Source organism: Tropicimonas sp. TH_r6, from assembly GCF_033101155.1.
Lineage (GTDB): Bacteria > Pseudomonadota > Alphaproteobacteria > Rhodobacterales > Rhodobacteraceae > Tropicimonas.
On sequence record NZ_JAWMPX010000018.1, the window covers coordinates 1 to 56706 of the forward strand.

The following is a 56706-nucleotide window of genomic DNA, read 5'->3' on the forward strand; positions in this document are numbered from 1 at the left end:
ATGCTTTCCTGGACCGATTTGTGTTGCTTGAGGTACTTCAATGCTACCTTAGGGCGCTAAAAACTAGAAGACCGGGCTATAGCATAGGCGACGAGGCCAAGCCAGGGAGCACCGGTCATAAGGTACTATTGCGATTAGCGTTTGGACCGGGTTTATCAACATTGCATTGCCCTCTATCGCTGGCCAGCTGCGTTAGACAGTCCGTTGGGCATCGCCAATCCTTTGTCCCTCCTTCGCCACGCTGTCGAGCAACCCGTTCCAGAACTCGTCACCTAACGTCCCATTGGCCACGTAACGCCGGGCCAGTTCGTCGTCGGTCGAAGCCTGGGCGGCGCGCGCCTGCATCCACATGGGTCATGTCGCTATAAGTGCCACCACCGGCCTTTAGGGCGCAAACGCGGCGCAGGAAAGCGCTTTCTGTCTCGGTGTTCTCCCGGCTTATGGTGCCGAGTTCCGTTCCAGTTATCACGACGGTGGCGGCTTCCATGGTTCCGTCCTTGGATGGGATCTGTTCGACCACCTGAATCGGCAGGTCGCGGGGATCGGGCATGGCGGCTTCAAGGCGTGCAATGCGGTTTGTCAGGTTCATGCTGTCCTCACAGCCTGTCCACATCCGGCTCCAGCAGGATCTCCCGCTTGCCCGTGAGGTCGGTTTGGTGGCTGAACAACTCTCCGTCGCGACCAACGCAATCCGCGATGACGACGACAGGGCCGGTGTCCCGCCCCTGCTCCAAACGGTCGATTCTGCTTCTGAGGGTCATACCGGGTTCTCCCTTGCTCTGAGGGCATCACCGGCTGCATATGCCGCCGCGCGTTCGTCGTCGGTCATGTCATCCAACTGGCATTCAGCAGCTCGGATGGCATAGGCCCGCCGGTAGAAGTCTTCCGGGTCTTCGCCAACCTTTCTGACCACCTGATCAAACGCGCAGCCGATGAGATAGGCAAAGGCTGGCTCGGAAGTCAGGTCGGGATTCGTGAAGCCAACGACGACGACGGATGGGAGGATCGTTCCCTTCGGATCGGCGCGTTCCAGTTTCGCGATGCGGCTTTCCAGCTTCAACTCGATCTCTCGAAGCAGCTTGAGGACGTCCTCATCCGAATACCGTTTCCGAGCCATCTCTCTTCCCCATTCGTCGTCCAATCAATGGCCCCAGTTTTAGCGGGCAGTCACGGGATGCAGTGTGTGAAACTACTGGGCCAGCGGCTCGTGGCACGAGACGTCGACAGCCAAGTCGTCGAACTCAGAGAATGCACCGCGGTTCTGATCGGCCACACCGCGCGCAGCCCCCCTTTCAATGTGGACATTGGATAGTTTTTTCAGGGGAAAGGGGTAGGCCTCGCCTTGATCCGATTTGCACAACAAAGTCAGTCATCAGAGCAAAACCGTCAGATGACGGCTTCCGGCCAAGAAGTCGCGCCAACGGGATTGACCTGAGCCGGCGATAGCTGAGTTTCGTGGGACGGAAATGAACCAGCGAGTTGTGAGCCGTTCACCGATTTAGTCGGGCTCATGCGCGTACGCGCAAAGCAATCCAACGGGAGGCGACTGGAAACCGCCAAGCTTGAGGATCACTTCTTGTCGTTTGGGACCTCTGAGTTGAGCCCATTCGCGGACGCAATGAAGTCGGCAATCATGGGTACGAATTGCGCCCCTGAGCCGGCCGATTCCATTGCGGATAGCTGATTGCGCACAATATCCTGCAGCGGGTTCAGGGCTCCCGAGCCTATCGCGAGACAGGACAGGTAGCGCATGTCTTTGTGGGCGTTGGTGATCGTGAAACGGTGGGCGGTATCGTCACGCTCGAGGGTCCATTTCATAAACGTGTCATAGAAACCGTTATGCATTCGGGAGGTTCCGATTACGCGATCGAACTGCTCGACCGTGAGTCCAGACTTGCGAGCAATCGCCATTGCCTCGGATAGCAGAGCGGCATTTCCAAGCGACATGAAATTGTTGATCAGCTTCATCTTATGCCCTGTTCCCACCGGGCCGAGATGCATGATGTTTCTGGACCAGGCGCTGATAACGGGTTCGATCCGGGCGAAGGTGTCGTCATCCGCCCCGACGAGTGCACCGAGCGTACCCGCCGCAGCATTTGCAGGCGTGCCGCCCAGCGGAGCATCGGCCATGGAGATTCCCCTTTCGGCGAGGGTCTCGGCCAGGCGTGCCGTGCTGACGGGATCCGATGTGGAGCAATCCACGACGACACTGCCCGCCCGTGCATTGGCGGCGATGCCGTCATCGCCACCAATAACCGCCTCGACCTGCGGCGAACCGGTGACGCAGATATGGATGATGTCGCACGCCGAGGCCAGTTCTGCGACCGAGAGCGCTTCCGTTGCGCCCCGCCCCACCAGGTCTTCGACCGGCGCGCGGTTGCGGTGCGCGACGACCACCAGCGGGAAACCGGCCTTCAGGATATTGAGGCAGACCCCGTGTCCCATAAGGCCGATACCGACAAAGCCGATCACGGGTTTGGTCATGGTCATTCCCCCGTCGATTCCAGCGGCGGACGCTGCTTGACGAAGCCGTTCCAGAGCATGGGTCCGAACAGCGCGAGACCGGTCAGAACGAAGAACACCAGCGACAACGGGCGAGTGAACATCAGCCACCACTTTTCGTCGAGCATCACCATCGATTGGCCGAGGCGGGTTTCCAGCATGCCTCCGAGGATCAACCCGATGGCCAGCGGCACGACGGAGAAGCCGTAGCGGCGCATGAAGAACCCGATGATGCCAGAGACGATTGCGACCCAGACATCCAGCATGGATTGCTCCAACGCGTAGGCGCCGACGATCGAGAAGGTGAAGACGATTGGCCAGAGGATCTGAATCGGGATCAGGGTGACGCGGGCAAAGATCTTGGCGCCCCAGAGGCCGATGAAGAAGAAGATCACGTTGACCAACATCATCGACCAGAAGATGGCAAAGGCGAACTCGGCCTGCTCAGTGAACATAGTCGGTCCCGGGCGCAGCCCATGGATCATCAGGCCGGCGAGGACCACTGCGGCGGTCGGGCTGCCGGGAATGCCGAGCGCCAGTGTCGGCACCATTGCGCCGCCGGTTGCGGAGTTGTTGGCGGCCTCCGATCCGGCAATGCCTTCAAGCGAGCCTTTCCCGAATTCTTCCGGTGTCTTGGACCAGCGTTTGGCTTCGTTATATCCGATCATGGAGGCCATCGTGGCGCCTTCGGCGGGCAGGATGCCGATGAAGGTGCCGATCCCCGTGCTGCGCAGGATGGTGCGCCAGACCTTGCGGTAGTCGTCCCGGCTCGGCAGGCGGATCGCTTTCATAATGACCTGCTTGCGTTCGACATGCAGGTTATCGGCCTGGACCAGCAATTCGGAGATGCCGAACACACCGATCATCACAGGGACAAACCCGATTCCTTCGGAGAGCTCGTTCCAGCCGAAAGTGAAGCGCTCGATCGAGGTCAGCAGATCGATGCCGACAGTGGCCAGCAGCACACCGAATGCGCCTGAGATGATATTCTTGACCGGGGAGCCGTCGCCGATCGTTGCCAGCATCGACAGGCCGAAGACGGTCAGGGCGAAGTATTCCGGCGGCGCGAAGTTATACGCGGCCCGGGCCATCAGGGGGGCGGCCAGCATGAGGCAGACAATCGAGATGAGGCCGCCGATGGTCGAGGAGACTGCGGCCATTCCGAGTGCCCGGCCAGCTTCCCCCCGCTGCGCCAGCGGGTAACCGTCGAGACAGGTTGTGGCGCTCGCAGAGGTGCCGGGCGTGTTGATCAGGATCGCGGTGATCGCGCCGGCGAAGGTTGCCGCGCAGTAGATCGTCGTGAGGATCGCGATTGCCGGAATCGGATCCATCGTGATCGTGAAAGGCAGAAGCAGTGCCGCGCCAGTCGTTGCGTTCAGGCCGGGCAGAGCGCCGACGAGGACACCGCCCAGGGTTGCGGCGAAGATGAGGATGAGCAGATTGATATCTGCAAGGGCCATGAGCCCGGAAAGTGCGGCTTCCATTGGGGTCACCCGTACCAGAGGTTTGTCAGAAGGCCGCGCGGGAAGCGGATCTCGAAAACGCCGTCAAAGAGCAGAAACACCAGGGCAGGCACGATCACGGCCACAAGTACGATCATGATCGGGCGCCGTTCGCCCCATAGCAGGGTCAACGTCCCGGCAAAGAGTGCCAGGCCGATGAAGATATCGATCTCGGCCACAAGCATGAAGCCGATCAGGAGGGCCATGGTTTTCCAGACGGTGCCACTGAGCGGGCTCGGCGGATCCGAGCGGTCCGTCACCATCAACACGATGGCGAGGAAAACGATCAGGCCGATGACGAGTTGCGGGAAATCCGACGGTTGTATCCCGCGTTTCAATATCGGCGGCACACGTTCGAACTGTGTGCTCAACCAATATGCCAAGGCGCAGAATGCAATGATCCCGCCGGGCACGACAAAATGGGCGATGGCGCGTGACGTGCGGTCACTATCGGCACTCATGGGTGACGTTCCTTCCCGGATGGTGGCGCGGCACATCGAAAGATGCGCCGCGCCGGTCTCAGATCACTCGATGAAGCCAAGTTCCTTGAGAGCGGTCTCCATATCCGTGGTCATTGTCGTGACCTGTTCGCCCCAGACTTCGGATCCGGCGACCGACGTGCTGTCGAGGCCGACGGATTCCAGGAAACCCTGGTAGACGCTGTGGTTCATTGACGCCATCAATGCCTCTTCGATCCGAGCAGCGACATCATCCGGGGTGTCCTTGTGGACAACGAAGCCGCGGACGGTCGAGAAGCTGACCGGAATGCCGAGTTCCTTGGCCGTAGACACATCGGGAAGGCCCGCCATGCGCTCATCCGCCAGAACCACGATCGGGCAGATGTCGCCGGCTTCGATCTGCGAGCCGGCCTCTGCAAGGTTCAGCACCGCGGAGTCCACTGCACCGGCCACGAGTTGGGTGGCGAGTTCCGCACCGCCCTCGAAAGGCACGATTTTCGGGATCTGCATGTCGCCCTTGAGCGTGAACATGAAGGCCGAAACGTCATCGATATTGCCCAGATGCGTCGTGCCATACGAAATCGGCGCTTCCTTCTGAGCGGCAACGAAGGCCTCGGCATTCTCGTATGCACCGCAACGTACCATCAGGATCTGCGGATCGTCCGTCCCGCGAGCGATCGGCCGGATGTCATCGAGCGTCATCTTGGTCTTGCCCTTGGCGACCGTCGCGGCGTGACCAATGGTGAAGGTGAGGATCGCATGACCATCGGCCGGAATGTCGAGATAGTGATCCATGGCAACGGCGCCGCCGCCGCCCTTCTTGTTCACGACAACCATGTCCGCGCCGAGTTCGCGCCGAGCCCGCAGCATCATCATGCGCGTGGTGACGTCGGTGCCGCCACCATTGCCGGCATGGGTCACGACTTCGATCGTTTTCGACGGATACTCGTCGGCGGTGGCAAATCCAGCCCCGAATGCACAAGCGATGAGCGACGCGGTGCCAAGCAGTTTGTTCATGTGTAGTTCCTCCCTTGGGTTGACAGATGACGGCAACGCCCCGCTGCCGCCAGACATTCTCAGGACGCCCGCGTCTCCCAGATGGTTGACGGGTCGAGCGCCCGGGTGAACAGGTCGGACAGGCTCTCCTCCGAGACCGCCCTGCTCGTCTGCTTCTCGATCAGCGCCAGCCGACGACCGAGATTGACGGCGTTCCGGGTCGCGCCAAGGTCGGCGATGCCCTGTCCGGCAATATCATAGGCCGTACCGTGGGCCGGCGTGACGATCGGAAACGGGTAGTTGGCAATCAGGGTCACGCCACGGTCGAAGCCGATGAGCTTCATCGCGATCTGTCCCTGGTCGTGATACATGGTCATGACCGCGTCGAACTCGCCGCGCATGGCGCGCACGAACACGGTATCGGACGGGATTGGGCCTGTCGCGGCGATCTGCAGGTCCTGCGCCCGCTTGACCGCCGGCAGGATCAGGTCGTCATCCTCGGTGCCGAAGTTCCGCCCGTCGCCAGCATGCGGGTTGAGCGCCGCGACGGCGATGCGCGGACGCTCGTAACCGACATGCCGCATGGTCTTGTCGGTCAGGCAGAGACTGTCGAAGACGCGCTGTTCGGTGATCCGCCCGGCAACAGCGCTCAACGGGATGTGCGACGTCACCCGGGCATTCCAGATTTCCTCAAGGACATTGAACTCCCGTCCGCTCTCCGCGGGGTGGATCGTGGCATCGATGAAGCCGATCTCGTCGACGTAATCGGGCTGCGCGAGACGCATTGCGAATTTGTTGAAGGGCGTGAAAAACACGGCGTCGGCGTGGCCGGCATTGGCGGCCAGAAGTGCGGCCCGGAAGTTCTGCACGCTGGCCAGCCCGCCGCCGACGCTCGCTTCGCCAAGCGGAAGCGTGTCAGGGTCGCAATTGGCAAGATCGACCATGAAGCTGCCCGAAGGCAGGTCTCCACCAAGCGCGTCGAGCCCGAGCACCGGCAGGTCGATCGAAACGCCCGCCTGCTCGGCGCCGCGTTTCAGCAGCCGCCAGTCTCCGATGACAAGAAGGTCCTCCGCGTTGGCATCCGCATCCGCAATGACCTTCGCCGACAGTTCCGGGCTGATGCCGCCGGCATCGCCCAGTGCCATGGCCACTCTCAATCCACTCGCCATATCGCGTCCCGTCCCGTTTCTGCGTGACCGTCACCGGGGCGCTTGCCCCACAGGTTCCGGCCTTCCATGTCCCGAAGAGGCCGCGATGGCGGGCTGTGCCGATGCCGAACGCCTTGCCGGCTGGCAAGTCGCGGCGGGCGCCCGGACGCGCTTCTGGAGATCGACCATCGACGCATTTTCCTCCGAACGCGTCCATGTCAGCTCCAGTTTCCTCCCTTGCATGTTGCATAATGCATAAATTATACAACATGCAAGGCTCGCATCGAAAAAATGTTTCTTTATACCTTGGAACAGCGGGTTAACGGGAGGTGTGCATGCAGAATCAGGTGAGTGGGGCGGGCGAACCGGTCGCGATTCGGAACCTCAGCCTTCACGATCAGGTCGCAAACCAGATCCGCGATATGATCATTGAGGGCTACCTCGAGCCCGGGACGAGAATCGACGAGGTCGAGCTCGCAACGAAATTCGGCGTTTCCCGTACACCTTTTCGCGAAGCCTTGCGAACGCTGGCCGCAGAGGGACTGGTGGTTTCGCAACGCTCCAAGGGCAGCGTTGTGCGCATTCTCACGCCAGAGGATGTCAAAGGAATGCTGGAGCTACTCGCGCATATCGAATTGCTCGCAGGTCATCTTGTTTGCGAACGGGCGAGCGACGAGGAGATCGCGGACCTGTTGTCGCTGCACGAGGAAATGCTTGAATTCTGGCGCGCCCGGGAACGCATGCCGTATTACAAACTAAACCAGGAATTCCACTCAAGGCTGTCGCATTACGCCAAGAATGCGGCGCTGGAAGAGACACAGTCGAACCTTCAGGCCCGGCTGAAACGGATACGCTTCATGGGAAATCGCGGCATTGAGTCCTGGGACGATGCGGTCGCCGAGCACGAAGAAATGGCCGATGCTCTTCGCAAGCGGGATGGCAAAGCGCTCGGGCGGGTCATGGAAAAGCACCTGCAGAACTCCTGGCAACGCGTTCGCGAGCGGCTCTGATCACAGTGCTCGAAGACCAATATCCTGGTTTTCGAGCGCGAACGTATCGCGCGGAAAGAACGTGGACGGGCGGTTTGCGATGCATGGCAGGCGCATGATCTCTTCGCTCGTCTTGAACTACTTGAATAAACTGCGTTTCGGCATCCGGCGAAGCTACCCGACCCCAGCTTGACACAAGACAGGTTCCTCTGATTCTGCTGTCGAGCGCGGCGGCCTTGCTTTCAACAGAAACGCATCGAAGGGTTCCCGGGAATGTGGCTACTTTCCAGCGACCTGGTCAGCCAACCTCAGGAACAACCCATCCCATGTCTCGGCGTTCGCCATTGGGTTCAGGACGATGATCTCGACGCCAAGACCTTCGAGCCGTTGCTGAGTCCCGGCTGTCGCGAAATCCTCCCAAAGCATGATCGGATGACGGTCAGCGTCGATTGCCAACTCAAAGGCGCTCCATTCTTGCTCGCCAGGGTCGGTGTCCGGCTCCCAGTGCAACGCGGTGATGTCGCCCGGATAGGCGTAATCGAGATATTGGTAGATCGGGTGGGAGGCGAAGATCTGCCGCTCCGACACCTTCGAGAAGAACCGCGACAACGCAGCGTCCATCGCCGCGATTTCCGCCCGAAGATCGGCGGTGCGCTGTTCGATTTGCGGAGCCATGTCAGGCCAGCGGGCAGAGATCGCACCTGCCGCCGCGGCGATCTGGGCCTCGGCAATCTGCGGATCAAGCCATGTCGTGAAAGCATAGGCCCCGTCATGGGCATGCTCGCCCTCTGGCCCGTGTTTGTGAGCGACGGTCTCGGTCTCGGCCGGGATCAACAACGCCTGCACCGCTGCGGTGGTGTCGACCAGCCTGGCCCGGGGAAGCAGGGCGCTTTCGACCCACCCGGCATATCCGGCCCCATTCAAAAGGATGAGATCGGCTTGCTGGTAGGCCTGAACCTCCTCCGGCGACGGGCTCCAGTAAGCCGGATCCACATCGGGTGGCAGGGGGTAGATCACATCCACCTGCGCGCCGCCGAGCACACTGGCGATATAGGCCAGCGGTGCGTTGACGGCTGCGATGGTTCGGGACGTATCAGCCAAGGCCGGCGGGGCCGCCAGAGTGAGCGTGGCAAGGATTGCGCGGTACAGTCTCATCTTATCCATTCCTGAACCAGAGCTGGGCGATCTGGTCTTCCATGAGAGCCGCAGACCAGGTGACGGCGAGGCTAATGATCACCGCGGCGGTCAACAGCAGCAGGAGTTCACTCGCGACGAGCGCTGCTGGAAGGCCGGGTCCGGCACCGAGCCGCAGCGCCACGTCGAACTCACGGCGGCGCATTTGTACAGACAGCCAGACCACCAGCGCCATCGCCAGCAGGGCCGCGAGGCTGACAGCCAGCATCACCCCCTGCAACACGGATTTCACTTGAAAGACGTTCTCCATGAGCCCGCGGATCTGATCGGTTGGCCGCAGGATTTGCACGGCGGTGTCGCGCGCCTCTACACGCCCCCGCAGCAGGGCCGAGGATTTCTCATCGAAGGGAAACACCAGCACAGCCGAGAGCGGAAAGGTCTCGGAGGGGCCATGAAAGTGGAAATCGGCCAGTTGATCGGCCGAAATGGTTTCCAAGGTGGGAAGGCTGGCATTGGCTGTGATCGCATCGCCGCCGGCTCCCTTGAGAAGCAGCGCGGCTTTGGTCTGACGGGTTAACTCCTCGTGGCCATGACCAAGCCCGGAAACGATCCAGCCTGTCTTGAGATCGGTCAGAATGGCGCCGTCATCGGGCGTTCCCGTTGGCTCCAGAATGCCGCTGATCAACATGCCGACAGGATAAGCCCCGGCGAGGTCAAACACCTGATTCACGTCGCTGGTGACAAGTTCTCCGGCGGCGACGCCAAGCGACTGGGCGGCCTCAGCCCCCAGAACGACTTCGCCCAGCGACACTGGCAGCCGTCCGGCGGCGGCGGTCAAGCCTCGCAGGCGAAAATACTCGAAATCCGTGCCAATGATCGGGATGCTCCGCGACGTTCCCGCGACATGGACGGGGGCAAGATCGGCCAGCCGGCTGGCGATCAGCCAGTCATAGTCTTCCATCGAGATCGGTGTCTCGATGTCGCCGCGGAAATAGGCCGCCGTGAGGGTGAGATCGAGCGGCGCCCCGGCGGAACCGTAAATCAACGGGGTCGCCTCGGCGCGGGACATCATGCGGGTCTCGGCCGCGCGGGTGAGCACTTCGGCCAGAAGCGGAATGGTGATCAGCGTTGCCATGACCAGAACCAGCGTCAGGCTGCGCAGCCAGTGAAAGTGCGTGTGGCGCCATGCAAGATAGGCGATGCCGTTCATGCGCCGCTCCGCCATAAGTCGCGAAAGTCCAACACACGGTCGAACCTGTCCAGCAGGCTGTGATCATGGGTGACCATGACCAGTGTCGCGCCGAGCCGGTCGCGCGCCGTCAGCAGGTGATCCATGATAAGGGCCGCCGTGTCCGGATCCAGATTGCCAGTCGGCTCGTCCGCCAGCAGCACCTTTGGATCGGTGACGACTGCGCGGCAGATCGCAACGCGCTGTTTTTCGCCATGCGAGAGCTGGGCGGGCCTGTGGGTCAACCGATCGGCAATGCCCAGCGCTTTGGCCAGTTCGTTTGCGCGGTTCCGGGCATGCGGCGTGACCCGTCGCCCGCGCGCAATCCGGAAGGGATGCAGGATGTTGTCCCGAGCCGTAAGGTAGTCCAGCAACCCAAAATCCTGAAAGACGTAACCCACCGAGTCGGCGCGGTAGACTTGGGCGGCACGCCGGCTCAGGGCATCCACGGCGATGCCATTCACCCGAATGCTGCCGTTGTCCGGGCGGAGCAACCCGCTCAACACGTTGAGGAATGTCGTCTTGCCGCTGCCGCTCGGACCGATGACGGCGAGGGTTTCGCCCGCCTGCACCGTCAGCTGCGGCACGTGAAGCCCGGTTGTGCCGCCGGGATGGGTATAGGCAAGATCCTGGATTTCGATCGTCACATCATCCGCTCCTGCGAGATCACGTCGAACCCCCTGATTTTCCAGACACCGTCAACCGGCACCACCGTCAGTTCGGCCTCATAGGCGTTGGTTCGACTGTGGACATGCCCCCAATGGCCAACGGTGCCGCGCACCACCCACTCGGCGCGCAGGCGAAGCGTTCCCGGATCGGCGGTGTCCTGCGGGCTGACCCCGGTAACGTCCAGCGCTTTCACGCGCGCATCCGCCCCGCCGGCGCGTTCGATCCGCAGGGCGTCCCGCTGCTCGAGGTAAACCTGTTCCAGAACCGGCCCGTCGAGGCTGAGCGCGAGACGATCATAGACCTGATCCTCGGTGCGGAAATCGAAGGCCCGGTAGACATTGTTCAGCAGGTCCCCGGTCAACGCCTCCAGTTGCTCTGGTTCCAGCTCCGGGAGCCGTGTTGCCTGCCGATGCTGAAGCACAGGCAGGGCCGCCACGGCCAAAGCGGCAATGGCCGCGCCGATGACCGCAGTCCGTAGCCCGCTCGGTGTACCGCGCAATGCCGAAACGAGTGCAAAGCCAGCGCTGAGCGCGGCAATTCCACCGAGCAGATACAGCAGAAGAGGCGTTTCGTCGGGCCGCACCAGTTCGACGGCCGCAATCTCGGGGTAAGGCGGGGTCTTGAAGTGATTGGTCCAGGTGACCACCCCGTCCTCGGGCGTCAACGGAAACAGGAAGGGGCCCGCAGCGTCGACGGCATAGCCTGCAACGTCGGGGCTGCGGCTGTCGAACCAGGTCCATTCAAGCTCTGCCTGCTGCGGCAGCCCATCAGTCGGCGCCGACCAGATCAACCCGAGAATATCGGCGTCTATATCGATCTCTTCGCCGGGCTGCAGGAACTCCAGCCCGCGCAAGCCGATCCGCATGAAGGCCGCCCGGTCGAAATCGGGCTGGACCGGTGCCCCCTCGATCGTCATTGGCGTGCGGGAACCGATCTCTGCCGCCACCGCCTTGCTCAGCGCATCCCCCTCCTGCGCGGAAAGAGTCCCGCCCGCGATCTCGCGGTCGACGAGCGACATCGCGTCTCGGACCCGGACAAGCGCTTCGTGCCGGATCTCGTAGGGTTCCGCATAGAGGAAGGTCATGCGCGGATATTTGTTGTGTCGGGTGAGGTTGGGAGTGTCGAAACGCGAATACCAGGGATCATTCCAGTCCAGCGCCAGCTGTGCTGGGGCAGACAAGAAGCGAAAGTCGATCACCGGCACGGCGCGGTGAAAGACGATCATCCCGAGTGTCGCGGTGGCCTGTCCGCTCTCATCCAGCGGCGGCGAGATCATCAGCCCGTCAGGGCGCTCGCCACCAAACGGATAGAACAGCTCCGCATAGAGCACGCGCGGATCCTCCGGTGGGCTGGGCATGGTGCGACCGGTATAGGGATCGGTCGCCCCAGCCATTGGCGAGGCCCGCTCGACCCGCAATCGACGTTCGATTGCCATCGCCTCGACCGGCAGGGACGCCCCGTCACCTGTACGAATGGACAGCCCCTCCCGGGCAAACCGGGCAAGCCGGAGGGTATCCGCGGCTGGTGTTGTCGAGGCGGCATCTTTCCACCATTCCGACGGGACGAGGTCGGAGAAGACCCCCAGATCTTCGACAAACACCTCGAGGACCACGCGCACGCCGCCGTCCTCGACATGGAACTCCGCAATGTTCGGCGCAACTTCGGCGCCGCCAAGGTTAACCCAATCGGCCTGTGCCGCAGGCGCGGCCAGACAAGCAATAAGCGCCATGACGAGCCAGGCTGCGGTCCTGGTGGCGAGCGTTGCGTACGTTCGGATCAAACTCCGATCCTCCTCTTCAGCCCACCTGATCGATCACGTTACTTGCTGATCTGTATCGTGGCCACGGACGTCCAGCGAAGAACGCCATCGTCCCCTTCGACGCATTCCAGCGGTTTCTGCTCGCCCCGGGTCTGGATCTGCCCGCCGGAATGCAGTGCACCGCCTGCGTCGCCAGTGGAGCCAATCGTGCCGCCGGTCATCTGAGCGGACTGGTTGTTGCCGCCGATGAGGAGGTACGCGTTCTTCGAATAGGCGAGCCCGGCATAATAGCAGAAGCGGGACTCGGCACCTTCCGGGATCGGCGAGGCCGTCAGAAGCGCCGTCTGGGCGGTTGCCGGGATGGCCAGCCCGGCGATCAGGAGTGCGAGTGCATAGCGCATTGTAGGTCCTTTCTATCTTGTTGGCGGTCTTCACTAATTCATGAGCGAGCCTGGCTTTGTGGGCACGTTCGAAGGGTCGACTGACCCCTCGGCGAAGTCAAGCTTGCTGGGAGATCTGGTCTTTGGAATTTCCAAGAGGCGCTGTTCCCAAGGCGTTCAGAACCGGCACGACATACCAGGCTATGGGGCCATGTCTGGCGGAGATCGATAGTCACCTCGGCCGCTCCGTCATCCGGGCGGACAGCCCGAAACTGGAACGCTGCCGGCCGCCCCATCGTCGGTCGTCCGACTACTTCATCGTCCACGAGCGGCTTGAGAACGTCGCTCACATCCCAGGCGCCGTCCTTCATCTCGTCGCTCAGCGGATCGGTGAGGCCGGTCGGATCGGGTTTCGGCGGTTCCTTCGCGCCAGGCACCGACCAGGCCTCCTCGGTGATCACGGCCATGCGTTCGGTGATTGCGTCCGCAGTGATGTTCCAGACCATGTTGTCAGCGGCCAGCGACAGCTCGCCATCATAGACCGAGCGGACCTGCTCGTAGATGTCGAACCGCGTGCCTTCCTCGTTGAAGAAATGATAGCCGATCGCCAGTCGCGGCTTGATCTCCGCCATGACCTTGCCGAAGGCCGGCGGGGCGGTGTGCACCTGCGTGCCGACACCAAGCGCCTGTTCGGGAGACTGGCCGTAGAACTTCACCAGTTGATCGGAGGTCAGGAAGGTCTCGTGGATGGCGACATCCGCATCCTTGGCATAGTCGATACACCATTTGTTGGGGAAGGTATCGCCACCAATCACGATCTTCAGGTCCGACCAATCCAGCGCGAAACTGACGGGGCCATCGCCGGCATGAATGGCGGGCCAGGAGCGGACAGTGACACCGTTCTCCTGATAGACCACCTCATTCTCGCCCCGAAAGTCGAACTCCGTGACCTCGATCTTTCCCGGTTCCTGACTGAGCGCGAAGTTGCGGGTTTGCAGGTCCCAGTTGAACGCCTTGAGGAAGTTTTCGACGGCGTATTTGGTCCCCATCTCTTCAGTAGCGCCGGAAGGCCCCCAGATCTTCAGCGGGCCCGTGCGTCCCGCCGTCCAGCCGCCCGCCCAGAGGGTCGCCAGATCGCCCCAATGGTCAGTGTGCAGATGGGTCAGGAACACCTTGTCCAGCATGTCATAGGGGATCATGTAGGCTGCGACATTGGCCATCGAGCCGGTGCCGATATCGAAGGAGAACTTGTCGCCATTTCCAAGCTCGACGAGAAAACAGGTCGCCGCATGCTTGTGCCGGGCCGACGGCATACCGGTGCCGCAGGCCGTCATGCGGATTTCCTCAGGGCCAAGCTCCTCGGTGCCGGGGTAGTAGAAGAACCGATCCGGCGCGACCCCGTTGGGATCTGTGACCTTGCCGCCAGCCGCGTCGACCGGTTCCACCGAAACCATGGTCGCCAGGGCGGCCACCGACAGTATCGCGCATGTCCCTTGCCTGAGGCTCCGTCCGTGGTTCATTGCGTGGTTTCCTTCCAATCTCATGCCGACAAGCGGTTCTGACGCTCCCGGATATCGTTCAACGTCCACCGGATTGACGTGGACGCCCGACCAGATGGTCGATTTTTGGGTAGAGCGGTTCAACCGCTATGTCATCGAAACCATCGGACAGCAGGTGGGCAGCCCCGAGGATCGCCTTCTTACCCTCACACGACTCGTGAAACGGGAAGGGTTGGACCTTCATGAAATTACTTTCCGAGCCTGGGCTGCGCAGGATTCCGACATCGCAGCCAAGGTGCGCGAAGTCGATCATGGCCGGTATGCTTTCATTCGCAGCTTGTTCGAGGAGATGGGATTTGCGGGTGAGGAACTGGAAATGCGCACCCGCATCTGGCTGATCGTTGCAAGCGCAAGGTGCACCATGGATTTCCCCGTCTCCGAAGACATGCCCGGCGACATCTTCGAGCAAAGCCATACGTTCCTTGTCCGCAAGCCGATGTGATCGGGTGATCCGTCTGAGGCCGCGCCGGGCGACAAGGCCGTCCCGGCGCGTCGCGTCACTTGTCGGGCATCGGTGGCGGGGTATACCCCTCCCATTTTCCGGCCATGGTCCAGTCGGACGGTGACTTTTCATCGGAACGCGGCGCATCGATATAGGATTGTGTCACGCTCGGCGGCAAGACGTACTCATCCACCGAAGCTTCGCGGACAACGATCTGATCCTTGGTCACGTTGATTACCGTGAGGTCGCGGGCCAGCGTCAACTCTCCATCATAGGTCGTGCGCACGCCCTCGAGGATCGCCTGGAAGTTCTCCGGACTCAAAACCGAATGATACCCCATGGCGTGGCGCGGCTTCACGGCATCCATGACCTTGCCGAAGGCCGCCGGCTCGGTATGCACCCGGGTCGAGACATAGGTTGCCTGCGACAAATCCCAGCCAAAATAGTCCGACAGCGCCTGCGGCGGCAGGAAACACTCATGCGAGGCAAGGTCCGCACCGGCTGCGTATTCGACATACCATTTGTTCGGATAGGTATCGCCGCCGAAAACGTATTTCAGCCCGTTCCACTCCAGCGAATAGCTGACAGAGCCATCAAGGCTGTGAATCGCCGGCCAGGAGCGGACGGTTACGCCGTTTTCCTCGTAGACGACCACATTCTCCTGCTTGAAGTCGAACTCGGTCACTTCAATCTCGGCGCCCTTGTCGGGCAGGGCGCCGGTGCGGGTCTGAAGGTCCCAGGCATAGGCCTGCTTCATGCCCTCCACATAGGCCTTGGTGCCAAGCTCGGGGGTTGAGCCCGTTGGCCCGAAGACACGCAACGGCGTGTAACGCCCCGACAACCACGCGCCAACGTGCAGCCCCATGAAATCACCGACGTGATCGACATGCAGATGGCTGAAAAAGACCTTGTCGAGTTTTGAGAAATCCGGCCGCAGCGAGAACAGATTGTTGGTGGAGCCCGACCCGATATCGAACAGGAACTTGTCGCCATTGCCCAGTTCGACAAGGAACGAGATCGAAACGGCGGCCTTCGTCTGGTTCGGCATGCCCGTTCCGAGCGCGATGACCCGCAATTCATCGGCGCCAAGAGTCTCGGTATTGGGAAAATAACTGGCCGGATAGACGCCATCGGTGATCGCCACGGCGGTTCTTCCGGTTGGCATGGCATCGGCGGCGTCCTGGGCCACGGCCTGCGGAGCCAACCCGACCATCGCCGCTCCAAGGATACCCAGTGTTACAGATCTGACGGTAGTCCGGAAATCCATGTTCATGTCCTTCTCCCCCTCTTTGGTCAGCTGTCCGAGACCGATCGTCCGCGCCTACTTGAGGCGGGAATGGAGATGTGGTGTTACGGCGCGAAGCCGGGTCCCGCGAACCCTCCATAGAGATATCTATGGAATGGTTCCGTGTTTTGTGTCAATAGAGGTGTCTATGGAAACTTTGGAAAAACGTCGTCTTGGTCGGGAGGACTGGATCGAGGCTGCGCTGCAGATCCTCTTCGAGCGCGGCGTCACCGGGATCAAGGTCGTCGTCTTGGCCGAACGACTGGGCGTGACCAGCGGGAGCTTCTATTGGCATTTCAAGAAGGTGAAGGACCTTCTCGACGCTGTTTTGAACCACTGGGAGCACCAGCTCACGGATCATATCATCCGCGACGCCAGAGAATTCTCGGGCCCAGCCGAGGAGCGGATTTTCTTGCTTATGAAGCAAGTCGTCCAGGAAGGCGCTGCCGAGCCCGACCATGCGATCGCGGTCTGGTCAAAGTCCGATCCCGGCGTCCAGGCGGTTTTTCAACGGACGTTGCAGCGGCGGTATGACTTCGCCGCTGGGATGTTTGGCCAGGCCGGTTTCGCAGAAGACGAGGCCCGCGTCCGGGGCCGAATTCTGGTCGCCTATCTCATGGGTGAGTCTTCGGCGGGCCTGAAGGCGGATCGCGATTGGCAGGTTTCCCTTCGGCGTCATTGGGAAGTCCTTGTTTCGCGCTCGGTCTGAGCCCCGTTGCAAAAAGTTCGAGCCGTCTCTCGGCCGGCCGCTTCAGGCGTCGAGCTGTTTAACTGGTGCTGTCAGACGCAGTCGACCTCGTCGCTGGCATTGATGTCGCGCTCGGGCAGCAGGTCCTCGAAATACCGCGGCGAAAGCGGTAAACAACCGGAGAGCATCACCACCAGGCGGATGCCCCCCAACCCACCATTGAGACGTTTGAATTGGCATGATTTAATGCGCCGAGAAACCGGCCTGTCCGAAGTGGCGGCAGGTGGGTCGGTCCGGGGCTTGCCGGCAAGAGCACAAACGAGGGCGCGGAGTTGTCGAACATCGTCAAACGTACACTCGACCTCATCTTGGTGGCGGCCCTTCTCGTTCTAGCCGTGCCGACGATGCTGATCGTTGCTCTTCTGAACCCGTTTCTCAACCCGGGGCCGCTTTTCTTCTGCCAGGTGCGCGTCGGAATGAACGAGAAACTGTTCCGGATGTGGAAACTCCGCACGATGATGGGGGAGGCGACAGAGGCACGTTTCGCGACTTCCGAGGCACACCGAATATCGGGGTTCGGCCGCCTTCTCAGACGCGGTCGCATCGACGAAATCCCACAGATCATAAACGTTCTGCTGGGAGACATGAGCGTTATCGGTCCTCGTCCGGAACAGCCCGGCTTTTATGCCGAGTTTTCAAACCGAATTCCCCGCTATCGCGAGCGCCAGCAGATCCGGCCGGGGATAACCGGGTTAGCACAGGTAATGATGGGCTATACCGACAGCGCCACCGGGGCCCATGCGAAATTACAATGGGACCTCGACTACTTGGAGAAGCAATCCTTGAAAATGGAGTTCTTCGTGATCACCAGAACGTTCATTGTCCTTCTGACGGGGAAAGGCAGCTCATGAGGCCGGCATCGGAGACCTATCGGCACGCCGAAGGGGAGACCTATGCCGACGCGGTTCTCCGGACGAGTCCGCCTGAGTTCGATGCAATGGCGCGCAATCGGGCGCGCAAGTTGGGCGCCCATATCGGGCCGACAGACACCGTTCTTGAAATCGGCATTGGTCTTGGGACCAATCTCGCCGCGCTCCATGCCGCCGAGAAAGTCGGGCAGGATATCGGTTCCTTTTCGGCCTCGGCCTGCGCCACACTGGGCATTCCCTTCGTGCAGGAACTCGACGAACTGGACGGGCGCCGGTTTTCGGTCATCCTGATGCACCACGTGCTCGAACATGTGCCCGATCCGATGGGACTCTTACAGGAAGCCGAACGCTTCCTGGCCCCGGGCGGCAAGTTGCTGATCTACGTTCCGAACGATTCCCGGGGCCGCGAACGCCGCTATATCGAGGAGGAGCCAAATCATCATCTGTATTCCTGGAGCGCATTGACGCTTGGAAACCTGATCAAAGCCGCGGGGTTTGAACTGGATCGGATCGGCACCGGGCCGTTCGGGTACGAACGCAGGCTCGCCCCCGTTGCGCGCTCCGGCGACCCTACCTATCGCCTCGCCCTGGCGGCGCTGCGTTTTCTGCGTCCGGTCAGTGAAATCCGAGCGATTGCCCGACCTCGCCAGAAAACCTCCCCATGACCGAGACGAGACCTGATTTCTTCATCGTCGGGGCGCCGAAATGCGGCACGACCTCGCTCAGTGAATATCTCCGCACACATCCTCAGATCTTCGTGTGCAACCCCAAGGAGCCGTTCTACTATTCGAGCGACTATCCGGACATGTCAAAGGTTCGGGGAGAAGCGGAGTATCTGGCGCTGTTTGCCGACGCCAAGGCAAGCCAGATCAGGATCGGCGAAGCCACTGCAATCTATCTCAATTCAGCCGTCGCCTGCGAGAACATCCTGGCCGCCACGCCCGACGCACGGATCGTGGTGATGCTACGCAACCCGATCGAGATGATCCCCTCATACCACGCACAGCAACTCGTTGCGCTGAACGAGGACGTTGCCGACCTTGCCGAGGCATGGGACCTGCAGGAGGCCCGCGCCAGGGGAGAGCGCATCCCGGAATTTTGCATCGATCCGAAACTGCTCTTCTATCGCGAGATGGCCAGTTTCGGCGCGCAAGTCGACCGTCTTCTTCGGATCTGTCCACGGGAGCAGGTTCAGTTCATCCTGTTTGAGGATTTGAAAGCTGATGCCGGCGCGGTCTACGCCACGGTGCTGGACTTTCTCGATCTTGAGCATGACGGGAAGCACAGCTTTCCAACACATAACCAACGCTCGACCTTTCGCTCCGGAACCATGCGATCTCTGCGCGAAGCTCTGGCTCGCGCACCGGGAACCGAACGCGCGTTCATCGCGCTGGCCGAGGCAACTGGCATCAAGGGCGCCTTGAAGCGCCTGGTCCGCAAGCCGGCAAAATCAAAGCGGCTGGACCCGCAACTGGTCGCGCGTCTCCAGTCCACTTTCGCGCCGGATATCGAGCTTTTGTCGCGTCTTCTGGACCGTGACCTCAGCCACTGGACCCCCCGTTGAGCCGGGACGGAAACCGCGCTTAACAGCCTGTCCTGGTCCGCCCGTCCGCGCAGGATGCAGTTATCAGGTGTAATAACCGCGCGAGTAGCCCATGCCGCCCCCGTAGCCATATCTCCGCATTCCCTTGGGATCGACCTGCGTCAGCACGAGGCCACTCACGGGCAGTTTCGCGGTCCGCAGCGACCGGATACCGGCGCTGATCTGGGACCTCTCGGTACTGTCCCAGCGGACAACATAGAGGATCGCATCGACATGGGCGCCAATCACGCGCGAGTCGGTCACAGCAAGAACCGGCGGCGTGTCGATAATGATCCTGTCATAGCGCTTGCGCGCCTCGTCCAGAAACCCGCCGAACGCCTCGGAGGCAAAGAAATCGACGGCGTTCTCGGAGGAATGTTCCCCGAACAGGATGTCGATATCCATCTGCTCATGCCGAAAAATCCCGCTGTCCGGCCAACCACCTTCTTTTACCGCCGTCACCAGCCCTGTGCCCTTCGCGCCTTGGAAATAGACGCCGAGGGTCCGGCGCCGGATATCGGCCTCGATCAGAAGGACGCGCTCGCCGAGGCTGGCGAAATTGGCGGCGAGCCCCAGCGTCTGGGTTGTCTTGCCTTCTCCCGGGATCGAAGAGGTCAGCATGATGACCTTCAGCTCCGTATCGGGATGCGCCATCATCATCGTCGTGCGCAGGTTCCGGATGGTTTCGAGGAAAGCCGAGCTGGAGTTATTCAAAAGGAAGCCGACAAAATCCCGCCGCCGCTTGACCGGTGCCTTCAGCACTTCGCTCAGAACCGTCAACCCGGTCAGAGCTTCGAGCTCTTCGGTACTGCGGACCCGGTCCTTGCGGAGTTCATGCCAGAGGACCACCGCGGCGCCGACCATCAGTCCGAGCGAAACCGACAGAGCCAGATTCAGCCCAAGGCTCGGGGACGACGCCTCCAGCGGCGGCACCGCCGCCGAGAGGATACGGCTGTCGGCTTGCTGGATCCCTTGCTGAACGCGGGTTTCCTTCAGCCGACCGAGGAAATGCTCATAGATCAGCCGGCTCGCTTCGGCCTCGCGTTCGAGTTGCTGCAACGTCACGAGATCCGAGGATTGCCTGTCGATCCTGTTCGAAAACTGGACAAGGGAAACATCGAGCAAGTCGACCTGGCTTCGCTGTCGCGACATCTCCTTGCGAAGCTCCCCTTCCCGCATTGCAAGGGTTTCGAAGAACGCCTCCCGGGTGATCTGTTCCGACTGGAACCGCCGCGCGGCCCGATCGACGACAGGGTCATCCACCAGCGCGGCAATCTCGGTGGGCGGTTCGGACAGGTCAACGGCATCGAACCGCGCAAGTTGCAAAACGAGCGCGTCCAGACCTTCGTTGGATTGCGCGATCCGGCTGCGGAGTTCCTTCATCTGCCGGTTGAGCGCCTCCAGCGTTTGCGGACTGATCAAGTCGATGCGGGATGTGAACGTCTTGATGCGGCCTTCCGCCGTCTCAAGCTCGGCTTTCAGACCGGTCGTCCGCTCGGTCAACCACTCGGTCGCCTTTTCCGTTGCCTCGAATTTCTGGTCCAACTGGTCGCCAATATAAAGCTCGGCCAGCCGGTTCGCGATCCGGGCGGACTTATCCGGATCGGTCGTCGTCGCCGTAATCAAGATGACATAGCTCTGCCGGTAGTTGGATATTTTAAGAGATTGCAGTATGTTATGGACTGTGATCGCCAATTGTTGCTGTTCTGAATAGTCCCGCTTGCGGAGAAGATCGACACCAGGCAGGCGTGACAAGACCACCTTCGGCGCGAATTCGGATGGTTCCTGCAGAGTCGTGTTGAACTCGGGATCGTCCAGCAGCATCAGGTCGTGAGCCAACTTCTCCAGCAGCGAGCGCGAGCGGATCAGCGCGATTTCGGTATTGATTGTCGACTGGTCGGCAGACAGTCCGGACAAGACAGATTCCAGATCCGCGACCTGCTCCTGACGGTTGACCAGCGCCACTTCGGAGCTTGAGGAGAAATGCGGGACCTGCACCTTCAAGGTCAGGAAAGCGCCCGCGATGCCGAACAGGATCGCACATAGCAGAATGGCCAGCTTTCCACGCCCCAAAGTCCTTATGAGGCCGTAAAAGTCACCCGACGCAGACCGCTCGGCGACCCCGACCGGCCTTTTCTCCGCATCGGTCGCCGCCTGGTTCTTTCCTGTCACGTCTCACCCCCTTGCGGTCCCGTCCGAGTCCTGACCTGCGGCCACGGTTGGTTTCCGAGACGCATCTTGGCGTCGATTGTTACCGGAAGAGCAAGAAAACCCCAATGCCAATATGGGCTTGCCAACAATTGTCCGGCGAAAAAGGAAGGCCCCCGATCTCTTCGCACGGGTCAGCCGCGCAGGTCTTCGAGCGCGCTGTCCAGGCAGGCTTCAACGCTTTCGGTCCAGACAGGCAGGGAGAAACGCGTCGCCCAGGCGGTCTGGATCTTGCGACGCCAATCGGCCGGTCGCTCGCGATACCGGTCAACCTGAGCGTGGATCGCGCTGGCAGCATGTGCAATCGCGTCTTCGTCGATGACAGAGATCTCCGCGAAGAGCGGATGTACTCCGGCAATTTCGAAAGTCCCGCCGACATCCGTCAACGCAATCGGCAATCCGCATTCGAAAGCCTCGATGGCGCCAAAAGGCATGCCCTCGTATCGCGATGTCATCAGGTAGTGATCGGCGTCGAGAAGAAATGGCACCACATCGCTCTGTGGTCCCCGGAATTCCACCGCTTCGAATTTTGCAGGGGTCATCCGGGTACGAAAGGCAGCCTTGATCTGCTCACTTTCTGTATCGGGGCCCAGAAGGCACAGCGCGTATCCGTCCGGCAAGCGCGCGAAAACCTCCGCTGCGGCCTCGAGGTTCTTCTGATAGGAGTGGCGGGTGGTCATCACGATCCGCCTTGGCGCTCCCGGCGCGGGCGCGGTCTGTTTGGCGGTCGCCTGCGATATCCCCAAATTGGAGCAGTTGATTGCCATGGCGATAACATGCCGGGCCTTCAGCATCCGGGGAATCAAGTCGAGGTCCATTTTCGAAATGAAGATAAGGAGATGGCGCGGTACGGTGGCTAGAAACAGGTATTCCTGAATCCGCATCGCCAAGGCGATGCCCGGCGCGCGCCCGGGACCAAAGGGCACGCCGTTATAAGATACAACAAGTGCGACCGGGCGGCGCCGAAACCATCGAAGCTCGACAAGGACGATCCTCGCCAGCATCACCGAGACCGTGGACTGTACCCAGATGACATCCGGTTCTTCGTCGATCAACTCCCGGCGCAAGCGCCGGAAAGCCGAAAAGACGCGGAGAGGGTTGAGGCCGCTTGCCAGTCCCGGGATTTCGACATGCGAGATCCCCATCTCGGCGAGAAACTCGTACCCCCCTCGATCGACATCCGAGATCACCCGCAATTCATGTGGGCCGCTGAATATCGTGCAGAGAAGCTGGATCAACCGAGGAATGCCGGATCGGCGCCCATCACCACCAATAATTGAAATGCGTGCCATGCGCGCCCTCTGCTTCTCCCTCGGTTTCTGGCATAGGCCAACCGCGAATGACAAGTGGATCCGTCTACCTCCAACGCACAGAACCGATTGGTATCTTTTCGAATTATCGGTTGCGCGACGGGGCGGCTGTGGCATAGTCCCGTCGGTCAGAGATAGGAACAGCGCGTGCGCAACCGGACAACGATAACGGCGAACCGGATGTTGTTCCGGTTGCTGCCGGATTGGGCCTACCTCCGGATGGCACTGCGGTTGATCCCGGCTTTTGATCCTCGTCGGCGGGGGCTGCACACCCAGGTCGAGCGCTTCGGAGAGGGCTACGTGGCGCGAAACGCCAATGGGGTCTGGCATTTCAATTCCGCCTTCAAGATCGGACGTTATCTTTATCGCGATCCCGCCGATGGCGTGATGGCCGCCATGATGAGAAAGTACTGCGACGGCTTTGTTGAAGTCACAGCCGGCGATATCGTCGTCGATATCGGTGCCAATGTCGGGGAGTTCACACTGGCCGCAGCGGCGCGACAGGCCCGGGTTATCGCGGTCGAGCCTGATGACAGTGCCTTTCGCTGTCTTAAGATGAACACAGCCGATGCGGACGCTGTGACCTGCGTGAACGCATTGATCGGAGATACCGACGGCACGCGGACCCTGTATCTTTCACCCGATTTCAGCGACAGCTCCGTCATTGCCCCGACCGAAGCCTGGACGGACACCCTCGAGGTCCGGTCTATCCGGCTGGCGAGCCTCATGGACGCGCATGGCGTGAAGCGCATCGATTTTCTGAAATTGGAAGCGGAGGGTTTCGAGCCGGAAATCCTGGACGCCGCGCGAGAGGTTTTGAGCCGGATAGGAAAGATCGCGATCGACGCGTCGCCGGAGCGCAATGGCGAAGCGACAGATCTCGCCTGCACTTCGATCCTGACCGAATGCGGCTTCCGGGTCTGGCAACGCGGCTGGATGGTCTATGCACTGAACGAAACGGAAGCAAAGCAGGCAAAGGGTGTTTAGGCCAGTGCTTCGCAAGCTGATTGATCTGAATAAACGGCTTTCCGAACGGTTCGACCGGCTTTTCCCCGCCGTCTACCGGATCGACGGAAACACCGAGTTTCGGCTCGAACAGCTTCCCGCGCTTATCGAGGATGGCCAAAAGATCTATGATCTGGGAGGTGGCAGCCGGCCCTATGTGTCGGTGACGCGACGCTGTTTGCAGCAGCTCCATGTCGTGGGTGTGGATATCTCCGCGGCGGAACTGAACGCCGCCCCCGATGGTAGTTATGACGAGACAATCGCCCTGGATGCAGCGGATTTTCGGGGCGTTGGCGATGGCGACCTGGCAATCTCCCAGGCGGCTCTGGAACATACAGAAGACACGCAGGCGGCTATCCTCGGGATCGCTTCGAGCCTGCGTCCCGGTGGCGTGGCGGCGATCTTCACCCCCTGTAGAAACGCCGCTTTCGCCCGGTTGAACATCCTGCTGCCCGAAGGCGTGAAACGCCGAATTCTGCTTGGTTTCTTTCCAGAGAAGTCGGACGGTCATCATGGTTTTCCCGCGCTTTACCGGAACTGCACACCCTCGAAGATGCTGGAGATTGCGCAATCCGTCGGCCTCTCTCCCGTGAAGGTCCAGACCTATTGGTGTAGCAACTATTTCACCGGGATCTTCCCGCTGCATGTCCTGTGGCGCCTTTGGACCGTGCTGGCAAAAACCGTTTTTGGGCCGGATATGTGCGAGACCTTCGTTCTGATCCTGATCCGACAGCCGCAGGATGCCGGGATGGAAATGGCCGAACGGGACAGGCGGACGTGAGCCCCTTTGTGGAAACCGGACGCGCGATGCGGTTGGTTTTTGCCGCCGCCATCGCATTCTGCGCACTTGCCGCCTTGATCGCAGGCTTTGCTGCGGGGCAACAGCAATATCTCGTCGGGCTGGGATTCCTTGTCTATGCCGGCATTGCGATCGTTCCGTTCCTGCTCCGCGACCCTACGGTCGGATGGTTCCATCCGCTGATGTTCATGGTGCTGTGGTGGGGAATTGTCCGATATATCCTGCCACTGCTGCCGGTGCTCATGTTCGGCTTCGAAGAGCATTACGCGATCTTCGGGGCCAGCGATGCCGAGCTCAATGCGATCGCAGGGAAAGGCTTCCTGCTCTCGGCGCTCGGGCTGGCCGCGTTCTACCTCGGTTTCCTGACAGTTCGTCCGATCAGCCTCCCATTGCCGACATTTGCCGCGCCCGCACTGCCCGCCCTGAAAACCGCGATCATTCTGGGCATTTCCCTTGTGGCACTTACCGTCCTGGCGCGTGAACTCGGTGGGTTGGACCGGCTGCTGTTGCAGCGCGGGCTTGCCCGGGACAACTGGGTCGATGTCGATCTCGGAGGACGGCACTGGCATTTCCTCGCCGGGTTGGGCGTGAATGCCTGCCTGGTGTGGCTCGCCTTTGCACCGGACAAATGGCGGAGTCCGGACTTCATTGTCATGTTCCTGCTATCGCTGGTGATCTCTTTCGCGACAACGGGGTCACGCTCGGTGCTTCTGGTGCCGATCATTATGGCCGGAGCCATCTGGTGTCTGGACCGGCGCCGGTTTCCCTATCTCGCCACGGCTTCATTCCTGTTCCTGGGGCTGTTTGTCGTCGGCATCGGTGGCCAGTTTCGCGAGATCTCGCGTGGAGCGAGTTCGGTCAATATCGAGGATCTGGATACGTCCATTGGTGGCCAGGTTGTCCGCGGCGCGGAAAACATCTTTCGTTATGGGACCGAGTTCGACGGTTTCCTCGCGATACTGGCGAATGTCCCGGACAAGATGCCCCTGCTCTACGGCGAAAGCTACCTGTCGGTGGCCTTTGTTGCGATCCCCTCTGTCCTGTTGCCCTTCGAAAAGCCCGAGGCAGGCGGCCGGATCGTGTCCGAACGCCTGTTTGACATCCCGAACTCCGGTGTTCCTCCCGGGAATATCGGAGAGGCCTATATGAACCTGCATGTTCCCGGTGTCGTGCTGGTCATGTTTGCGTTCGGGGCCGTGATGAAGAGCTTTGCCCATCGCTTTGCTTCGAACAGTACCAAACCATTCGACCGGCTCTTCTACGTGGCAACCCTGTTCCTGTTGCAACCGAACTCGACAGCAATCTACGACTGGGTGCAGTCCGGTGTCGTGCTGGTCTTCTTCACATTGATCTATTGCGGACTGCCGCTCGGGGTCTCCCGTGGGTCCGGTGTCTCGGGGGCCAGACGATGAAGCTCCTGTTTGCCCATGATCACCGGTTTGTCGAAACGCGCAATGCGGTGCTGTCGGATGTGCATTTCCCGGCCCGGGACTGGGCGCGCTACCTTGCGCATTTCGATGAACTGATCGTGGCCGGACGGGAAGCGGCGCTGGCCGAAGGCGCATCGACCGAAGGGTTTGTCGAAAGCTCGGCATCCGGTGTGAGCTTCCGCTTCTTCGAGAACCTGACCTCGCCGCGCGGCATGACGCTGGCCCGCCCGAAAGCGCGCGCGCAGATGGATGCGCTTGTCGCGGAGGCCGACGCCGTAATTGCACGGCTGCCCAGCGAGATCGGTTTTCTGGCAGCAGAACGGGCGCGGCGGCTCAACAAACCCTACGCTGTCGAGGTGGTCGCCTGTCCCTGGGATGGGTTCCTGAATTTCGGCACGCGCGCAGGCATGCTCTATGCTCCGGTCGTTCGGTACCGGATGCAACGTTCGGTGCGCCAAGCGCCTTTCGCGATCTACGTGACGCAAGCATTCCTCCAGTCGCGCTACCCGGCCCAAGGGGTGACAGCTGCCATTTCCGACGTGAGCATCCCGTCGCCGGAGACATCGGTTCTCGACAGGCGCCTGGCACGACAGGCTGAGCAACGGGAGGCCGGGAAGGCCAGCCCGCTGCGTCTCGGCCTGATCGGCACGCTGAACGGACGTTTCAAGGGGATTCAGACGGTTTTCGAAGCACTGGAGCGTCTCGGCCCGGAAAACGCGGAATTTCGTTTTCATGTCCTTGGACCGGGTAATCCAGCGCCGTGGAAAGAGCTCGCCTCCCGTCATGGCGTGGCCGAGATCGTCCAGTTCGACGGGACCCGGGCGGGACGCGAAGAGGTCTTTGCCTGGCTTGACGAGATCGATATCTACCTTCAGCCCTCACGAAAGGAGGGCCTGCCCCGTGCGCTTGTCGAGGCGATGAGCCGAGGCTGCCCGGCAGTGGGGTCCACGACGGCCGGCATTCCCGAACTCCTCGATCCCGAGGACATGATAGCGCCAGGTTCCGCGAGCGACCTCGCGGCACGTCTGCTTCGGGGCCGCGACGATCCGGGCTGGATGCATGCGCGGGCGCAACGGAACTGGCAGGTCGCCGCTCGATATGCCGAAAGCACGCTCGATGACGCCAGACATAAGTTCTGGACCGGCTTTCGGGAATACGTCGCCTCCGGACGAGTTTCCCGGCCGGACGAAAAGAGCAGACTCAACCAATGATAAAACAGAGTGTTACGGGAAAGATGACGCACACTGCCAAAGACCCTATCCTGCTGACTGGTGGCGCCGGTTTTATCGGATCTCACACGTATGTCGCGCTGATCGAGGCCGGGTATCGCGTGGTGATCCTCGACGATTTCTCGAATTCCCATCGCGATGTGATCGACCGGCTGAGCCGGCTGACAGGCCGTCCGGTGGAGTATATCGAAGGCAATGTTCTGGACCGGCAGCTACTGAACCAGGTCTTTGCCGAGCGCCGGTTCGATGCGGTTATCCATTTCGCCGCGCGAAAGGATGTCGGAGCGTCGACGGAGATCCCCCTGCAGTACTACGAGACCAATGTTTCGGGGCTGGTCAATGTGCTTCAAGCGATGAGCACTGCCGGGCTGTTCCGGTTGGTATTCTCGTCGAGCTGCAGCATCTATGGCGAACCGGCGCGTCTTCCGGTGGCCGAGGATGCGCCTCGCAGCTTCAAAAGCCCCTATGGGCACACAAAGCTGATCTGCGAGCAGATCCTGGAACATGCCGCGGCGTCCGATCCGCGCTGGCAGATCGGCATGCTGCGCTATTTCAACCCTGCCGGCTGTCACCCTTCCGGGATGATTGGGGAGAAATCGCTCGGCAATTCGAGGACCCTGATGGAGATACTTGCGCGCACCGGAACGGGAGAGCTCCCGCATGTGCCGATCTTCGGGCATGACTACGATACGCATGATGGCACCGCGATCCGGGACTACATTCATGTTTGCGACGTTGCCGACGGGCATGTTCTGTGTCTCGATCACCTCGATGGTGGCCAATCACCATTGGTGCTCAACCTGGGAACCGGTCAGGGGCAGTCCGTGCTTGATGTCATTTCCGCCTATTCGCGCGCTGTCGGCCGCGAGCTGCCTCATCTTTTTGCGCCCCGGCGCGAGGGCGACGTTTCTGCGACCTATGCGGATGTGACCGTCGCGCGGGAGTTGATCGGGTTCGAGGCGAAGCGTTCGGTCGACGAGATGTGCGAATCGAACTGGAGCTGGATCTGCAATGCTCGCGGCATAGGTTAGGACCGCTCTGCCCGCGTCAGAAACGGCAGGAACACCACGCTGGAACCCAGCCCGGTACGCTGGTGCACCCGCCATGCCAGAAAGGCGTTCCAGATCAGGAGGCTGATCGCGGTTGCGATGGCCGCTCCAGGCATTCCCAGCCACAACACCATCGGGACGTTCAACATCAGGTTGCTCGCCACCGCGATCCCCATTCCCCATGCGGCATCGCGCTCGTGGCCCGTCATTGTCAGCGCCACCCCAACCGATCCGAACACTGCGCTGGCGAGATAGCCAAGGGTAAGGATCGACAGGCTTGCGGCTCCTTCAGCATAGTCGCCACCGAAAGCCATGGTCAGGATCTCGACATCGAACAGGACGAGTGTCAGGGCCAAAGGCAAACCGCCGGCGATTGCCAGGAACGATGCTCCGGCAAGCAGGCGTTGCATCCGACCGTGGTTCCGGGCCTTGAATGCGGCCGACATCGCAGGCGAGATATAGCGGTTGATCGCGATCTGCGGGATGACGACCAGCAGTGCGACCTGTCCGGCGATCCGGTAGATCCCGACATCCCGCGTATCAAGCAGGGCAGCAATGACCAACAGATCGATGCGCTGGTTGAGATAAGCCAGCCCGGCGATCATCGACAATAGGCACATGCTCCAGAACCAGCCGGGCCGGGCCGGGCCGGGCAAAGGCAAAGCGGGCTGCGCTGCCAGCGCTCGACGCAGGAAAGGACCGGTGACAAGCAGGGACAGGGCAATGGCTGAACAGGACAGCGCCATGGCGACCTGCGGCGTGATCCGTGCTCCCAGCCCCGAAACAACCGCAGTTGCGATCATCAGAATCAGCAAGAGGTGACGCAAGATCTGCTCCGGTATCTGACCTGCGATCGGATGCCCCAGCCCCGCGATAAACGCGCCTTGACGCTCCAGCAGCGCCAGAAGCGGCACAAGCAAGGCCGAAACGACAACAAAGGACGCCTGGCCTGGCATGATCATGGCGGCAATCGTGACGAGCGCGGCGAAGATAAGCGAGAACTGCAAGATCGAACGCCGAGTGAACCCCAACACCGCCGCCAGATGCGCCGTGTCGCCGGCCTCGCGCGCCGCGGAAACCTCCCGAAGGACGAAGGCGCGCAACCCTTTATGGATCGGTAGTCCGACAAGTGTGAACACGACCAGAAACAGCGTGTAGTTGCCAAATCCTTCTGCGCCGAGCAACCGGCCCAATACCATCGACGTACCGAGCCCAACCAGAATCGCTCCCGTATGAACGAGCAGCGACCCGAAGGCGCCTTTCAGGAGGCGAAGCCTTTCTGTCGGTGAATAATCATTTTCAGGCAAACCCATCTGCGTGTTCTATGACTGAGACGCGGCCCTGTCGAGCCGCGGTCGCATCGGCGCGATTGGCCGTTGAACGAAGTGCGACGATCTTCTGGATGCTTGGGCCGTCGAACCCTGGCAAGCCGGAGCCCGGGCGTCCTGTCACGTTCGGATCCATTCCCTCGCCGCTGATGTTCTTTCCGATCTCGTCCACGATCAGGACGTCGAACTCCGGGAACAGCCGTCCGATTGAGGCTTTCGCTGTGTCGAGGAGATCCTTTTCGCGCTCCATGATCCGGTCAGCGGGGATGATTTCCAGATCCATCAGATCGTCGAATGCGTTTTCGAGGATTGCCAACCCGAACAGCACCGTGGCGTTTGGGGACATCTCCGAAACACGAGAGACGATCGGATACGAACCCCGTGATGGATGCACGGCGGACAACGTGGATCACGGTTCAAAATGCGAGCTTGAACATGTCTGATGGCGTTTGTGATGTAACCCCGCCCTGCGCAAACGGTCTGACGGTCGTATTTGGCGCGACCAGTCCGCGCCCACTGCCGTTTGCTGCTCAGCTTTTCGGTGTGTACCAGATCGGCGACGTGTAAGCGCGTTCGGTGGTTATCATCGGAACTTCCTCCGACATTTCGACACCAAAACGTTTTGCTTCATAGGCGGTCCAGCGCGGCGTCGGGATTTCGATCACGCGCGCGTAGTAAAACGCCCGTTCTGAGGTATCAAAATCGGGGTCTTCCCAGACACCGAGCAACTCTGGAGCACCGATTGAGTTGGTCCAGGATGCATTGGCCACATCCACCGTGTTGCCAACATCCGGAAGCTTTCCATTTGCGTCCAGTTCGCGATCACCGGACCAGACGACATTGTAGATTTTTTCTTGCATTTCGCCTTCCGCGTCGAGCCATCCTTTGACGATCTGGATGCGGTCAAGATTGCCGGAATACTGATCGCGCAAAGCCGCTACGAGGAACGTCGGCGCCTTTCCGTCTGGTGCGGCATTCAGGTCACCGCCCATCGGAATGCCTTTCTTGTAGCCGACATCTGCCGGCAAACGGTTCTGGGTATCTTCGTCCGTGAAGTCATATCCGCCGAAGAAACGAACCAACATTCGGGACCCCGTTGTCGCGTAGGTCTCCTTGCGCATCATTGCGTCAAATATCGCCTCGCGCGTGTTCTCCTGCGCCCAGACCGCCGCGAGCCCACCCGCCGCCTGTTTCCAGCCGTAGATAGACAGGCTCGGGTCCGGCGCCTCAATAACAAGGTGTTCCCAGCGATTTGGTTCCGGTTCGACGCCAGAATGCTTGCCAAAGAAGTTGTCTTCCTGAGCGGTGGCCATCGACGTATGGGAGTCTGTCGACCCGATCATGCCGAACTTAAACGGGTTAACGCCCAGGTCCTGTTCGATTTTCATCCCGCGCTTCAGCGCTTCACGAGCGTATTCTCCGGCAAGCATCTCTGGCTCTTTTACCTCGGTGCCATTCAGGTTCGCCGCATCCCATGTGTCGAAATCGGCATACGCGTCATCCGGGCTGAGGAATGGGTGGGCCTCACCGTCACCCTTGATCTGCGTCGCCTCGTAGAGTGGTTCAAACCGGGCGCGTGCATCAGCGATTTCGACCGTCAGGTCCGAGCCATCGTAAGCGTTGAACGAGAACATCCGGCCATTTGACAGGTTGCCGTTGTGAGCGATTGCAAGAACTTCTTCTCCGGTGCGATCTTCAAAATCCTGGAGAAATGCCCAAAGATCCTCCGGATTCTTGCTGTCATACTGCGAAAAGGGAACCACCTGGTTGGCCGCCGACGCATCTCCCCGGAACAGCACGTTTCGATGCAGGTTGTTGGCACCTTCGGTCGTATACTCCCAGCCAATGATGGCACTGAACACACCGGGTTCATTGTATTGGTCGGCCAGAGCTGTATAGGCCCGCCACGCGTTTCGCGTCGCTTTGGGATTGTCGATAGGCGGCTCGTTTTCTGAGAGGGACGCAACGATCTCCATCGCCGTGTTGAAGGCGATTGCAGGATCGCCACTCGTCAGGTTCTCGTACCATTTCTTGCCGATTTCCGTTGATAGAACCTCGGGGTCGCCGTTGAGAAGTTGCGGCATCAATCCGTACATCTCCGCATGATCGGAAACGACGATGAAATCGAGCGGACGTGACAACTTGGCTTTCAAACCATGCGTTGTTGTTATTTCTTCGCCTCTCGCAAACCGAAAGGCCTCTTCCTGACCGACGCTGTTCATTGTGCCGGCATCTACCGACACGGCCGTATGAAGATGGGTGTCGCCAAACAGAGGGGTAGTAGGGAAGTTGCGTCCGGCATATGGCGAGAAATGATCGCTTGCGAGGGCAGCTTCTGTGTCGATCTGCTCGGTTGAGTATTCCTGCGCCGATGCTGGATTGGTCGCACCAATTGCAAAAACAAGAGCAAGTCCAGTTGCAGACGTCCAGTTCATCGTGTTCTCCCACACTACGCCGATACCTGTCCCGCGATCCGAAGGAATCAAAGGCATTCCCCAAGGACTATACCGTAGGTTGAGTTCCAAATTGGGTCAACCGAGCGTCTCAACCCGAACAAACTGCACCGGTGCCTTCGGCATTGATGATGACGTCCAGACGGTTCGCACGAAGTTGGCCACGTTGCCCCCCCCCGAAACAGCAGAGCTTTCAACAGAACGCCCAGCCAGGTGTTTTGCCGGGCGACATTGTTTCAACTTTTTCCGCACGGGTTGGGGGCCAGTGCTGTGAACTCTCGATGCGCAATAGCGCAGTTGTTGAACTCAAACTCCCCACAAACAGCGAGCGTTTTTTTCTCGTTACATGTGCGAGCCTTCAACTGGGACAAACAGACGGAGGAACTCATGGTCGTTGGATTTGTAGCGCCGTCAGTACTTGTCGGGATCGTGCTCGCAGTCCTGTCATTGGCAATGGGGTTTGGATGGCTCGGATTCATAGGAACGTACATTCTGTCGGGAATGGCGACGACGTTGCTGCTGACGGTTCGTTTGGCTCTGACAGGCTATGCTCAGGAATCCGCTCCCTCATAGAGACGTTGAGTTTTGCCGGCCTTCGATAACCCCTGAAATGTGGATGCACGCGTATCCCGAGACACACGATTCCTGGCTTGCGAGAGCTGGAGATCGACCCGCCCCCATGCGTAGTGATGCCGGACTAGTCGTTGCCGACTCCGATTTCAGCCTATTGTAGCTCCCTCCACAGCTCCACCTCGCACCCGGGTCTGTCGGCCATGCCGCGCAGCCCTGATCGGAAAAGGTCACGACAGGGGCAAACACCCAAAGGCGGCTTCTCGCGGCTTAGCCACCCGCAGATGCTGTCAATTTGGACAACGCACCCTTCATTTTCTCCAGATACGGGGCGTCGTCCGAAATCTCGAGGTCATCAAACATCTCTTCAGGGTCTTCATATGCCAACCAGACTTTTCCGTCCGCATCCTGATAAACGAGCACCCTGAGCGGGAGATAGAGGCCGGCAAGCGGATCGTCCTGCATGGCCGGAGTTCCCAGCTTCGGATTTCCAAACACCAAAAGCTGAGAGTCGGATAGCTCCAATCCGACAGAGTTTGCTCCGCCGGCGTGGTCGACCCTGGCAAAGACCGTCGCTCCGGCCTTCTCGACTGCGGCCTCCAGCGCATCCATGGTCGACATGACACCGCTTGCGGACGGGACGGTTACAACATCTGCGGCAAATGCTGGCAGCGAGAGGGAGATTGCGACAAGTGAGGCAGCCAAGGACTTCATTTCGTTTCCCTATGTTTGCGTCGGACGAGAGCCCCCGATTGGTGGGGGATATGCGAGCCTAAATGTCCCAATGTCGCTATGGCAAGGGCTTTGCAATCCGTGGCCGCGGGCGCGCCGCGTTTGGAGCCGTCGGACTCACATTGTGGAACTCTTCGTAGGCTTTCCTGGCCGCATCCATAAGACTATCTCATGGAGGCACATCCCATGGTAATCCCCGCATTTGTGCGGGGGTTTGGTCGTAGAATTTACGCGGCCATTTTCAGTTTCTGGGCGGGTGTCATCCCACCGGTGCCCATGTTCGGGCGCTCGTTGTTGCAGGACCAGAGCCACTCGGTGGCAATCTGCTGCAGCTCGTGGATACTTTCGAAGATGTAGAGGTCCAGCCACTCGTGCCGGACCGTGCGATTGTAGCGCTCGACATAGGCGTTCTGCCGGGGCTTTCCGGGTTGGATGTAGGTCAGGGCAATGCTCCTTTGCTCGGCCCATTCGACCAGCGTGCCACTGACGGATTCGGGACCGTTATCCACCCGGATCGCCTTTGGCGCGCCACGCCATTCGATGATCTGGTTCAACGCCCGTACGACCCGTTCGGCAGCCAGCGAGAAGTCCACTTCGATACCCAATCCCTCGCGGTTGAAGTCATCCAGGACGTTCAGCAGCCGAAACGCCCGGCCGTCCTCAAGTCGATCCGCCATGAAATCCATCGACCAGACCTCGTTCGGTGCGCCCGGAACCGCGAGTTCCTCGGGGTTCGGCCGCTTCAGCCGCTTGCGTGGCTTGATCCTCAGGTTCAACTCCAGTTCGCGCTAGATCCGGTAGACACGCTTGTGGTTCCAGCCATGGCCCTGGACATTCCGCAGATACAGGAAGCACAGGCCGAAGCCCCAGGTCTTCTTGGCCGTCGTCCGTCCGACGAGCAGTTCTGCGATCTGTTCGTTCTCCTCATCCAGCTTGGGGCTGTATCTGTAGCACGTCTCGCTGATGCTGAATGCGCGACAGGCCAGAGCAATGCTAGCACCCGTCATCGCCACCGCTTTCACGGCCAACTCCCGGCGCTGAGCTGGCCGTATCATTTTTTTCCAGAGCTTCCTTCAGCAAATTCTTCTACGTCCGCTACGCCGTTTCCTATCGCGACCAGGAAGAGATCATGGCCGAGCGCGGCGTGGTTATGAATCATGCTACCCTCAACCGATGGGTCGTGAAGTATTCGCCGTTGCTCGCCGCGGAGGCACAGAAACGAAAGGCGCAAACCGCCAGCTCTTGGCGCGCCGACGAGCCCTACATCAAGGTAAGGGGTCGTTGGAGCTACCTGTGCCGCGCCATCGATCGGGACGGGAACGCCCTTGATTTCAGGCTGTCTGAGCATCGGGACGAGGCCGCAGAAACGGCGTTCTTCGCGCGGGTGATCTCCACGAACGGCTGGCCGGACAAGGTGGTGATCGACAAGAGTGGCGCCAATCTGGCCGGGCTGGAAAACCTGAACATCCATCTCCTTCTGAGCGGATGGTTCTGGCTGATCGAGGTTCTGCAGGTCAAGTATCTCAACAACCTGATTGAACAAGACCACCGCTTCATCAAGAACTGACCCGGCCAATGCTTGGATTCAAATCACTCGCCGCCGCGCAAGCGACCTTGTTCGGAATCGAGACCGCCCACATGATCCGCAAGGGTCAGCTTGGCACCGACGAGCAGACGGCGTTTCAGACCTACGCGGCTCTGGCGGGATAACTGCGTCCAGCCAAAAGCTTACGTCTAGCCCTCAGGAAATCTGCGACAGAACCCGGATAGGTGCGCTGAAGGCAATCACGCTGGAGGCTGCGTATTCCCTCAGGCTGGAGGATGAAGTGGGCAGTATCGTCCCCGGCAAGCTGGCCAATTTCACCATCCTGGACGACAACCCGCTGACCGTGGCTGCGGACAAGATCCAGGATATCGGGATTTGGGGAACCGTGCATGAAGGTCGCGTTCTGCCGAAACCCACCTTTGCCGGCGCGGCGCCCGATCACGCCTCGCTTGGACCTGTCCCGAACGGCCGCGCCTATGGGTTTTCCGCTCTGCAATGGGTGACGCAGGGCCAGGTTGGCTGAACCGGAGATGTCTGCACGGTCAACCAGCGGATTGCCTCTGCGATGAGTGTGGCTCTCGACAAACGATAGATTGTGAAAGCGGGCCTGTCGCAAGGACGGCATGATGCGTACCGTGTGCAGCTTGCCGCGAGGTGTAAGCAGCAGAGTGATTGTCGGAAAAGCCCGCATCGGAGCGACCGTTGCTTTCGCTCCAGAACCGTTCGCATGAGTTCCAGCGACCGTTCTATCGCTTCGACCGGTGATCTCGGATACAGCTTTCTTGTCGAGACCGCGGCAATCGCCTGAAAGGTTGGACGTCCGGGCTTCAGTTCAGCTCTCATGGGGCGATGGTGCCCAGTGCGACAACAGCACAAGGCCCAGCAAACCTCTCACCGACCAACCGCCGAAGCAATCTGGCGGCCAGGGCTCCAGTGACCTTCCCCGTCCGACCGGCAGATGCCGGTCGTCGCCCCCTGGTTCTACTTCTCCAGGGTCTTCGCAGCCTGTTCGAAACTCTCGGACAGGTTGTTCACGAGGTAATCCGACACGCAGGTGCCGCTATGGATCGAGAGCGCTGCCATCTGTTCGGCGATGATCTTGCGCGCGCCCGTCAGCCCTGACGGGATTTCCGTTGCCAGAGAGGCCTTGCGGTAGAATTCGCCCGCCGTGTCGATGCCATTGCGGCCCGGGCGCCAGCGCAGGTTGCCATCCTTGACCGTCGCGAGGTCATAGATCACCTCGTCTCGCTTTATCGTCTGCACGACCTGCACGCTGTTGATCGTCTCGGGGTCGATCGCGGTGGGATCCTGCGACAGGATCACGAGGTCGGCCAGCTTGCCCGGCTCCAGCGAGCCCTTTTCGGTCTCCTCGAAATGCTGCCAGGCCGGCCAGATCGTCATCGCCTTGAGCGCGGTCATAGGGTCGACCCGGTGCTCCGGCCCGATAATGTCGCTCGAGCGCGAGCGGCGGCTGACCGTTGCCGAGAGCACGCGCATCGAATCCGGGAAGGCAACCGGCGCGTCATGGTGGGTGGAGAAACGCATGCCGCGCTCCAGCACCCAACCGGTCGGGGAGATGTTGTTGGAGAGTACCGGGCCGACAGTGCGATCACGGTGCCAGTCGCCCCAATAGAAGGTGTGCATCGGGAAGAGCGAGGGGAAGATCTCCAGCCGGTTCAGCGCGTCGACCTGGTCTTCGCGCAGGAACTGGCCATGGATCAGAACCGGCCGGCGGTCGGCCATCCCATGCGCCTTCTCTGCCGTCTCGATGGCCGCCAGCAGCAGGTCGCTCGCCGCCTCGCCATTGGAATGGGTCAGGATCTGGATGTCATTGTCGAAGGCCCAGTCGATGGCATCGAAGACCTGGTCCGGGCTGGCCGCGTGATAGCCGCGGTAATCGGCGCGGAACTGTGAGGGCGGGTTGTAATAGGGCCGGTCGCGCCAGGCGGTGAAGCCCTGCGGGGAGCCGTCGATGGTCAGCTTGGCGCCACCGACACGGAAGCCGTCGGTATACTCGCGAGAATGGGTTTCGGCGATGTAGTCGCGGTCGACCAGCACGTCCGGGTAGGTCACCACATCAATCGGCAGCCCCTCGCCGGCGCCGGCCGTTGCCTGCATGACCTTGGCCTGCCCGGTGGTGGCGCGGCCTTCCTGCGCGGTGGTGTAGCCATAGGAGGCCACCAGATCCACGCCGGCGCGGAACATCGCCTGCATGCCGTCGGCGTCGATATGCTGGAGCACCTTCATCAGAGCCGCGAAATGCGGCGTCTCTTCCAGCACGCCATTGGGGCGGTTGGAGCCTTCCTCGCGACGGATCACGCCGCCGGGCAGCTCTTCGGTCGCCTCGTCGAACCCGGCCAGTTCCAACGCCTTGCTGTTGGCCACGCCGATATGGCCGGACTGGTGCAGGATATAGACGGGGTATTCGGTCGAGACGGCGTCGAGTTCGTCCCGGGTCGGATGGCGCAGCTCGGCCAGTTGGGAATCGTCATAGCCAAAGCCGATGATCGCATCGACAGCCTTCACCCGTTCGGCATTGGCCTCGGCATATTCCGTCAGGACCCGCTGAAGGTCGGCGACGGAATTGACCTCGCCATCGGGCGCGGGCAGCATGTTGGCCGCCATCGCCTGAAGCCCGATCAGCATGACATGGCCATGTGCATCGACGAAACCGGGCAGCAGGGTCTTTCCGTCCAGGTCGCGCAACTCGGTGCCGTCGCCCTGATGCTTGAGCATCTCGACCAGGGGACCTACGGCGAGGATACGCCCATCCTTGACCGCGAGCGCCTCCGCCCGCGGTGCGGCGTCATTCATGGTCAGGATCGGGCCACCTTCATAAATCGTGTCGGCGATCTCCTGCGCGGAGGCGATGGAGGTTGTCAGAAGGAGGGCTGCCAGCCAACCGGCGGTGCGGAAACGGGAGCGCATGATACGCCTTTCATTTGAATTGCACGACTCGTGAACAACCATCTGCAATGGCGCGGAGATTTCAATAATGACGTGTGTGGAGGTCGCATCCCTCGTTTTTCGCATCGCCGGCCTGAACCTGCTCGCGGCCATCATCACCCACTGGAAAACGAAACAGCTCGGAAACGCCATTGAACGGCGTCGTCATGATGGACTTGACTGTCCAGCGACCCTCTTGGCGCACATATCACCTCTCGGATGGGCCCATATCCTACTCACGGGGGAATATCACTGGCAGCCGAAAGCGCCCCAAAGCCCCTAACGCCCTATTTTGCGCTCCACCGGAATCGACCCCCAAGATGCGGAACAGCTCGTAGACCGTTTCGCCCCAGCTCGGCGTCGGACGCGCTGTCTGGTCCATGCGACAGCCCGGATGAAGCGCGAAGGCGGAGTGTTGTCACCCGGCAGGCCGATCATCCCGCTGCCCGCGCCAAGCGGGGCGAAAAAGCGGACCTCGCCATCGACATATTCGATCAGGACGGGATTTCCGGAGGGCTCCACCACCATCCAATGCGCAAAGACCGGGATACCGAGCCAAGGCAACCGGGCCGCTTGCCCTATGCCTGAAGGTCACGCCCGCCCAAACGGTGTCAGACAATTGATAGCACACGAACTCTGTTGGTTACTGGCTGGTCGTGGAGAATTTCCGTCCTGGCTTGCGCGTTTACCGACATGGCCTCGGGGATAAGCGGTATGCTGCGACAGAAAACACTTGAAACGCAACCAGCTCGCAAAGGGTGACGGCTGAACGGTCAGCAAGGTCACATAAGACACAGATTTTTCAACAAGGGAGAGATCAACATGCGTAAGACGGCTCTATTCACGGCCGCAACGGTCGTCGGTCTGGTTGCGAGCCAGGCGGCGTTCGCATCTGACGATGTGCTACCCTCCTCGGACTCGACGTTCCGGGCGTGGGGCGAGGAATCCGGATGGAACATCCTTGTTGATGAGGGTCGCAATTCCTGTCTCATTGAACGGATGTACGAGAATGGGGGCGTCATCCAGATGGGCCTGACCAAAGATCACGAGTTTGGTTATTTCGGCGTCTTCACCAAGAACGCCGAGGTGAAGAACAAGGAAGACATCGTATTGTCGCTCGGAGACAACCTCTATTCCGCCAAGGCACGCGGAAAGACAAAGAACCTGGCCGATGGATACGTGGGCGGTTACCTCCTGACCAACAACCCGAACTTCGTGGAAGATGTCATGAGGCAACGGGAAATGCTCGTCTTTCCCAAAGAGACCTATGCATGGCTGGTGAGCCTTGATGGCACGATGAAGGCGATCGAGGCGGCAAGGAAGTGCAACATGGAAGTGGGTGGATAAGGGCTCTGCTATACGATTGACGCGTTTTCCGGATGCTACGATCTCACGCCCCGGAAAACGCTCCCTCGGACCGGTCGGATGATCGTTTGGCAAAGATGGAAAGAACAAGAACCATGAAAAGTGAAACGGGCAAGGTCGGGCGACGGGCCCTGCGACTGGGGGCGCTGATTTGGGCTATGGCAGCAGCGTCGGCATTCGCACAGGAAGACAGTGGAAGCGCGGCATCGGCAAACGCGGATGCAAACAACCCGCTGGCGAATGTTACCGCATTCAATATTCAGACCTACCACATCGGTTCCTTCCACGGACTGCCGGATGACGTGAACGGCAATCAGTACTGGCTACGATTCGCCAAGCCGCTCAGTTTCGGGAACTCGAACTGGCTGCTGCGGGCCTCATTGCCGTACAACAGTTTCCCTCTGGGCAGCGAATTCGGCGACGTCGGCGGGGTCGGCGATCTTGACGTTTTCCTTGCCTACCAAATCGATACCCAACCCGGCATCAGTTTCGGTATAGGCCCCCAGATTGTTGCCCCGACAGCCACGGACGACAGGTTGGGCGCAGAACAATGGCAGCTCGGGTTGGCCAATGTCTTCTTCGATGGTCGTTCGCCGAAGTTCCAATATGGCTATCTGGCGATCTATCGTGCTGGTATTGGGGACACACCTGAGGGCAAGACCCGTCCAAACCTCGGAGCCTTCCAGCCCTTTGCATTCTTGCAGTTGGGCGACGGCTGGTACACGGGCGGCGCGCCGGTCTGGACCTACAATTTCAGCAATGACAATTACAACGTTCCTCTGGGTCTGCGGGCTGGCAAGGTTGTCAAGTTCGGCAAGACGACGGCAAACATCTTCATCGAACCTCAGTGGTCCGTGGCGCATCGCGGCGACGGTCAACCGGAATTCCAGGTCTACGCTGCGATCAACCTGCAGTTCCGGTGATCCCTGCTTGAATAGGGGAACCAGAGACCCGTCGTTTGAAGAGGAAGAGGGGCCGGGTGGCCCCTCTTTTTGTGGTGGGATCGAAACCGGGAAGCCCCGCGGTGACCGACCAGTCTACCGGTCCCGACCGTCGCCGATGAGCTTCAGGCGATCGCCGCTCTTCGGGTCGGCATCGACTCCGTTCAGGGCCTTCAGCCGTTCGAGCTTGAACTCGGAAAAGAGCATCAGCTCGGCAATCGTCGCAAGATCCTCCGATCCGGTGGTCTCGATCACGGTGACTGTCGGGATCGGGATCTCGGAAATATCGGCATAGCTCAACCCCCGGAAGCTGTCAGCAATCCCCTTGAACTCGTTGAAAACGGGCCCGGAAAGGTCACCCACGATTAGGAAGGACAGCCCGAACACATGCTCGTCGCTGACGCGATAGGCGATGCTGGCGAGGGTTCCCTTGGCCAACAGCCGGTCGACCTGCTTGGTGACGAGGACGGCCGGGAGCCCGTTCACGGTCATCTCCTCAAGATTGTCGAGATCTCCGACATCGCCTTCCGTGATCGAGTACCATGCCGAGAGGGCAAACTCTTCGAGGCTCCGCTCGGCGGGCCATTCGGCACCTGTGAACAGCACGAAGGATTTGGGGTCGCGAACGGCGAGGATTGCTCCGGGCAGTTGTTTGATTGCGTATCCCTTTGGGATATCGAAGGCGACGCGCAGGCCGGGATGCAGAAACGTGCCGTTCCTAAGAAGCCCGAATTTCGGGTCCGGTCCGAACAGCATCCCGTCGATTGCGTCGAGATGCGCGTTGCGGCCGAGATCGCCGGCCCCCGGCGCCTTGCCGGTCGCCGCCGCCTCCTGTTGCGTCCTGGCGATGCGGTCATCCGTCTCCGGGTGGTCCGAGAGCCAGGCGGGGATGCCCGGGCCGGCATCCGCGTCATTGCCGGCCATCCGGTTCATCAGGGCGACCTCGCGTTTCAACGCGCCCAGCATTTGCGGCATGGCGTGCGGATCGTATCCGGCGCGGGTCATGCTCTCGATGCCGAGCGTGTCGCTGTCGGCTTCCTGTTCACGCGAATAGGCCTGGCGGTTCACGGCGCCGACCCCCTCGGTCAGGAGCGCCGCAGACAGGCTTCCCGTCAGCAAGCCTACGCCGACAGAGACCGCGCGGTCCTGCTGGATGCGGGTTTCGCGGCGGGCGGTATGGCGATCTGTTACATGGGCGATCTCGTGGCCAAGCAGGGCGGCGAGTTCTGCCTCGGAGTTGATCGAGGCCAGGATGCCTCGGGTCACATAGACATAGCCTCCTCCGACCGTGAAGGCATTGACCATCGGCGAGTTCAGCACGGTGAAATTGAAGGGCTTGTCAGGCATGTCAGAGGCCTTGGCCACGCGCTCACCAACACGGGTGACATAGGCCGAAAGCTCCGGATCATCGTATTCGCCGTTGAACTGGGCGAGGATCTGCGGGTGCTGCTGGGCGGCGATGGCGCGTTCGTCCTCGAAGCTCTTGGAGGGCCGCGTGAGCTCGAAGGCGTCTGCCGGCGGTGCCCAGAAAACGACGAGTGCCGCGACCGAAAGAGCCGCTGTCGCAAGGCCAAGGGATGAGAAAGGTCTGCGGAGTGTCATGGCGCATCCTTGGAGACTGAGGGTTAGGGCGGCGAGGTACGTTCCTCACGTCGGTCCGTGAGGTGAAGTGTCCGGGTCGGGTAGGCGAGTTCCGTACCGGCCTCTCGAAGGGCGCGGCGCAACGCGGAGACGAGACGACCGGAGGCCTCGAGATAGGGTTGGTAGTCCTTGGTCTGCGTGAAGCCCTGGACGCGGATCTCGATGGCGCTGTCGGACAGGCCGAAGGGGATGACACGCAGGGGAAAGCCCTCAGCTGTGACGAAATCGCCGCTTTCGCGCATGTGCCGGAGCAGCGCCTCGCAAACCGCTTCGAGCTGCGCATCGGTCGCGTCCCGCACCAGGCCGATGGTCCAGGAGATCCGGCGGTGATCCATGCGGCTCTTGTTGAGGACGATCGCGTTGGAAAGCTCGCTGTTGGGCACATAATGGGGGACGTGGTCGAAGCCCATGACGGTCGTGGAGCGGACATCGACCCGGGTCACGGTGCCCTCTACGCCGCCCTGCACGGCGATCCAGTCGCCGGTTTCGAACCGCTTCTCGCTCATGTTGTTCATGCCGGCGATCAGGTTGCGGATGAAATCCTGCGAGGCGATGGCAAGGCCGGCGCCAAGTACCCCGACGCCGGTCAGGGCATTGGAGATATCGATGTTCCAGACCTCGAGAAACGCCGTGATCGACATCAACACGACGACGAACTGGCCCAGCCGCACCATCCAGGAGGTATCCAGCCGGACCCCGGTGATCTTGTCTGGGCCGATAAGGCCAATCATCGGTTCGACCAACCGATACCAGGCCGCGAAAATCGCCAGAACAAGCACAGAAATCAGGACTTTTCGAAAGAAACCGCCAGCGAATTCCGGCGGCGACAGGGTTTCGAGGGTCAGGAGCAGAGAGCCGGCGACCAGCAGGATGCGCATGAACTTTCCGGCCTCTTCCTCCATCTCGTCCGTCATCGTGATCGAGATGCTCGACATGAGCCAGCGCACAAGGCGCAAGGCGGCCGAGGCGAGGGGGCTCCGAAACAAGATGACCAGCACACAGAGCCCGACGAAGGCGGCGGCGGTTTCCGGGTCTATGCGTTCCATCCAGGTTCGGAATGGCGTGGTGAGACTGTTGATGAGGTCTGAAAGCTGCAAGGTATCCAAGTCGAGCCCCGTTCGTGGTTGGTACGGCCCCTGTCCGGGCCGCACCCAACCGTGTTACAGGAGAGCGTCTGCCGCAAGGCTCGAGGCCTTTTGCAACTTGGCCTTGCGCTCGTGATAGTCTGTGGTCAGCTCCGCCTTGCGCTTCTGGAACCTGGTTTTCGTATTGCCGACGGCGGTCTGGATCTGATCGTCCAGCGCATCAACGCGGGCTTCGAACTCCGCATCCAGCTGGTCCATGCGCTTGTCGATCTTCTCGTTGGTTTCCTGGATCTTAGCCTTGGTGTTGTCGATTTTCTCGTTGATGTTGTCGGCCATCTCGTCGACGGCCTGCTCCATCTCAGCATCAAGCTCGTCGAGTTCCCGATTGAGCTCGTTCATCTCGGCGGCAATCTGGTCGTCCTCGACGTCAATGCGAGGCTTGCGATAGACGATGCCGCCAAGCTCCTTCATCTTCACGTCGAGCGGGGTGCTCCAGACCTCGTCGATGGAGGCCACAAGGCAGCTCTTGCCCGGGACAAGCTCGGTCGAGACCATATCGACAACGCCGGCATCGATCCCCGAGACCCACAGGTCACGGTACATTCCCATGAGGCCGCCTGACATGGAGCCCACGACCATCCCGGTGCTGGCAGCCGTGGCGGCGGCGGCGGTCCCGGCGACCGCTGCGCCGGCGGCAACGGCAGCGGGCCCGGCCAGGACGCCGACCATCGCCCCCATCAGCGCGCCGAAGGCGGTGCCGATCGGACCTTCGTCTTCGGACTTTTTCAGAACGGCAACACCGTCGGCGTCCTTTGAAATCACGCCATGGGCATAGATCACCAGATCGCCCTTGCGGTGTAGCTCCTTGAGGGCCTCGGTGGCCTTGTAGGCGGTGTTTTCATCGTCACAGACGACCGCAACAAACTTGTCCATTATTCACTCCTGGCAGGGGTTTCGCAGCAAGGCTGCTGCAACGGTTTGGCCGGGCAGCGGCCGGTTCATAGGTGAGTGCTGGGTCGCAATAGCGAGGTCCGGGATCCTTGCTCCCGGTCGCAGTCACCCGATCACCTTTTGGGGGGGTCGGATTTTGGGGGCTCTGACCTGCACGGAGCAGAAAAGCCGACCTACGACCCGGGACCGGGATCTTAGAATCATTCAAAACTGTTGTATTTTCCTGTTAATAACCCATCATTCCGGGCAAGCGTAAAACGGGAGAACCCTTAGGGTGTCGGAAAACGCGCAAGGCTGGGACAAAAACACACCTGGTGTCGGCGACACTCCGGTGCGGGGTGCCTTGCTGCTCGGGCCGCTGGCAAAGCTTGCGGAGAAGAACCCCGCAGGTGCCCGTGCCGTGGTCGAAGACACAGAGGGGGCCGTTCCGGAGCTCGACGACGAGGTACTGATTAGCGCCGACACCTATCTCGACGGTCTCTCGCGGAAGGAATTCTACGCGTCAGATCCTGCGTTTACGGCGCGGACTGGACTGAACCAACACCTGACGGATATGGGGCTGTTCGGGCGTGCGGTGTACCATTCGGAGAGCTTGTGGGATGCGCTCCAGCGCGTCCGTGATGGGCTGGAATACGTGCAGGCCGGGGCCACCGTGATCTTCGGGATGCGCAACGACCGGTGCCGGATCGAGTTTCTGAACCCCTACGGGCGCGGCGCGGAAAGCGCCCGGGACAGCCAGATAACAATGGGGTTGTTTTTCAATCTCGTTCGATTGACCCGCGGGTACAAGTCCGCGCACCCGATCATCCGGTTCCCAAGGTGCAAACCAGAGCACAAGGCACTGTTTCCCGATGCAACCCGGGTCACCTCCGCCACGCGGGGAGTTGTCGAGTTCGACGCGTTCTTGCTGCAGCGGCGATTGGAGCAGGGCGATGCAAGCCTGGCCGCAACTTTTTCCCGGGCGATGGAGAACATCGAATGCGCCGCGCCGTCCACGGTCGAGATCGTCCGGCAGCTTCAGTCTGCGGCCATCAGGGAGATGCATCGCCCGATTTCGCTGGATTACATATCGGAGATTCTCTCGAAGCCATCCCGTACTCTGCAATTCGAACTCCGGCGCAACGGGAGCAGCTTTGCCGCGCTGCGGGATGAAGCCCGCCACGATGCGGCCAGGAAGGACTTGCGGGCCGGGATTTCCGTCGAAGAGACAGCTGATCGTCTCGGCTATGCCCAGCGTCAATCTTTTTCGGAAGCGTTCTCACGGTGGGAGGGAATGGCTCCGTCCGAATATGCCTCGCGTGGACGTTAGGTTCCCTCGTCGAGCGCGATTGTGCGCAGCCGGCCGTTGAACTCGGCACAGAACACGAAGATCGCGGCCATCAGATAGAGAAAGATCAGGCTCCCCAGTCGATATTCGGCGTCTGGTAGCCCATGAGGCCGCGCGAATAGGCCGAGATGTTGGTGATCCCGATATCATCGCCCCAGATGACCAGAACATTGGGTTTGTCTTGAGCAAAGGCGAAGGTCGGCACAACAATGGCACTCAGGGCCAAAATCGCGCCCGGCCAACGGAAGAGCCGTTTGTCTTTCGAATTCATGAAGTTAATCCTCTGTTGGGTCAGCCCGCTCGTTGAAACTTGGAGTGTGGCGAACTGTCATGACCCGGAGAGGTTAGAGGTGATAAAGGTGAGACATGTCGGGAAACGCGCTACCGAAAAAAAGAACCCGGCACCGCGTATCAAGACGGGGTGTCACTGTGCCCTAATTAATCAGAATCTGGTCTAAACTGTCCGGGAGTGGAAAGAACCTGGGGGTCAAGCTGCCAGACTCCTATATGAAATCGTCAGTCGACCATCGAGAATCTGTCCAGCCCCATTTCGATGGGCCACTTCTTGATAGGGTTTCAGGCACAGGAGGCCGCATTCCGAGTGCCTGATGCGGGCGGGTGTGGTTGTACTGCTTGAGCCAGCAGTTGTTGACGATCTGGGCCTGCCTGGTCGTCGTGAACCATTCCACATTGAGGACTTCCCGGCGTAGCGTTCCGTCGAACCGTTCGTTGTATCCATTCTCCCATGGTGAGCCCGGATAGATCCGGATTGGCTTCACGCCGACCTTCTCAAGCCATCCCTGTGTCGCTTCCGATGCGAACTCTGGGCCGTTGTCGCTCCGGACGAACTCCGGTTTTCCGTGGCGCAGGAACAGCCCGTAGAGGACCTCCAGCACATCCTCAGAACCCATGCGGGTGCGGACTTCTACTGCCAGTGCCTGGCGGGTGTATTCGTCCAGCACCGTCAGCACCTTGTAGCTGCGGCCATCGCTGAGTTTGTCGTGACTCGAGCCATTGGGAGCGCCATTGGTCCGAGCGACAATGGCGAGGATCAACGCTCCACACATGGTTCGGATGTGTCGGTCGCAACCGAATGATCGAACTGTCCTCGTGGTAAAGGCGCCGCTTCTTTCGTCGGGGGATTGGTCCCCCGGACCAATCCCTGGTCCTCCTCAAGGTGCCGCTGTGGCTGTTGCAGCCCTTCCTCGCCCCAGAGCCGCTCCACCGTCTTGTGGTTCACGCGCCAACCCTCGACCCGCAGCAACTCTGCAACTTTTCGATCGTAATAAGGCCCATAGCTCTTCGCCAGTCGGATCATGGCCAGCCGCAACTCATCGTCGTTCCTCGCGACGGATCGGTACTGCATGGAACTCCGGGCAAGTCCGACCACCTTGCAGGTCCGGCGTTCGGACGTGGCGGGTTTCTGACACGTGTGAATGACGGCCTGACGAAGCTGGCTCGTCGTCAGGCCCTCGGCTTTAGGTGGTTCAGGCTTTCCTTGAGAATTAGCTTGTCGAGTTCCAACTCGGCCACGATCTTCTTGAGCCGAGCGTTCTCTTTCTCAAGGCAACGCGACTCCGACGGCTGAGACTTGCCCATCCCGCCGAACCGACGCCGCATTCGTCATTGTCGCTCGGACCAATGGCGCGACTATGGCTCATTGTAGTAGGTTGCGTCGTTGACACCGACCGAACGACAGGACGTCCGGACGTCATCTCCATCCGCCAGCTTCAGCTCGATCTCTCGCAGCAGTTTCAGGACGTCCTCATCCGAATACCGTTTCCGAGCCATCCCTCTTCCCCCTTTCGTGGTCCAAACAATGGCCCAGTTTTAGGGGGCAGTCACACGGATTGGATCTGAGCTTACTCTCCCTCTCCCTCTGGACCCTTTGCATCATGGTGGAAGGCCATGTCTGAGGGTTCGAACCGTGCCGGGCCCACCGAGCGGAACAAGGCAATCCCAGATCACATCTCGGCAGGCCGCTGGGGAAAACCGGACGACATTACCCGCGCTATGTGCAACCTCGACGGCGGCTTGCTGGCGCGTTGAGCTGAAGCAACGGAAAGGGCCCCATCCGGAAAGCCAGATGGGCACCGTTTCAGAGCGTCTGGAACCCACCCGTGTCAGGCTGTTCCCCGGACCGGACGGTTCTTGGCGATATTGAACTTCATCCCGTCCAACAGTTCTTCCAGATCCGGGCGCGCCGCGGGACCGTTCGAAATGTCGACAAGCATCAACTCGCCGTTCGGACGGAAGGCAAAGGCGCCGGGTTCGGCGAAAAGGCCCGTCGTCTCCGCATCATCAAGCGGTTCGGACACGTAGAGGCCAAGCGCGCGCATCTGTGTTTCGGTCAAGCCATGGCACAGGTCGAATTCCCAGCCGAACTCAGCCTTGTCCGCCAGGGCTTTGTCCTTGGTGTCGGCCGAGACAACCACGACATCCATGGCCTCGGCCCAGTCCGGCAGCACAGCGTTCAGCTTGTTCAGGAATCGCTTGCAGCGCGGGCAATGCCGGCCGCGATAGACAAACAGCATGGTCCAGCGGTCCTTCGGCTGACCAACCGTGATGGTGTCTGCCCTGTCGGCAACAGCGAAGTTGAACTCGCCGAGAAGCGCGCCCACGCGGGGCTTCATGTCTGTCATTTGGTCTTCCTATAACCTGCGGGCGGGGTTTCCGGCCTAAGGGATCAAGATTTACTGTCCTCACCGCCCTGGTCAAGGAAAGCCGGCTCGGACACCATGATGTGACCGAACTTGTCACACAGCTCCCTGAGCAGGCTCGGCTCGATCCCACGCTGCGGACCACCGGCGGACAGAACACGCCGCTGAATTGCAGCGGCTTTCTCGATCGTTTCGACCAGCGCGAATACCTTGTCGGGGCTCTCTTCGGACGCAAAGATCCCGTGATGGCTCCAGGAGATGATGCGGCTGTTGCGCAACTCCACGGCGGACGCCTCGGCGATGGAGACCGTGCCGGGCAGCAGCGGCGGCACAACGCGCACCCCATCGGGGAAGATCACGATGCATTCCGGCATCTTCTGCCAAAGCGCCATGCTCAGCTCGCGCGAGTCGAGCGGCATCAGGAAGCTGAGCGCGATGAATTCCGGCACGTGGCAATGCAGGATCACCCGCTCGCGCCCGCCCGAAACCTCCTTGCGGATGGCATGGCCGACAAGGTGGGTGGCGAATTCCGAGGTCGGCCGTCCACCCATGGCAAAGCCCCAGACGGTGCGATAGGCGGTGCCGCCCTCGACGATCTGGATGATGCCGAAAACTTCGTCGGGATGTGCCAGCGCGTGGCGGAAGAACTGCCCCGAGCCGGTCATCAGGAAGTAGTCGCCATCGAGGCTCGGCTGCGCCTGATCAAGCGGCAGCGGGTCTGTCGGGCGCGCCTTGGGGAAGCGGCGGCGCAGGATCGCCTCGATCTCGTCGGTCGGCAGGCGCCAGCTGAAATTGCCGCCATTCGCCTCGTTCCAGCCCATATTCCAGCAGAGCTGGACGAAGGGGGCGGCCTCTTCGACGAAGGAGATTGCGTGGGTGAATTCGGGCATCTCGCCCTCCTTATATCCGGTCGGCCACGGAGGCCTGATAGGTGTTGAGTGTGTTCAGAAGCGTCACGCCGCTCGGCACGGACTGACGCTCGCAGAAGGTCTCCCAGACCGCGCCATAGGGCAGGTCCTTGAGCTCTTCGGTCAGGATGAAACGATCGGAGAAGTTCAGTTCGGCCTCCTTGGCCTGCAACATCTCGACCGGCTGCAGCAGCGCGCGCATCAGCGCCTTTTGCATGTTGCGCGTGCCGACGACCCAGGCCGCGGTGCGGCTGATCGTGGCGTCGAAGAAATCGAGCCCGATATGGGTGCGCCCGAGCAGATCGCCGAAAACCAATTCCTGCGCCATCGCGAGGATATCGTCATTGAGCAGGATCACATGGTCACTGTCCCACCGCATCGGGCGGCTGACATGGAGCAGGATCTCGTCGACCGAGAGCGACACGGCGGAAAGCTTGTCGGCGATGCTTTCCGTGGGGTGGAAATGGCCCATATCGAGGCAAAGCAGCGTGCCCTTGCGGATGGAATAGCCAAGGTAGAACTCGTGGCTTCCCACGGTACAAGCCTCGACGCCCAGTCCGAAGAGCTTGCTCTCCACCGCATCCAGAAGCTGTGCCTTGGCGAAACGCTTCTCCAGCATCACGTCGAGCGAGGCCTCCAGCCGCTCCCGCGCTGCCATGCGGTTCACGGGGATGTCCTTGTACCCATCCGGCACCCAGATGTTGTTGACGCAGGCGCTACCCAGTTCCTGCCCGATCTTTGCTGCGATCTCGCGGCAGATCTGGCCATGGCGGATCCAGAAATCGCGAATGCCCTTGTCGGGATGCGACAGGGTCAGGTTGTCGTCGGCCTTGGGATGGGCAAAGAAGGTCGGGTTGAAGTCGAGCCCGAGGCCGTTTTCCTTCGCCCAGTCAACCCAGGGCGCGAAATGCTTGTATTCCAGCGCGTCGCGTTCCGGGGTCTCGTCACTGTCGAGATAGCTGGCATGGAGGTTCAGCCGATGCTTGCCGGGAATGTTGGCATAGGCAAACTCGAGATCGGCGCGCAGCTCGTCGGGGGTGCGGGCCCGGCCCGGATAGTCGCCGGTGGCCTGGATGCCGCCACCGCTGCCCGCGGTCACGCCTTCGAAACCCACGACATCGTCGCCCTGCCAGCAATGGACCGAGATCGGGATCTCTGCCAGTCGGTCCAGCGCGGCCTCTGTATCGACGCCCCACTGCGCGAAAACCTCTTGTGCGGCGGTATAATCGGGACGGGTCATTGGTGTTTTCCTTGTCTTCAGACAGCAGCGGCGTGCTGCGCGGTGCAGGCGCGGTGCCAGGTGTCAGCGTAGGTTTGAAGGGCGTGCGCGAGATCCGTTCCCAGGGACGGATGCGCCTTTGGCTTATCGCAGAGCGCGGCGCCGGCCCCACGGGTCAGTAGCGCCGCGCCGATGCTTGTTCCAGTGGCCGACCCGCTGGGAAGGAGCACGGGTCGGCCGGTCGCCTCGGCCAGCATGTCGAGAAACAGCCGGTTGCGGGCGAAGGGTCCTTCGGTGAGGGTTGGCCCCCGCGCCCCGATCATCGAGAGGCAGGTTTCGGCCATCATCGCGAGGTAAAGAGAGACCACGGCGGCGCGCTGGCCCGGCGTCAGCGCAGCCTCCTCGACGGTCCATGCCGGCTTGCGGCCCCGGAACGGGCCGGATTCCGACACGACAGCCGGCAGGAGCATGGCCTGACGGTCGAGCACATCGGCGATGTCCTGCTCGGTGGGCTCGACGCGATCTTTCCCCATCAGCAACGCATATTCCCGTCCTCCCATGAAGCGGGCCGAGGGCACGGGCCGGCCAAGCGCATTGACATTGATCAGCGTGTCGCGATCCGGGTCGAGCGGTTGCTTTGCCGCCCCGATGGTCATGGCAATCACCCAGGTGCCGGTCGACAGAACGGTGAACGGGGCGGCAAGCGCCAGCAGGTGCGGATAGAGCGAGGCGTTGGAATCGTGGATGCCGCAGAAGACCGGGGTGTTCGCGTAGAGCCCGGTCGCGCGCGTCAACATCGGCAACACCGATCCCACCTTGTCGGTCGCGAGATAGGCCGGAGCGAGCTTTTCGGCGATGCCGAGCTGTTTCGCCAGCGGGCTGAAGCGACCGGTTTCCGGTTCCCAGAGATCGGTATGACAGCCCAAAGAGGTCACTTCGGTGCAGGCAATCCCGGTCAACCGCGCGACCCAGAATTGCGGATAGGTGACCACTTTTGCCACGCGTTCCCGCAGCCCGGGTTGGCTTTCCAGCAGCCAGTGCACCTGCGCGCCGACATTCAAGCCCATTGGAAGACGCGGCGCACCGGTCTGAACGAAATCGGGCCGGATGGCGTCATAGGCGGCCGCCAGCGCGTCCGGCCCGGGATGCTCATAGTCGAGCACCGGCGTCGCCAGCCCGCCGTAGCTGTCGAGCAACACGATCGAGGCGCCATGGGTTGTCACGCTGATCGCGTCGACCCCATGTTTCGCCTGGAACTCCGCAAGGCCTTGGAGGATGAACGCCCAGAGGCGATCGGTGTCGAAATGCGGATAGGGTGCTGTGTCGAGCACCGTGTTGGGCGTCGTCCGGACATCGATTTCCGCCAGCGCCTCCATGTCGACCATGGCGAGCTTGGCGTTGGTCTTGCCGATATCGATGACGGCGACATGTCGGTACTCGGTCATGGCAGGTGAAACACCGTTTCCAGCTCGGTCACGACCGGCTTGTTGTCCGCTTGGGTTTCCATGATATCGGCCATATGCGCCCACCAGCGTTGCATCACCGCCGTCTCGGGCAAGCTGTCCATCCGGTGATCGTCTGTCCGCCAGAGCACGCCGAAGAGCAGGTTGGTTTCCGGGTCGAGATGGATCGAGTAATCCGACACTCCGGCCTCGCGCAGTAGATCGGAAAGCTCAGGCCAGATCTCGTCATGGCGGCGCTGGTATTCCTCGCGACAGCCAGGGTTGAGGCGCATGCGGAAGGCGTATTTCTGCATTGATCAGCGCCTCGCCTGACGGATTTGCGCAAAGAGCCTCGGCAGGGCGATCACCCCGATCAGCAGCAGGCCGATGAAGATCGACATCACGATGCCCGGCACGTTCAGAAGGCCCAGCCCGAAGGTGACAAGCCCCATGACGAAGGCCGCGATCACCACGCCGGGGATCGAGCCGGATCCGCCAAGGATGTTGATTCCGCCCAGTACGACCATGGTGACCACTTCCAACTCCATACCGAAGGCGATGGAAGGTCGGGTGGAGCCGAGGCGCGAGGTCAGGCAGACCGAGGCGAAGGCCGCCATCAGACCGGTCAACATGAAGAGGATGAATTTCACCCGCTTGACCCGGATGCCGGAGAAGAGCGCGCCGACAGGGTTATTGCCGATGGAGAAGACTGCGCGGCCGAAATTGGTCTTGTGCAGGACCACGCCGTAGATCACCGCGAAGAGGAGGAAGAAGACGAACTCCACCGAGATCACCCAGAAGGCATAGCCCTGCCCGAACCAGGCGAAGCTGTCGGGATAGTTGGTGAAAGCCTGATCGCCCAGCACGATATAGGAGATGCCGCGGAAGAGGCTCATCGTACCGATCGTGACCACGATGGAGGGCAGCCCGAGCCCGGTCACCAGTGCGCCGTTGAACGCGCCGCAGGCCAGCCCGACGGCAAGACCGATCAGCACGATACCCGGCGTACCCATGCCGACCTCCGCCGCCGCGCCCATCGCAGTTGACGTGAGCGCAATGATGGAAGCGACCGAGAGGTCGATCTCGCCGGAAATGATGACCAGCGCCATGGCAAAGGCGATCATCGCCTTTTCGGTGAAGTTGAAAGTCGCGTCGCTCAGGTTCCAGGCATTGAGGAAATAGGGCGAAGCGAAGGAGTTGACGATGAAGATCGCGATTGCGACGGCCAGCAGGAGTGTTTCCCAGCTTCTCAGCGTGCGCTGAAGTGGCGTCGTCAGGCGGTCGGGAACATGATGATGGGTTGCGTCGGTCATGCCGTATGCTCCGCGGATTTGAGGATGACCCGGCCCTTGGTGCGGCTGGATTGCGCATTGAAGGCGACGGCGATGATGATCGCGCTGCCCGAGATCGCGAGCTGCCAGAAGGGCGAGATGTTGATGACCGGCAGGGCGTTCTTGATCACACCGAGGAAAAGCGCGCCGAGCAGCGTGCCCGCCACCGAGCCGACACCGCCTGCGATGGAGATGCCGCCGATAACGCAGGCCGCTACGACCTCAAGCTCGAACCCGCCGGCGATATCGACATAGGCCACGGCGAAGCGCGACACCCAGAGATAGCCGGTGAGACCGGCCATCATGCCGGAGATGGTGAAGGCGAGGAACTGCGTTCGACCGACATCGATGCCGGTATAGACGGCCGCGTTCGGGTTGCCGCCGACGGCAAAGAAGGAGCGTCCGAGCGGGGTGCGGTTGATCATCACGACGAAGCAGATCACCACGAAGACCGCGATCCAGGAGAGCATGGGCAGCCCGGCGAGTTCCATACGCGGGAAGTCCTTGAAGCTCGCGCCCATTTCATGCGCGTTGATCCACTTTCCGTCAGAAATCAGGAAGACGATGCCGCGGAAGATGGTCATCGTGCCAAGTGTGACGACGATGGCCGGGATCTGGAGTTTCCAGACCAGCAGCCCGTTCACCGCGCCAAGGCAGGCACCAAGCGTGAGCGCGATGACGAGGATCACGACCACTGGCAGCCCCGGCATCAGCGTGTTGAGCGTGGCCACGACCATGCCGGTCAACGCCACGTTGGCGGCCACCGAAAGGTCGATGCAGCGCGTGAGGATCACGCACATCTGCCCCATCGCCAGGATGATCAGCGTCGAGGTGTCGTTGAAGACATTGATGAGGTTGCCCGGCTCCACATAGGCCGGGAAACGCGAGGCGATGATCGCCAGAAGCGCGAGGATCGCGGCCAGAAGGATGGCCTCGCGAGATTTGAGAAGCTGGGGCATCATGCCGATCCCTCCGAGATACCAGCGGCGTGCCGGACGAGCGTTTCGGGTGTCACCTCGTCGCCAGCCAGTTCGGCGACCATGCGGCCTTCGCGCATGACGATCACCCGATCAGACATGCCGACGATCTCGGGGATCTCCGAGGAAACCATGATCACGGCCAGCCCTTGCGCGGCAAGCTCGGCAGTGAAAGCGTGGACGGCGGCCTTGGAGCCGATATCGATGCCCTTGGTCGGCTCGTCGAGGATGATGATCTTGGGCTCGGTGGCGAGCCACTTTGCGATCACCACCTTCTGCTGGTTGCCGCCCGACAGGTTGCCCACATCCTGATCGAGCGAAGCCGCCCGAAGGTCGAGCCGCTCCGTGTATTTCCGCGCCAGGACAAATTCCTCGGCCAGTCGAGTGAAGCCGTTCTTTGAAGTACGGTCCAGTGACGGCAAGGTAACGTTCTTGAAAATCGGCATGCCGATGATCGCACCCTGTTTGCCGCGATCTTCGGGCACATAGACGATTCCCGCCTCGACCGCCTCGGCGGTGGAGCGGATCTGGCGCACCTGCCCGTCAACCGTCAGCGTGCCGCCGGAGGGCTTGGTGATGCCGAACAGCGCCTGCATGACCTCGGAGCGCCCTGCCCCGACCAACCCGTAGAATCCCAGGATCTCGCCCTTGCGCAGGGTGAAGGAGATGTCCTCGAACTCGGTGGGGTGGCTGTAGCCAGACACTTGCAGCAATTCCTCGCCCGGTGTCGCGTTGCGTTCGGGGAAGATGTTCTCGACCGAGCGCCCCACCATAAGACGCACGAGGTCATCCTCGGTGATATCGGCCATAGCACCCGCACCGACATACTGGCCGTCCCGAAACACGGTGTAGCGGTCCGCGATGCGAAATATCTCGTCGAACTTGTGGCTGATGAACAGGATCGCCTTGCCCTCGGCCTTGAGGCGATCGACCAACTCGTAGAGCTCCTCGATCTCCTTCTGGCTGAGCGCCGCGGTCGGCTCGTCCATGATGACAACGCGCGCGTCGATGGAGAGCGCGCGGGAGATCGCCACCAGGTGCTTGTTGGCAATGCCGAGCTCCTTGAGCGGAACGGCGGGGTCGATCTCGGCACCCACGCGGTCCAGCAACTCCTTGGCATCGCGGCGCATCCGGGCGGTGTCGATCAGCCCGTATTTTCCGCGCGGGGCGTGGCCGATATAGATGTTTTCCGCCACGGACAGCTCGTCGAAGAGAACGGTCTCCTGATGGATCGCGGTGATGCCGGCATCTGCGGCATGCTGTGCGGTGGGGAATTTCGTCTCCTGGCCATCGACGCGGATCTTGCCCTCTTCGGGCTGGTAGATACCGGTCAGCACCTTGACGATGGTCGACTTGCCGGCACCGTTCTCACCAACCAGCGCGGTGACCTGGCCGGGATAGAGGTCGAGCTTCACATCGGAGAGCGCGCGCACCCCCGGGAAGATCTTCGTGATGGCGTCGAGAGAGAGGATCGGGTCTGTCATGAGGGCATCTGCAGCCTTGCTGACATCAGGGCTGAGGTGCATTGCGTGTTCCAGCCGTTCAATGTGTGAAGAATGGGTGGGGCCGGCGCCGAATGCGCCGCGCCCCGAGAGAGAGGATCAGAAGATGCTCTTGAACTCGTCGATATTGGAGCTGTCATAGACGAACGGGTCGGCCATTGCGCCGTTGGTGTTCTCGTCAAGCGTCAGCGAGCCCATGCGGCCCATCGGGATCTCGGCGCCAGGGCCGGCTTCGGCGGCACCGGATGCAAGGCTGTGCGCCAGCATCGTCGCGGAATATCCAAGGTCGATCGGGTTCCAGATCGCGAAGCTTTGCGAAGCGCCGGATTCAATGGCGCCGGCCATCTCGGAGGGAAGACCAAGCCCGGTCACGTTGACCTCACCCACCTTGCCGGCATCAACCACGGCCTGCGCGGCGGCCACGATGCCGACGGAGGTCGGCGCGATGATCGCCTTGAGGTCGGGATGGGTCTGCATCAGGCCGGTGGCCTCGCGATAGGACTTGTCGGCCAGGTCGTCGCCATAGACGGTCGCGACGACATTGATGCCCGGGTAATTGCCCATGACCTTGTTCATTTCCTCGATCCAGATGTTCTGGTTGGTCGAGGTGGTGGTAGCCGACAGCACGGCAACATCGCCGCCATCGGGCAGGTGATCGGCGGCCAGCTTGATGATCATGTTGCCGATCAGCGGGTTGGAGGAGGGGTTGAGGTGCAACTGGCGCCCCTCTTCGGCGACGCCGGAATCCCAGGAGATCACGGTGATCCCGCGCTGCATGGCCTTCTTGAGTGTCGGCACGAGCGCGTCGGTGTCATTGGCGGAGACGGCAATCGCATCGACCTGCTGGGCGATCAGCGAATTGATCACTTCGATCTGGCCTTCGGCGGTTGTGTCGGTCGGGCCGGTATAGATGATCTCGACACCGCCAAGTTCGGCGGCAGCTTCCTCGGCGCCTTTCGCGGCGGCTTCGAAGAAGCCAATGCCGAGCGCCTTGACGACAAGGGCAATGCGCATGTCGTCTGCTTGTGCGGCCCCGGCAAACAGGGTCGTGGCAATTGTGGCTGTGGTCAGGGCCTTCTTGAAAATGCTCATTATGGTTTCCTCCCTTGAGCGTTGGTTTCCTGCCCGCAGCCCGGCCTTTACCCGGCCTGCGGGGTCGTGTTGCGTTGCGCGTCGAGCGGCGCGACGATCAGGCGAACACCGGCTGTCTCCAGCAGCGCGGCGCTCTCGTCGTCGATGCCGTCATCGGTAATCACGGTGTCGATCCGTTCCAGCGGGCAGAGCACGAGGCTCGAGCGATTGCGAAACTTGGACGAATCCACCATCACCACCAGCTCGTCTGCCTGGCCGATCAGCTTCTGTTCGGCCTGGATCAGCAGCGGGTCCTGCTCCATCAGGCCGAGCCGTCCGATGCCGTGGATGCCCATGAACATGCGGCGGGCATAGAAATTGCCGGACACGTCATTGTCGAAAGGCGACAGGATGATGTTCTGCTCGCGATA

The 56706-nt window shown here is 61.0% G+C and carries 55 protein-coding genes and 4 pseudogenes (1 of these 59 only partly in view); 17 read left to right on the forward strand and 42 right to left on the reverse strand.

Annotated elements, in window-relative coordinates:
* Positions 1-268: 268 nt before the first annotated feature.
* The 8 genes from R3X27_RS16475 to R3X27_RS16515 form a co-directional block, all read right to left on the reverse strand.
* On the reverse strand, positions 269-589 hold the full coding sequence (locus R3X27_RS16475) for a hypothetical protein (protein WP_317709974.1): 321 nt from the start codon (positions 587-589) through the stop codon (positions 269-271).
* Between the two features lie 7 nt (positions 590-596).
* Positions 597-761 carry a hypothetical protein gene (locus R3X27_RS16480; RefSeq protein ID WP_317709975.1) on the reverse strand — a complete coding sequence of 55 codons (165 nt, stop codon included), beginning with the start codon at positions 759-761 and terminating at the stop codon, positions 597-599.
* On the reverse strand, positions 758-1141 hold the full coding sequence (locus tag R3X27_RS16485; RefSeq protein ID WP_317709976.1) for a hypothetical protein: 384 nt from the start codon (positions 1139-1141) through the stop codon (positions 758-760). The genes R3X27_RS16480 and R3X27_RS16485 overlap by 4 nt, the downstream gene beginning before the upstream one ends.
* Before the next feature lie 428 nt (positions 1142-1569).
* The gene (locus R3X27_RS16495; protein ID WP_317709977.1) at positions 1570-2484 is read right to left on the reverse strand and encodes an NAD(P)-dependent oxidoreductase; all 915 of its coding nucleotides are present in this window, start codon (positions 2482-2484) and stop codon (positions 1570-1572) included.
* 2 nt (positions 2485-2486) lie between these two features.
* A complete protein-coding gene (locus R3X27_RS16500; protein ID WP_317709978.1) occupies positions 2487-3986 on the reverse strand; it encodes a tripartite tricarboxylate transporter permease in 1500 nt (499 codons plus the stop codon).
* A 5-nt stretch (positions 3987-3991) separates the two neighbouring features.
* Positions 3992-4465, reverse strand: a complete 474-nt coding sequence (locus R3X27_RS16505; protein WP_317709979.1) for a tripartite tricarboxylate transporter TctB family protein — start codon at positions 4463-4465, stop codon at positions 3992-3994.
* Positions 4466-4528: 63 nt separating this feature from the next.
* Positions 4529-5479 carry a tripartite tricarboxylate transporter substrate binding protein gene (locus R3X27_RS16510; RefSeq protein WP_317709980.1) on the reverse strand — a complete coding sequence of 317 codons (951 nt, stop codon included), beginning with the start codon at positions 5477-5479 and terminating at the stop codon, positions 4529-4531.
* A 59-nt stretch (positions 5480-5538) separates the two neighbouring features.
* Positions 5539-6603 carry a 4-hydroxythreonine-4-phosphate dehydrogenase PdxA gene (locus R3X27_RS16515; protein ID WP_317709981.1) on the reverse strand — a complete coding sequence of 355 codons (1065 nt, stop codon included), beginning with the start codon at positions 6601-6603 and terminating at the stop codon, positions 5539-5541.
* Positions 6604-6941: 338 nt separating this feature from the next.
* Here R3X27_RS16515 and R3X27_RS16520 point away from each other — a divergent pair, with 338 nt between their 5' ends.
* Positions 6942-7616, forward strand: a complete 675-nt coding sequence (locus tag R3X27_RS16520) for a GntR family transcriptional regulator (protein WP_317709982.1) — start codon at positions 6942-6944, stop codon at positions 7614-7616.
* Positions 7617-7874: 258 nt separating this feature from the next.
* On the opposite strand, the gene R3X27_RS16525 is transcribed toward R3X27_RS16520, so the two are convergent.
* Genes R3X27_RS16525 through gntH (R3X27_RS16550) form a run of 6 tightly spaced genes read right to left on the reverse strand, consistent with a single transcriptional unit; the run spans position 7875 to position 14285 of the window.
* Entirely contained in the window at positions 7875-8750 is an 876-nt protein-coding gene (locus R3X27_RS16525) for a metal ABC transporter substrate-binding protein (protein WP_317709983.1), read from the reverse strand.
* A gap of 1 nt (position 8751) precedes the next feature.
* Entirely contained in the window at positions 8752-9939 is a 1188-nt protein-coding gene (locus R3X27_RS16530; RefSeq protein ID WP_317709984.1) for an ABC transporter permease, read from the reverse strand.
* Positions 9936-10604, reverse strand: a complete 669-nt coding sequence (locus R3X27_RS16535; RefSeq protein ID WP_317709985.1) for an ABC transporter ATP-binding protein — start codon at positions 10602-10604, stop codon at positions 9936-9938. The genes R3X27_RS16530 and R3X27_RS16535 overlap by 4 nt, the downstream gene beginning before the upstream one ends.
* A complete protein-coding gene (locus tag R3X27_RS16540) occupies positions 10601-12406 on the reverse strand; it encodes a hypothetical protein (protein ID WP_317709986.1) in 1806 nt (601 codons plus the stop codon). Before R3X27_RS16540 ends, R3X27_RS16535 begins: the two co-directional genes overlap by 4 nt.
* A 38-nt stretch (positions 12407-12444) precedes the next feature.
* Entirely contained in the window at positions 12445-12786 is a 342-nt protein-coding gene (locus R3X27_RS16545; RefSeq protein WP_317709987.1) for a hypothetical protein, read from the reverse strand.
* 38 nt (positions 12787-12824) lie between these two features.
* Complete coding sequence (gene gntH / locus R3X27_RS16550; RefSeq protein ID WP_317709988.1) at positions 12825-14285, reverse strand: guanitoxin biosynthesis MBL fold metallo-hydrolase GntH; 1461 nt, start codon at positions 14283-14285, stop codon at positions 12825-12827.
* 94 nt (positions 14286-14379) lie between these two features.
* Here gntH (R3X27_RS16550) and R3X27_RS16555 point away from each other — a divergent pair, with 94 nt between their 5' ends.
* On the forward strand, positions 14380-14766 hold the full coding sequence (locus R3X27_RS16555) for a hypothetical protein (RefSeq protein WP_317709989.1): 387 nt from the start codon (positions 14380-14382) through the stop codon (positions 14764-14766).
* Between the two features lie 55 nt (positions 14767-14821).
* On the opposite strand, the gene gntH (R3X27_RS16560) is transcribed toward R3X27_RS16555, so the two are convergent.
* Positions 14822-16039: a guanitoxin biosynthesis MBL fold metallo-hydrolase GntH gene (gntH, locus tag R3X27_RS16560; RefSeq protein WP_317709990.1), complete on the reverse strand. Its 1218-nt coding sequence runs from the start codon at positions 16037-16039 to the stop codon at positions 14822-14824.
* A gap of 160 nt (positions 16040-16199) precedes the next feature.
* On the opposite strand from gntH (R3X27_RS16560), the gene R3X27_RS16565 reads away from it, so the two are divergent.
* From R3X27_RS16565 to R3X27_RS16580, 4 genes are all read left to right on the forward strand, one after another.
* On the forward strand, positions 16200-16760 hold the full coding sequence (locus R3X27_RS16565) for a TetR/AcrR family transcriptional regulator (protein WP_317709991.1): 561 nt from the start codon (positions 16200-16202) through the stop codon (positions 16758-16760).
* Positions 16761-17071: 311 nt separating this feature from the next.
* Positions 17072-17650, forward strand: a complete 579-nt coding sequence (locus R3X27_RS16570; RefSeq protein WP_317709992.1) for a sugar transferase — start codon at positions 17072-17074, stop codon at positions 17648-17650.
* Positions 17647-18333, forward strand: coding sequence for a class I SAM-dependent methyltransferase (locus tag R3X27_RS16575; RefSeq protein WP_317709993.1), 687 nt, complete (start codon positions 17647-17649; stop codon positions 18331-18333). The genes R3X27_RS16570 and R3X27_RS16575 overlap by 4 nt, the downstream gene beginning before the upstream one ends.
* Entirely contained in the window at positions 18330-19232 is a 903-nt protein-coding gene (locus tag R3X27_RS16580) for a sulfotransferase (protein ID WP_317709994.1), read from the forward strand. The genes R3X27_RS16575 and R3X27_RS16580 overlap by 4 nt, the downstream gene beginning before the upstream one ends.
* A gap of 63 nt (positions 19233-19295) precedes the next feature.
* On the opposite strand, the gene R3X27_RS16585 is transcribed toward R3X27_RS16580, so the two are convergent.
* Together R3X27_RS16585 and R3X27_RS16590 are read right to left on the reverse strand one after the other, a co-directional pair.
* A complete protein-coding gene (locus R3X27_RS16585; RefSeq protein WP_317709995.1) occupies positions 19296-21422 on the reverse strand; it encodes a GumC family protein in 2127 nt (708 codons plus the stop codon).
* Positions 21423-21592: 170 nt separating this feature from the next.
* Positions 21593-22750 carry a glycosyltransferase gene (locus R3X27_RS16590; protein ID WP_317709996.1) on the reverse strand — a complete coding sequence of 386 codons (1158 nt, stop codon included), beginning with the start codon at positions 22748-22750 and terminating at the stop codon, positions 21593-21595.
* A 165-nt stretch (positions 22751-22915) separates the two neighbouring features.
* Between R3X27_RS16590 and R3X27_RS16595 the strand changes: the two genes are divergently transcribed.
* The 5 genes from R3X27_RS16595 to galE are packed head-to-tail and all read left to right on the forward strand — an operon-like array spanning position 22916 to position 28262.
* Entirely contained in the window at positions 22916-23755 is an 840-nt protein-coding gene (locus R3X27_RS16595; protein WP_317709997.1) for an FkbM family methyltransferase, read from the forward strand.
* Between the two features lie 4 nt (positions 23756-23759).
* Positions 23760-24554, forward strand: a complete 795-nt coding sequence (locus R3X27_RS16600; protein ID WP_317709998.1) for a class I SAM-dependent methyltransferase — start codon at positions 23760-23762, stop codon at positions 24552-24554.
* A complete protein-coding gene (locus R3X27_RS16605; RefSeq protein WP_317709999.1) occupies positions 24551-25984 on the forward strand; it encodes an O-antigen polymerase in 1434 nt (477 codons plus the stop codon). Before R3X27_RS16600 ends, R3X27_RS16605 begins: the two co-directional genes overlap by 4 nt.
* Entirely contained in the window at positions 25981-27213 is a 1233-nt protein-coding gene (locus tag R3X27_RS16610) for a glycosyltransferase family 4 protein (RefSeq protein WP_317710000.1), read from the forward strand. The genes R3X27_RS16605 and R3X27_RS16610 overlap by 4 nt, the downstream gene beginning before the upstream one ends.
* A gap of 23 nt (positions 27214-27236) precedes the next feature.
* Positions 27237-28262: a UDP-glucose 4-epimerase GalE gene (galE, locus tag R3X27_RS16615; RefSeq protein WP_317710001.1), complete on the forward strand. Its 1026-nt coding sequence runs from the start codon at positions 27237-27239 to the stop codon at positions 28260-28262.
* Here the strand turns inward: galE and R3X27_RS16620 are convergent.
* The 5 genes and pseudogenes from R3X27_RS16620 to R3X27_RS16640 form a co-directional block, all read right to left on the reverse strand.
* The gene (locus R3X27_RS16620; RefSeq protein WP_317710002.1) at positions 28259-29593 is read right to left on the reverse strand and encodes a polysaccharide biosynthesis C-terminal domain-containing protein; all 1335 of its coding nucleotides are present in this window, start codon (positions 29591-29593) and stop codon (positions 28259-28261) included. The genes galE and R3X27_RS16620 overlap by 4 nt on opposite strands.
* Positions 29580-29954, reverse strand: a complete 375-nt coding sequence (locus R3X27_RS16625; protein WP_317710003.1) for a hypothetical protein — start codon at positions 29952-29954, stop codon at positions 29580-29582. The genes R3X27_RS16620 and R3X27_RS16625 overlap by 14 nt, the downstream gene beginning before the upstream one ends.
* A 184-nt stretch (positions 29955-30138) precedes the next feature.
* A complete protein-coding gene (locus R3X27_RS16630; RefSeq protein WP_317710004.1) occupies positions 30139-32043 on the reverse strand; it encodes a DUF3604 domain-containing protein in 1905 nt (634 codons plus the stop codon).
* A gap of 858 nt (positions 32044-32901) precedes the next feature.
* On the reverse strand, positions 32902-33345 hold the full coding sequence (locus tag R3X27_RS16635) for a DUF302 domain-containing protein (RefSeq protein WP_317710005.1): 444 nt from the start codon (positions 33343-33345) through the stop codon (positions 32902-32904).
* A 245-nt stretch (positions 33346-33590) separates the two neighbouring features.
* Positions 33591-34424: pseudogene (locus R3X27_RS16640) on the reverse strand (IS3 family transposase); the annotation flags it as partial.
* Here R3X27_RS16640 and R3X27_RS16645 point away from each other — a divergent pair.
* Together R3X27_RS16645 and R3X27_RS16650 are read left to right on the forward strand one after the other, a co-directional pair.
* Positions 34406-35073: pseudogene (locus tag R3X27_RS16645) on the forward strand (IS6 family transposase). The pseudogenes R3X27_RS16640 and R3X27_RS16645 sit on opposite strands and share 19 nt — an antisense overlap.
* Before the next feature lie 74 nt (positions 35074-35147).
* A complete protein-coding gene (locus R3X27_RS16650) occupies positions 35148-35432 on the forward strand; it encodes an amidohydrolase family protein (RefSeq protein ID WP_317710064.1) in 285 nt (94 codons plus the stop codon).
* Positions 35433-35890: 458 nt separating this feature from the next.
* On the opposite strand, the gene R3X27_RS16655 is transcribed toward R3X27_RS16650, so the two are convergent.
* Positions 35891-37837 carry an amidohydrolase gene (locus R3X27_RS16655; RefSeq protein WP_317710006.1) on the reverse strand — a complete coding sequence of 649 codons (1947 nt, stop codon included), beginning with the start codon at positions 37835-37837 and terminating at the stop codon, positions 35891-35893.
* Between the two features lie 97 nt (positions 37838-37934).
* Between R3X27_RS16655 and R3X27_RS16660 the strand changes: the two are divergent.
* Positions 37935-38138, forward strand: a pseudogene (locus R3X27_RS16660) (Tn3 family transposase); the annotation flags it as partial.
* On the opposite strand, the gene R3X27_RS25675 reads toward R3X27_RS16660, so the two are convergent.
* Positions 38135-38383, reverse strand: coding sequence for a linear amide C-N hydrolase (locus R3X27_RS25675; RefSeq protein WP_411572507.1), 249 nt, complete (start codon positions 38381-38383; stop codon positions 38135-38137). The pseudogene R3X27_RS16660 and the gene R3X27_RS25675 overlap by 4 nt on opposite strands.
* 294 nt (positions 38384-38677) lie before the next feature.
* Between R3X27_RS25675 and R3X27_RS16665 the strand changes: the two genes are divergently transcribed.
* Together R3X27_RS16665 and R3X27_RS16670 are read left to right on the forward strand one after the other, a co-directional pair.
* A complete protein-coding gene (locus R3X27_RS16665) occupies positions 38678-39202 on the forward strand; it encodes a hypothetical protein (protein WP_317710007.1) in 525 nt (174 codons plus the stop codon).
* Positions 39203-39315: 113 nt separating this feature from the next.
* Positions 39316-40143, forward strand: coding sequence for a hypothetical protein (locus tag R3X27_RS16670; RefSeq protein WP_317710008.1), 828 nt, complete (start codon positions 39316-39318; stop codon positions 40141-40143).
* 114 nt (positions 40144-40257) lie between these two features.
* Here R3X27_RS16670 and R3X27_RS16675 read toward each other — a convergent pair whose 3' ends face one another.
* The 3 genes from R3X27_RS16675 to R3X27_RS16685 all read right to left on the reverse strand — a co-directional run bounded on the left by R3X27_RS16675 (position 40258) and on the right by R3X27_RS16685 (position 43820).
* The gene (locus tag R3X27_RS16675; protein WP_317710009.1) at positions 40258-41763 is read right to left on the reverse strand and encodes a M48 family metalloprotease; all 1506 of its coding nucleotides are present in this window, start codon (positions 41761-41763) and stop codon (positions 40258-40260) included.
* Between the two features lie 23 nt (positions 41764-41786).
* Positions 41787-42848 (reverse strand): mechanosensitive ion channel family protein, encoded by a 1062-nt coding sequence (locus R3X27_RS16680; protein WP_317710010.1) that lies wholly within the window; start codon positions 42846-42848, stop codon positions 41787-41789.
* Between the two features lie 114 nt (positions 42849-42962).
* The gene (locus R3X27_RS16685; RefSeq protein WP_317710011.1) at positions 42963-43820 is read right to left on the reverse strand and encodes a hypothetical protein; all 858 of its coding nucleotides are present in this window, start codon (positions 43818-43820) and stop codon (positions 42963-42965) included.
* A gap of 292 nt (positions 43821-44112) precedes the next feature.
* Here R3X27_RS16685 and R3X27_RS16690 point away from each other — a divergent pair, with 292 nt between their 5' ends.
* A complete protein-coding gene (locus R3X27_RS16690; protein WP_317710012.1) occupies positions 44113-45147 on the forward strand; it encodes an AraC family transcriptional regulator in 1035 nt (344 codons plus the stop codon).
* Positions 45148-45244: 97 nt separating this feature from the next.
* On the opposite strand, the pseudogene R3X27_RS16695 reads toward R3X27_RS16690, so the two are convergent.
* The 15 genes and pseudogenes from R3X27_RS16695 to R3X27_RS16765 form a co-directional block, all read right to left on the reverse strand.
* Positions 45245-45436, reverse strand: a pseudogene (locus tag R3X27_RS16695) (hypothetical protein); the annotation flags it as partial.
* Positions 45437-45668: 232 nt separating this feature from the next.
* Positions 45669-46220 carry an integrase core domain-containing protein gene (locus R3X27_RS16700; protein ID WP_317710013.1) on the reverse strand — a complete coding sequence of 184 codons (552 nt, stop codon included), beginning with the start codon at positions 46218-46220 and terminating at the stop codon, positions 45669-45671.
* Positions 46217-46531 (reverse strand): IS3 family transposase, encoded by a 315-nt coding sequence (locus tag R3X27_RS16705; protein WP_317710014.1) that lies wholly within the window; start codon positions 46529-46531, stop codon positions 46217-46219. Before R3X27_RS16705 ends, R3X27_RS16700 begins: the two co-directional genes overlap by 4 nt.
* 98 nt (positions 46532-46629) lie before the next feature.
* On the reverse strand, positions 46630-46785 hold the full coding sequence (locus tag R3X27_RS16710) for a hypothetical protein (protein ID WP_317710015.1): 156 nt from the start codon (positions 46783-46785) through the stop codon (positions 46630-46632).
* 30 nt (positions 46786-46815) lie between these two features.
* Complete coding sequence (locus tag R3X27_RS16715) at positions 46816-46956, reverse strand: transposase (protein ID WP_317710016.1); 141 nt, start codon at positions 46954-46956, stop codon at positions 46816-46818.
* A 332-nt stretch (positions 46957-47288) separates the two neighbouring features.
* Positions 47289-47807 carry a redoxin domain-containing protein gene (locus R3X27_RS16720; protein ID WP_317710017.1) on the reverse strand — a complete coding sequence of 173 codons (519 nt, stop codon included), beginning with the start codon at positions 47805-47807 and terminating at the stop codon, positions 47289-47291.
* Between the two features lie 44 nt (positions 47808-47851).
* Complete coding sequence (gene rhaD / locus R3X27_RS16725; RefSeq protein WP_317710018.1) at positions 47852-48715, reverse strand: rhamnulose-1-phosphate aldolase; 864 nt, start codon at positions 48713-48715, stop codon at positions 47852-47854.
* Between the two features lie 10 nt (positions 48716-48725).
* Entirely contained in the window at positions 48726-49973 is a 1248-nt protein-coding gene (locus R3X27_RS16730; protein WP_317710019.1) for an L-rhamnose isomerase, read from the reverse strand.
* 17 nt (positions 49974-49990) lie between these two features.
* Entirely contained in the window at positions 49991-51397 is a 1407-nt protein-coding gene (locus tag R3X27_RS16735) for an FGGY-family carbohydrate kinase (RefSeq protein ID WP_317710020.1), read from the reverse strand.
* Positions 51394-51708, reverse strand: a complete 315-nt coding sequence (gene rhaM, locus R3X27_RS16740) for an L-rhamnose mutarotase (protein ID WP_317710021.1) — start codon at positions 51706-51708, stop codon at positions 51394-51396. Before rhaM ends, R3X27_RS16735 begins: the two co-directional genes overlap by 4 nt.
* A 3-nt stretch (positions 51709-51711) precedes the next feature.
* On the reverse strand, positions 51712-52707 hold the full coding sequence (locus R3X27_RS16745; RefSeq protein ID WP_317710022.1) for an ABC transporter permease: 996 nt from the start codon (positions 52705-52707) through the stop codon (positions 51712-51714).
* On the reverse strand, positions 52704-53684 hold the full coding sequence (locus tag R3X27_RS16750) for an ABC transporter permease (protein WP_317710065.1): 981 nt from the start codon (positions 53682-53684) through the stop codon (positions 52704-52706). The genes R3X27_RS16745 and R3X27_RS16750 overlap by 4 nt, the downstream gene beginning before the upstream one ends.
* Positions 53684-55186, reverse strand: a complete 1503-nt coding sequence (locus R3X27_RS16755) for a sugar ABC transporter ATP-binding protein (RefSeq protein ID WP_317710023.1) — start codon at positions 55184-55186, stop codon at positions 53684-53686. Before R3X27_RS16755 ends, R3X27_RS16750 begins: the two co-directional genes overlap by 1 nt.
* A gap of 117 nt (positions 55187-55303) precedes the next feature.
* A complete protein-coding gene (gene rhaS, locus R3X27_RS16760; RefSeq protein WP_317710024.1) occupies positions 55304-56296 on the reverse strand; it encodes a rhamnose ABC transporter substrate-binding protein in 993 nt (330 codons plus the stop codon).
* A 47-nt stretch (positions 56297-56343) separates the two neighbouring features.
* On the reverse strand, positions 56344-56706 hold the end of the coding sequence (locus R3X27_RS16765) for a DeoR/GlpR family DNA-binding transcription regulator (protein ID WP_317710025.1). Its footprint extends 444 nt past the window's final position; only the last 363 of its 807 coding nucleotides appear in the window; its start codon lies beyond the right edge, outside the window; it ends in the stop codon at positions 56344-56346.

What these genes read in the sequence shown, in the direction of transcription:
- R3X27_RS16475 (WP_317709974.1), bottom strand. Translation starts at nt 589, where the DNA reads ATGAACCTGACAAACCGCATTGCACGCCTTGAAGCCGCCATGCCCGAT.
- R3X27_RS16480 (WP_317709975.1), bottom strand. Translation starts at nt 761, where the DNA reads ATGACCCTCAGAAGCAGAATCGACCGTTTGGAGCAGGGGCGGGACACC.
- R3X27_RS16495 (WP_317709977.1), bottom strand. Translation starts at nt 2,484, where the DNA reads ATGACCAAACCCGTGATCGGCTTTGTCGGTATCGGCCTTATGGGACAC.
- R3X27_RS16500 (WP_317709978.1), bottom strand. Translation starts at nt 3,986, where the DNA reads ATGGAAGCCGCACTTTCCGGGCTCATGGCCCTTGCAGATATCAATCTG.
- R3X27_RS16505 (WP_317709979.1), bottom strand. Translation starts at nt 4,465, where the DNA reads ATGAGTGCCGATAGTGACCGCACGTCACGCGCCATCGCCCATTTTGTC.
- R3X27_RS16510 (WP_317709980.1), bottom strand. Translation starts at nt 5,479, where the DNA reads ATGAACAAACTGCTTGGCACCGCGTCGCTCATCGCTTGTGCATTCGGG.
- R3X27_RS16515 (WP_317709981.1), bottom strand. Translation starts at nt 6,603, where the DNA reads ATGGCACTGGGCGATGCCGGCGGCATCAGCCCGGAACTGTCGGCGAAG.
- R3X27_RS16520 (WP_317709982.1), top strand. Translation starts at nt 6,942, where the DNA reads ATGCAGAATCAGGTGAGTGGGGCGGGCGAACCGGTCGCGATTCGGAAC.
- R3X27_RS16525 (WP_317709983.1), bottom strand. Translation starts at nt 8,750, where the DNA reads ATGAGACTGTACCGCGCAATCCTTGCCACGCTCACTCTGGCGGCCCCG.
- R3X27_RS16530 (WP_317709984.1), bottom strand. Translation starts at nt 9,939, where the DNA reads ATGAACGGCATCGCCTATCTTGCATGGCGCCACACGCACTTTCACTGG.
- R3X27_RS16545 (WP_317709987.1), bottom strand. Translation starts at nt 12,786, where the DNA reads ATGCGCTATGCACTCGCACTCCTGATCGCCGGGCTGGCCATCCCGGCA.
- gntH (WP_317709988.1), bottom strand. Translation starts at nt 14,285, where the DNA reads ATGAACCACGGACGGAGCCTCAGGCAAGGGACATGCGCGATACTGTCG.
- R3X27_RS16555 (WP_317709989.1), top strand. Translation starts at nt 14,380, where the DNA reads ATGGTCGATTTTTGGGTAGAGCGGTTCAACCGCTATGTCATCGAAACC.
- gntH (WP_317709990.1), bottom strand. Translation starts at nt 16,039, where the DNA reads ATGAACATGGATTTCCGGACTACCGTCAGATCTGTAACACTGGGTATC.
- R3X27_RS16565 (WP_317709991.1), top strand. Translation starts at nt 16,200, where the DNA reads ATGGAAACTTTGGAAAAACGTCGTCTTGGTCGGGAGGACTGGATCGAG.
- R3X27_RS16575 (WP_317709993.1), top strand. Translation starts at nt 17,647, where the DNA reads ATGAGGCCGGCATCGGAGACCTATCGGCACGCCGAAGGGGAGACCTAT.
- R3X27_RS16580 (WP_317709994.1), top strand. Translation starts at nt 18,330, where the DNA reads ATGACCGAGACGAGACCTGATTTCTTCATCGTCGGGGCGCCGAAATGC.
- R3X27_RS16590 (WP_317709996.1), bottom strand. Translation starts at nt 22,750, where the DNA reads ATGGCACGCATTTCAATTATTGGTGGTGATGGGCGCCGATCCGGCATT.
- R3X27_RS16610 (WP_317710000.1), top strand. Translation starts at nt 25,981, where the DNA reads ATGAAGCTCCTGTTTGCCCATGATCACCGGTTTGTCGAAACGCGCAAT.
- galE (WP_317710001.1), top strand. Translation starts at nt 27,237, where the DNA reads ATGACGCACACTGCCAAAGACCCTATCCTGCTGACTGGTGGCGCCGGT.
- R3X27_RS16620 (WP_317710002.1), bottom strand. Translation starts at nt 29,593, where the DNA reads ATGGGTTTGCCTGAAAATGATTATTCACCGACAGAAAGGCTTCGCCTC.
- R3X27_RS16625 (WP_317710003.1), bottom strand. Translation starts at nt 29,954, where the DNA reads ATGTCCCCAAACGCCACGGTGCTGTTCGGGTTGGCAATCCTCGAAAAC.
- R3X27_RS16630 (WP_317710004.1), bottom strand. Translation starts at nt 32,043, where the DNA reads ATGAACTGGACGTCTGCAACTGGACTTGCTCTTGTTTTTGCAATTGGT.
- R3X27_RS16635 (WP_317710005.1), bottom strand. Translation starts at nt 33,345, where the DNA reads ATGAAGTCCTTGGCTGCCTCACTTGTCGCAATCTCCCTCTCGCTGCCA.
- R3X27_RS16655 (WP_317710006.1), bottom strand. Translation starts at nt 37,837, where the DNA reads ATGCGCTCCCGTTTCCGCACCGCCGGTTGGCTGGCAGCCCTCCTTCTG.
- R3X27_RS25675 (WP_411572507.1), bottom strand. Translation starts at nt 38,383, where the DNA reads ATGGTGGTGGAGCCCTCCGGAAATCCCGTCCTGATCGAATATGTCGAT.
- R3X27_RS16665 (WP_317710007.1), top strand. Translation starts at nt 38,678, where the DNA reads ATGCGTAAGACGGCTCTATTCACGGCCGCAACGGTCGTCGGTCTGGTT.
- R3X27_RS16670 (WP_317710008.1), top strand. Translation starts at nt 39,316, where the DNA reads ATGAAAAGTGAAACGGGCAAGGTCGGGCGACGGGCCCTGCGACTGGGG.
- R3X27_RS16675 (WP_317710009.1), bottom strand. Translation starts at nt 41,763, where the DNA reads ATGACACTCCGCAGACCTTTCTCATCCCTTGGCCTTGCGACAGCGGCT.
- R3X27_RS16680 (WP_317710010.1), bottom strand. Translation starts at nt 42,848, where the DNA reads ATGGAACGCATAGACCCGGAAACCGCCGCCGCCTTCGTCGGGCTCTGT.
- R3X27_RS16685 (WP_317710011.1), bottom strand. Translation starts at nt 43,820, where the DNA reads ATGGACAAGTTTGTTGCGGTCGTCTGTGACGATGAAAACACCGCCTAC.
- R3X27_RS16705 (WP_317710014.1), bottom strand. Translation starts at nt 46,531, where the DNA reads ATGCAGTACCGATCCGTCGCGAGGAACGACGATGAGTTGCGGCTGGCC.
- R3X27_RS16710 (WP_317710015.1), bottom strand. Translation starts at nt 46,785, where the DNA reads ATGCGGCGTCGGTTCGGCGGGATGGGCAAGTCTCAGCCGTCGGAGTCG.
- R3X27_RS16715 (WP_317710016.1), bottom strand. Translation starts at nt 46,956, where the DNA reads ATGGCTCGGAAACGGTATTCGGATGAGGACGTCCTGAAACTGCTGCGA.
- R3X27_RS16720 (WP_317710017.1), bottom strand. Translation starts at nt 47,807, where the DNA reads ATGACAGACATGAAGCCCCGCGTGGGCGCGCTTCTCGGCGAGTTCAAC.
- rhaD (WP_317710018.1), bottom strand. Translation starts at nt 48,715, where the DNA reads ATGCCCGAATTCACCCACGCAATCTCCTTCGTCGAAGAGGCCGCCCCC.
- R3X27_RS16730 (WP_317710019.1), bottom strand. Translation starts at nt 49,973, where the DNA reads ATGACCCGTCCCGATTATACCGCCGCACAAGAGGTTTTCGCGCAGTGG.
- R3X27_RS16735 (WP_317710020.1), bottom strand. Translation starts at nt 51,397, where the DNA reads ATGACCGAGTACCGACATGTCGCCGTCATCGATATCGGCAAGACCAAC.
- rhaM (WP_317710021.1), bottom strand. Translation starts at nt 51,708, where the DNA reads ATGCAGAAATACGCCTTCCGCATGCGCCTCAACCCTGGCTGTCGCGAG.
- R3X27_RS16745 (WP_317710022.1), bottom strand. Translation starts at nt 52,707, where the DNA reads ATGACCGACGCAACCCATCATCATGTTCCCGACCGCCTGACGACGCCA.
- R3X27_RS16750 (WP_317710065.1), bottom strand. Translation starts at nt 53,684, where the DNA reads ATGCCCCAGCTTCTCAAATCTCGCGAGGCCATCCTTCTGGCCGCGATC.
- R3X27_RS16755 (WP_317710023.1), bottom strand. Translation starts at nt 55,186, where the DNA reads ATGACAGACCCGATCCTCTCTCTCGACGCCATCACGAAGATCTTCCCG.
- rhaS (WP_317710024.1), bottom strand. Translation starts at nt 56,296, where the DNA reads ATGAGCATTTTCAAGAAGGCCCTGACCACAGCCACAATTGCCACGACC.